At 69.1% G+C, this 57,671-nt stretch carries 47 protein-coding genes and 1 tRNA gene (1 of these 48 running past the window's edge); 21 read left to right on the top strand and 27 right to left on the bottom strand.

Annotated elements, in window-relative coordinates; translation table 11 throughout:
- The 5 genes from ACP93_RS00245 to ACP93_RS00225 all read left to right on the top strand — a co-directional run.
- Positions 1–748, top strand: the 3' portion of a protein-coding gene (locus tag ACP93_RS00245; protein WP_048488874.1) for a cytochrome ubiquinol oxidase subunit I. It extends 842 nt beyond the left edge of the window; only the last 748 of its 1,590 coding nucleotides appear in the window; its start codon lies beyond the left edge, outside the window; the stop codon is at positions 746–748.
- A gap of 19 nt (positions 749–767) precedes the next feature.
- The gene (gene cydB / locus ACP93_RS00240; RefSeq protein WP_048488873.1) at positions 768–1,919 is read left to right on the top strand and encodes a cytochrome d ubiquinol oxidase subunit II; all 1,152 of its coding nucleotides are present in this window, start codon (positions 768–770) and stop codon (positions 1,917–1,919) included.
- 24 nt (positions 1,920–1,943) lie between these two features.
- Complete coding sequence (gene cydX / locus ACP93_RS00235) at positions 1,944–2,072, top strand: cytochrome bd-I oxidase subunit CydX (protein ID WP_010343450.1); 129 nt, start codon at positions 1,944–1,946, stop codon at positions 2,070–2,072.
- Positions 2,073–2,132: 60 nt separating this feature from the next.
- A tRNA-Pro gene (locus ACP93_RS00230) sits at positions 2,133–2,209 on the top strand.
- Between the two features lie 268 nt (positions 2,210–2,477).
- On the top strand, positions 2,478–2,795 hold the full coding sequence (locus ACP93_RS00225) for a hypothetical protein (protein WP_131721563.1): 318 nt from the start codon (positions 2,478–2,480) through the stop codon (positions 2,793–2,795).
- Between the two features lie 22 nt (positions 2,796–2,817).
- Here ACP93_RS00225 and ACP93_RS00220 read toward each other — a convergent pair whose 3' ends face one another.
- The 17 genes from ACP93_RS00220 to ACP93_RS00140 form a co-directional block, all read right to left on the bottom strand.
- Positions 2,818–4,002 carry a beta-barrel domain-containing protein gene (locus tag ACP93_RS00220; RefSeq protein WP_106407031.1) on the bottom strand — a complete coding sequence of 395 codons (1,185 nt, stop codon included), beginning with the start codon at positions 4,000–4,002 and terminating at the stop codon, positions 2,818–2,820.
- Complete coding sequence (locus ACP93_RS00215) at positions 3,995–6,166, bottom strand: type I secretion system permease/ATPase (RefSeq protein WP_048488872.1); 2,172 nt, start codon at positions 6,164–6,166, stop codon at positions 3,995–3,997. The genes ACP93_RS00220 and ACP93_RS00215 overlap by 8 nt, the downstream gene beginning before the upstream one ends.
- Positions 6,156–7,400: a TolC family protein gene (locus tag ACP93_RS00210; RefSeq protein ID WP_228135915.1), complete on the bottom strand. Its 1,245-nt coding sequence runs from the start codon at positions 7,398–7,400 to the stop codon at positions 6,156–6,158. The genes ACP93_RS00215 and ACP93_RS00210 overlap by 11 nt, the downstream gene beginning before the upstream one ends.
- A gap of 29 nt (positions 7,401–7,429) precedes the next feature.
- The gene (locus tag ACP93_RS00205; protein WP_048488870.1) at positions 7,430–12,622 is read right to left on the bottom strand and encodes an Ig-like domain-containing protein; all 5,193 of its coding nucleotides are present in this window, start codon (positions 12,620–12,622) and stop codon (positions 7,430–7,432) included.
- An 864-nt stretch (positions 12,623–13,486) separates the two neighbouring features.
- On the bottom strand, positions 13,487–15,403 hold the full coding sequence (locus ACP93_RS00200) for a CocE/NonD family hydrolase (RefSeq protein ID WP_048488869.1): 1,917 nt from the start codon (positions 15,401–15,403) through the stop codon (positions 13,487–13,489).
- A 234-nt stretch (positions 15,404–15,637) separates the two neighbouring features.
- Entirely contained in the window at positions 15,638–16,885 is a 1,248-nt protein-coding gene (locus ACP93_RS00195; RefSeq protein ID WP_048488868.1) for a glutamate-5-semialdehyde dehydrogenase, read from the bottom strand.
- Positions 16,886–17,065: 180 nt separating this feature from the next.
- A complete protein-coding gene (gene proB / locus ACP93_RS00190) occupies positions 17,066–18,256 on the bottom strand; it encodes a glutamate 5-kinase (protein ID WP_048488867.1) in 1,191 nt (396 codons plus the stop codon).
- Between the two features lie 10 nt (positions 18,257–18,266).
- Positions 18,267–18,527, bottom strand: coding sequence for a YciI family protein (locus ACP93_RS00185; protein WP_048488866.1), 261 nt, complete (start codon positions 18,525–18,527; stop codon positions 18,267–18,269).
- Complete coding sequence (locus tag ACP93_RS00180; protein ID WP_048488865.1) at positions 18,524–18,883, bottom strand: cupin domain-containing protein; 360 nt, start codon at positions 18,881–18,883, stop codon at positions 18,524–18,526. The genes ACP93_RS00185 and ACP93_RS00180 overlap by 4 nt, the downstream gene beginning before the upstream one ends.
- Positions 18,880–20,178 carry an argininosuccinate lyase gene (gene argH, locus ACP93_RS00175; protein WP_048488864.1) on the bottom strand — a complete coding sequence of 433 codons (1,299 nt, stop codon included), beginning with the start codon at positions 20,176–20,178 and terminating at the stop codon, positions 18,880–18,882. The genes ACP93_RS00180 and argH overlap by 4 nt, the downstream gene beginning before the upstream one ends.
- Positions 20,179–20,265: 87 nt before the next feature.
- Positions 20,266–21,246, bottom strand: a complete 981-nt coding sequence (gene argC, locus ACP93_RS00170; RefSeq protein ID WP_048488863.1) for an N-acetyl-gamma-glutamyl-phosphate reductase — start codon at positions 21,244–21,246, stop codon at positions 20,266–20,268.
- Complete coding sequence (locus tag ACP93_RS00165; RefSeq protein ID WP_048488862.1) at positions 21,243–21,860, bottom strand: GNAT family N-acetyltransferase; 618 nt, start codon at positions 21,858–21,860, stop codon at positions 21,243–21,245. Before ACP93_RS00165 ends, argC begins: the two co-directional genes overlap by 4 nt.
- 27 nt (positions 21,861–21,887) lie before the next feature.
- Positions 21,888–23,204: an acetylglutamate kinase gene (locus ACP93_RS00160; RefSeq protein ID WP_048488861.1), complete on the bottom strand. Its 1,317-nt coding sequence runs from the start codon at positions 23,202–23,204 to the stop codon at positions 21,888–21,890.
- Between the two features lie 79 nt (positions 23,205–23,283).
- The gene (locus tag ACP93_RS00155; RefSeq protein WP_048488860.1) at positions 23,284–24,381 is read right to left on the bottom strand and encodes an acetylornithine deacetylase; all 1,098 of its coding nucleotides are present in this window, start codon (positions 24,379–24,381) and stop codon (positions 23,284–23,286) included.
- A gap of 175 nt (positions 24,382–24,556) precedes the next feature.
- Positions 24,557–25,798, bottom strand: a complete 1,242-nt coding sequence (locus tag ACP93_RS00150; RefSeq protein ID WP_048488859.1) for an argininosuccinate synthase — start codon at positions 25,796–25,798, stop codon at positions 24,557–24,559.
- A 72-nt stretch (positions 25,799–25,870) separates the two neighbouring features.
- A complete protein-coding gene (locus ACP93_RS00145; protein WP_048488858.1) occupies positions 25,871–26,896 on the bottom strand; it encodes an N-acetylornithine carbamoyltransferase in 1,026 nt (341 codons plus the stop codon).
- Between the two features lie 297 nt (positions 26,897–27,193).
- Complete coding sequence (locus tag ACP93_RS00140; protein ID WP_048488857.1) at positions 27,194–27,727, bottom strand: hypothetical protein; 534 nt, start codon at positions 27,725–27,727, stop codon at positions 27,194–27,196.
- Between the two features lie 302 nt (positions 27,728–28,029).
- Between ACP93_RS00140 and cysS the strand changes: the two genes are divergently transcribed.
- From cysS to ACP93_RS00125, 3 genes are all read left to right on the top strand, one after another.
- Entirely contained in the window at positions 28,030–29,445 is a 1,416-nt protein-coding gene (gene cysS / locus ACP93_RS00135; protein ID WP_048489130.1) for a cysteine--tRNA ligase, read from the top strand.
- A 421-nt stretch (positions 29,446–29,866) separates the two neighbouring features.
- Positions 29,867–30,307: a SufE family protein gene (locus tag ACP93_RS00130; protein ID WP_017912501.1), complete on the top strand. Its 441-nt coding sequence runs from the start codon at positions 29,867–29,869 to the stop codon at positions 30,305–30,307.
- A complete protein-coding gene (locus tag ACP93_RS00125) occupies positions 30,304–31,551 on the top strand; it encodes an MFS transporter (RefSeq protein ID WP_048488856.1) in 1,248 nt (415 codons plus the stop codon). The genes ACP93_RS00130 and ACP93_RS00125 overlap by 4 nt, the downstream gene beginning before the upstream one ends.
- A gap of 132 nt (positions 31,552–31,683) precedes the next feature.
- Here the strand turns inward: ACP93_RS00125 and ACP93_RS00120 are convergent, their stop codons facing one another.
- A complete protein-coding gene (locus tag ACP93_RS00120) occupies positions 31,684–32,736 on the bottom strand; it encodes an alpha/beta hydrolase (protein ID WP_228135914.1) in 1,053 nt (350 codons plus the stop codon).
- A 565-nt stretch (positions 32,737–33,301) separates the two neighbouring features.
- Here ACP93_RS00120 and ACP93_RS00115 point away from each other — a divergent pair.
- From ACP93_RS00115 to ACP93_RS00075, 9 genes are all read left to right on the top strand, one after another.
- Positions 33,302–34,459, top strand: a complete 1,158-nt coding sequence (locus tag ACP93_RS00115) for a beta-barrel domain-containing protein (protein WP_048488854.1) — start codon at positions 33,302–33,304, stop codon at positions 34,457–34,459.
- A complete protein-coding gene (locus ACP93_RS00110; RefSeq protein ID WP_048488853.1) occupies positions 34,456–36,648 on the top strand; it encodes a peptidase domain-containing ABC transporter in 2,193 nt (730 codons plus the stop codon). Before ACP93_RS00115 ends, ACP93_RS00110 begins: the two co-directional genes overlap by 4 nt.
- 74 nt (positions 36,649–36,722) lie before the next feature.
- The gene (locus tag ACP93_RS00105) at positions 36,723–37,298 is read left to right on the top strand and encodes a 2OG-Fe(II) oxygenase family protein (RefSeq protein ID WP_048488852.1); all 576 of its coding nucleotides are present in this window, start codon (positions 36,723–36,725) and stop codon (positions 37,296–37,298) included.
- 25 nt (positions 37,299–37,323) lie between these two features.
- Complete coding sequence (locus ACP93_RS00100) at positions 37,324–38,226, top strand: dienelactone hydrolase family protein (RefSeq protein ID WP_228135913.1); 903 nt, start codon at positions 37,324–37,326, stop codon at positions 38,224–38,226.
- 46 nt (positions 38,227–38,272) lie between these two features.
- Positions 38,273–39,931, top strand: coding sequence for an outer membrane protein assembly factor BamB family protein (locus ACP93_RS00095; RefSeq protein ID WP_228135912.1), 1,659 nt, complete (start codon positions 38,273–38,275; stop codon positions 39,929–39,931).
- Positions 39,932–40,042: 111 nt separating this feature from the next.
- Positions 40,043–40,882 carry a hypothetical protein gene (locus tag ACP93_RS22165; RefSeq protein WP_228135911.1) on the top strand — a complete coding sequence of 280 codons (840 nt, stop codon included), beginning with the start codon at positions 40,043–40,045 and terminating at the stop codon, positions 40,880–40,882.
- A 68-nt stretch (positions 40,883–40,950) separates the two neighbouring features.
- Positions 40,951–41,337, top strand: a complete 387-nt coding sequence (locus ACP93_RS00085; RefSeq protein ID WP_048488850.1) for a hypothetical protein — start codon at positions 40,951–40,953, stop codon at positions 41,335–41,337.
- Positions 41,338–41,668: 331 nt separating this feature from the next.
- Positions 41,669–42,517 carry a hypothetical protein gene (locus ACP93_RS00080; RefSeq protein WP_048488849.1) on the top strand — a complete coding sequence of 283 codons (849 nt, stop codon included), beginning with the start codon at positions 41,669–41,671 and terminating at the stop codon, positions 42,515–42,517.
- Positions 42,518–42,584: 67 nt separating this feature from the next.
- Positions 42,585–43,259 carry a secreted signal peptide protein gene (locus tag ACP93_RS00075; protein ID WP_048488848.1) on the top strand — a complete coding sequence of 225 codons (675 nt, stop codon included), beginning with the start codon at positions 42,585–42,587 and terminating at the stop codon, positions 43,257–43,259.
- A 259-nt stretch (positions 43,260–43,518) separates the two neighbouring features.
- On the opposite strand, the gene dksA is transcribed toward ACP93_RS00075, so the two are convergent.
- Complete coding sequence (gene dksA / locus ACP93_RS20865) at positions 43,519–44,658, bottom strand: RNA polymerase-binding protein DksA (protein WP_082143323.1); 1,140 nt, start codon at positions 44,656–44,658, stop codon at positions 43,519–43,521.
- Positions 44,659–44,772: 114 nt separating this feature from the next.
- On the opposite strand from dksA, the gene yidD reads away from it, so the two are divergent.
- The 3 genes from yidD to ACP93_RS00050 are packed head-to-tail and all read left to right on the top strand — an operon-like array spanning position 44,773 to position 47,242.
- Positions 44,773–45,045 (top strand): membrane protein insertion efficiency factor YidD, encoded by a 273-nt coding sequence (yidD, locus tag ACP93_RS00060; RefSeq protein WP_106407029.1) that lies wholly within the window; start codon positions 44,773–44,775, stop codon positions 45,043–45,045.
- A complete protein-coding gene (locus ACP93_RS00055) occupies positions 45,045–46,379 on the top strand; it encodes a dihydroorotase (protein WP_048488847.1) in 1,335 nt (444 codons plus the stop codon). Before yidD ends, ACP93_RS00055 begins: the two co-directional genes overlap by 1 nt.
- Positions 46,379–47,242 carry a M23 family metallopeptidase gene (locus tag ACP93_RS00050; protein ID WP_048488846.1) on the top strand — a complete coding sequence of 288 codons (864 nt, stop codon included), beginning with the start codon at positions 46,379–46,381 and terminating at the stop codon, positions 47,240–47,242. Before ACP93_RS00055 ends, ACP93_RS00050 begins: the two co-directional genes overlap by 1 nt.
- Positions 47,243–48,167: 925 nt before the next feature.
- Here the strand turns inward: ACP93_RS00050 and ACP93_RS00045 are convergent.
- Positions 48,168–49,124, bottom strand: coding sequence for a C40 family peptidase (locus tag ACP93_RS00045; protein ID WP_228135910.1), 957 nt, complete (start codon positions 49,122–49,124; stop codon positions 48,168–48,170).
- Positions 49,121–50,803, bottom strand: a complete 1,683-nt coding sequence (locus ACP93_RS00040; protein ID WP_048488844.1) for a sensor domain-containing diguanylate cyclase — start codon at positions 50,801–50,803, stop codon at positions 49,121–49,123. Before ACP93_RS00040 ends, ACP93_RS00045 begins: the two co-directional genes overlap by 4 nt.
- Before the next feature lie 451 nt (positions 50,804–51,254).
- On the opposite strand from ACP93_RS00040, the gene ACP93_RS00035 reads away from it, so the two are divergent.
- A complete protein-coding gene (locus tag ACP93_RS00035) occupies positions 51,255–52,394 on the top strand; it encodes a putative acyl-CoA thioester hydrolase (protein ID WP_255347920.1) in 1,140 nt (379 codons plus the stop codon).
- A 28-nt stretch (positions 52,395–52,422) separates the two neighbouring features.
- On the opposite strand, the gene ACP93_RS00030 is transcribed toward ACP93_RS00035, so the two are convergent.
- From ACP93_RS00030 to efp, 6 genes are all read right to left on the bottom strand, one after another.
- On the bottom strand, positions 52,423–53,127 hold the full coding sequence (locus ACP93_RS00030) for an isoprenoid biosynthesis enzyme family protein (protein ID WP_048488842.1): 705 nt from the start codon (positions 53,125–53,127) through the stop codon (positions 52,423–52,425).
- 190 nt (positions 53,128–53,317) lie between these two features.
- Positions 53,318–54,022 carry a phosphoglycolate phosphatase gene (locus tag ACP93_RS00025; RefSeq protein WP_048488841.1) on the bottom strand — a complete coding sequence of 235 codons (705 nt, stop codon included), beginning with the start codon at positions 54,020–54,022 and terminating at the stop codon, positions 53,318–53,320.
- Between the two features lie 46 nt (positions 54,023–54,068).
- Positions 54,069–54,788, bottom strand: a complete 720-nt coding sequence (gene ubiG / locus ACP93_RS00020; RefSeq protein WP_048488840.1) for a bifunctional 2-polyprenyl-6-hydroxyphenol methylase/3-demethylubiquinol 3-O-methyltransferase UbiG — start codon at positions 54,786–54,788, stop codon at positions 54,069–54,071.
- A 53-nt stretch (positions 54,789–54,841) separates the two neighbouring features.
- Positions 54,842–56,176: a TRZ/ATZ family hydrolase gene (locus ACP93_RS00015; RefSeq protein WP_048488839.1), complete on the bottom strand. Its 1,335-nt coding sequence runs from the start codon at positions 56,174–56,176 to the stop codon at positions 54,842–54,844.
- Positions 56,177–56,201: 25 nt separating this feature from the next.
- Positions 56,202–56,861 (bottom strand): TMEM175 family protein, encoded by a 660-nt coding sequence (locus ACP93_RS00010; protein ID WP_048488838.1) that lies wholly within the window; start codon positions 56,859–56,861, stop codon positions 56,202–56,204.
- Between the two features lie 128 nt (positions 56,862–56,989).
- Positions 56,990–57,556 carry an elongation factor P gene (efp, locus tag ACP93_RS00005; RefSeq protein ID WP_048488837.1) on the bottom strand — a complete coding sequence of 189 codons (567 nt, stop codon included), beginning with the start codon at positions 57,554–57,556 and terminating at the stop codon, positions 56,990–56,992.
- Positions 57,557–57,671 lie beyond the last annotated feature (115 nt).

Below are 57,671 nucleotides of genomic sequence, written 5' to 3'. Positions count from 1 at the left end.
CGGCAAGAACGACTACGCGATCAAGGTGCCCTACCTGATGGGCCTGATCGCCACGCGCTCGCTGAACACGCCGGTGCCGGGCATCCTGGAGCTGGTTAAGCGCGCCGAGCACCGCGTGCGCGGCGGGCAGATCGCCTACGGCGCGCTGCAGCGGCTCAAGGCCAACCGCAACGACGCCGAGGCGCGGGCGGTGTTCGACAAACACTGGCAGGACCTGGGCCACGGCCTGCTGCTCAAGCGCTATCGCGAGGACATCCTCAACGCCACGCCGGAAGAGATCGCCAAGGCCGCGCTGGACACGGTGCCGCGGGTGCTGCCGCTGTTCTGGACGTTCCGGGTGATGGCCGGGCTGGGCTTCTACCTGATCGCCTTCTTCGCCGCCGCGCTGTGGTTCTCGTGCAAGCACAACTTCGAGGACAAGCGCTGGTTCCTGAAGCTGGCGCTGTGGACGCTGCCGGCGCCGTGGATCGCGATCGAATGCGGCTGGTTCGTCGCCGAGTACGGCCGCCAGCCGTGGGCGGTGGAAGGCGTGCTGCCGACCTTCTATGCCGCCTCCGGCCTGGCCCTGCACGACATCCTGATCACCCTTGGCGGCTTCGTGGCGATTTACACAACGCTGCTGATCATCGAGATCAAGCTGATGCTCAAGGCGATCCGCAAGGGACCGGACGCGCTGCCCGCCCTGCTGCAACCCACCCCGCGCCCCGTGACCCCGATCGCCGCACCTGCGGCCGCCGGCCACCTCTGACCCCGGCAGGAGACACACCATGGACTTCATTGCATTGGACTACACCACGCTGCGCGTGATCTGGTGGCTGCTGCTGGGCATCCTGCTGATGGGCTTCGCAGTGATGGACGGATTCGACCTGGGCGTCGGCGCGCTGCTGCCGTTCGTGGCCAGGACCGACGCCGAACGCCGGCTGGTGGTGAACACCATCGGCCCGGTCTGGGAAGGCAACCAGGTCTGGCTGGTACTCGGCGGCGGCGCGATCTTCGCCGCCTGGCCGCCGCTGTATGCGGTCAGCTTCTCCGGCTTCTATCTGGCCATGTTCGTGATCCTGTTCGCGCTGATCCTGCGCCCGGTCGGGTTCAAGTTCCGCGGCAAGCTGCCCAGCCAGCGCTGGCGCACCAGTTGGGATTGGGCGCTGTTCGTCGGCGGCTTCATCCCGGCGCTGATCATGGGCGTGGCGGTGGGCAACGTCGTGCTGGGTGTGCCGTTCCACTTCGACGACACCCTGCGGGTGTTCTACACCGGCAGCTTCTTCGGCCTGCTGATGCCGTTCGCCCTGCTCGCCGGCCTGCTCAGCGTGAGCATGCTGGTGGCGCACGGCGCGGCGATGCTGGTGCTGAAGACCGACGGCCCGGTGGCCGAGCGCGCGGCGCGCTACGGCAGCGTCGCCGCCCTGGTGGCCTGTGCGTTGTTCGCCGGCGCCGGGGTGTGGGTGGCCACCGGCCTGCCCGGCTACGCGGTCACCTCGCAGGTGGTCACCGACGGCGCCACCAACCCGCTGCTGAAGACCGCCGTGCTCGGTGAGGTCGGCGGCTGGATGCACAACTACCAGACCATGCCGCTGACCGCCCTGGCCCCGGCCGCCGGCCTGCTCGGTTTGCTGCTCAGCGCGGTGCTGCTGCGCAAGCGCCGCGGTGGCCTGGCGTTCGTCGCCTCCGGTGCGGCCATCGCCGGCATCATCCTGACCGTGGGCTTTGCGCTCTTCCCCTTCCTGCTGCCGTCCTCCAGCCAGCCGGGCTCCAGCCTGACCGTGTGGGACGCCTCCAGCAGCCACTTGACCCTGTGGATCATGCTGCTGGCCACCGTGGTGTTCCTGCCGATCATCCTCGGCTACACCACCTGGGTGTACCGCGTGCTGAAGGGCAAGGTCACCGCCGCCTCCCTGGACGACAACCCCAACGCGTACTGACGCGCCCCGCAAGGAGAAACGATCATGTGGTACTTCGCCTGGATTCTCGGTGTCGGCCTGGCCTCCACCGCCGCCATCCTCAATGGCATGTGGTTCGAGGCGCGCGAGCGCAATGCGGCGGACGCTGCGGATGCCGCCGCCGCGGGGGACTGAAATTTTTTTGCAAAGGCGCTTGCCGAATGCGGAAGACCTCCGTATCATGTGCGGCTCCTTCGGGGTGTAGCTCAGTCTGGTAGAGCGCTACGTTCGGGACGTAGAGGTCGCAGGTTCGAATCCTGTCTCCCCGACCAGTTTCAAGGTCACAAGAAGCCTGGAAAACCACAGTTTTCCGGGTTTTTTTGTGCCTGCGATCCGGCACCGGCCACGCGACGCGGCAACCGCCGCTCGCCGCCCCCTCTTGGGCAGCAGACCTTGACGACCGGGCCTGGCGTCTCGCCACAATGGCCACGGGGAACCGGCGCATTCATCACGACCTCCGTCTTCGGCGACGTGCCGAGCCGAGGCCGCGGGCATGTCCGTTTCGACGCTCACGACTCGGACAAACGGACACAAGACACCATGAAACTGCGCGCGGCACTCTGCCTCTCACTGATCGCTTTTTACTGCGCGCCAGCGGCCGCGGTGACCGAGACCGACAAGCTGGTGGATCGGATCGGCGTTCAAGGCAGCACCGTCTACTTCAGCCTCAAGGACGCGCTGTCGGTCAGCTGCAAGTTCGACATCATCTATTTCAGTCTCAGCGACGATTTCGGCAAAGCTGCCTATGCAAACATCCTGGCTGCACAGACCGCGGGCAAGAAGCTTTCGCGCCTGGAGTACGCGCAATCCGCCCCGGGCGAAGTCTGCACGCTCTCGCTGGTGGAATCGCGCAGCTGACCTGTGCCGACCGCGGCCGCGCTCAGCGCAGCCGCGCCTTCAGCAGCGGCCGCAGCAGGTAGTTGAGCACGCTGCGTTTGCCAGTGAGGATATCGACCTCGGCGACCATGCCGGGGATGATCGGCAGCGCTTCGCCGCCGCGCTGCAACTGACTGCCGTCGGTCCGGATCAGCACTTGGTAGAACGATTCCTTGCCTTGCGGCGTCTGCTCCTCGATGGTGTCGGCGCTGATCTGCTCGACCGTGCCGCTGAGCTCGCCGTAGATGGTGTAGTCGTAGGCAGTGATCTTGACACGCGCGTTCATGCCCGGCACCAGGAAGGCCACGTCGCGCGGCTTGATCCTGGCCTCCACCAACAACCGCTCCTCCACCGGAATGATCTCCATGATCGGTTCGCCCGGCGGGATCACGCCGCCGCGGGTATTGATCAGCACGGTATTCACCCGCCCACGCACCGGCGACAGGATCTCGGTCCGGCGCAACTGGTCGTGGCGCTGGCGCACGATCGGCTCCAGTGCGCTCAGGTCGGCCTTGCGCTGCGCCAGTTCGGTGTAGGCCTCCTGGAAATAGGTGTTGCGCAACTCGCCGAGGCGGCCCTGCAAGGTGGCGATGTCCTGGCTGAGCTTGAGCGCTTCGACCTGGCTGACCGCGCCGCGGGCCACCAGCGGCCGCACGATGTTCAACTGGTCCTGGGCCAGGCGGATCTGCCGCTGGATCGCCTGGCTGCCTTCGGCCAGCTTGCTGCGGCGCGACTCGAACAGGTCGCGCTCGGAACGCTGCAAGGCCTGGTTGTCGGCGACCTGCGCCGGAAACGCGATGCTGGGCTTGCCCAGCACTTCGGCTTCCAGTCGCGCGATCGCCGCATGCAGCACCTGCTCCTGGTTGACCGACTCCTGGTAGTTGGACAGGAAGTGGGTGCGCTCCAGCCGCACCAGCGGCTGTCCCGGCTTGACCAGTTCGCCCTCCTGCACCAGCAAGCGATCCAGGATCCCGCCTTCCAGGCTCTGGATCTTCTGCATGCGGCTGTAGGGCACCACGCGGCCGTCGCCGCGGGTGACTTCGTCCAGTTCGGCCCAGGCCGCCCATCCCAGGAAGATGGCCACCGTGGCCAGCACGGTCCACAATAAGGGCCGATACAGCGGATGGGTGGAGGCCAGCAGCGGATCGGACAGGCGCCGCCGCAGTGCGATCGAGCTGCGCTCAGCCATGGCCGCCCGCCAATGCCGTTGCCGGCGCCTGGACCCGGTTGCCCTGCAGTACCTGCTCCACCGGCCCGTCCACCACCACCCGCCCCTGCCGCAATACCACCGCGCGCTGGGTCAGTTCGAGCATGCTGCGCTTGTGCGTGCTCAGCACCAGCGTGCGCGTGCCGAGCCAGCGCTGCAGGTAGGCGATGACCAGTTGCTCGCTATGCTGGTCGAAGGCCGCGGTGGGTTCGTCGAGCAGCACTACGCTGGGGTCCTGCAGCAGCAACCGCGCCAGGCCAAGCGCCTGCCGCTGTCCGCCGGAAAGACTGGTGTTGCCCTGGATCGGCAGGTCCAGGCCGAACGGATGCGCGCGCACGAACGTGCCCAGCCCCACCCCGTCCAGCGCCGCGTACAGTTCCTCGTCGCCCAGCGCCGCGCCGTGCAGGTTGAGGTTGTCGCGCAGGCTGCCGTGGAACAGTGCCACGTCCTGCGGCAGGTAGCCGATGTTGCGCATGCGGTCGGCCGGGTCGATCTGCGCGATCGCCACGTCATCGAGCAGCAGCCGGCCCGATTGCGCATCGAGCAGGCCGGCCAGCAGCCGCAACAGGGTGGACTTGCCGGCGCCGTTGCCGCCGAGCAGGGCCACGCGCTCGCCGGCACCGATCCGCAGTGCCTGCACGTCCAGCGCCGGCGGTTGCTCGCCATGGCGCAGCGTCACCGCGTCCAACCGGTAGTCGCCCTGCAGCCGCAGCTTGTGCACGAAGCGCTTGCCGGGTGGGCGCTCCTGCGCCGCACCCAGCAACTGGTCCAGGCCTTCCATCGCCACGCGGGTGTGCTGCCAGCGCCCGAGCACTGCGGCCGCCTGCCCCAGCGGCGCGATTGCGCGTGCGGCCAGCAGCGAGCAGGCCACCAGCGCGCCGACGGTCATCTGCCCCTGCTGGATGCGATAGACGCCGAACACCACCACGCCGACGTAGGCCAGTTGCTGCACCACCGAGGCGGCGTAGCTGAGCGCGGTGGTCAGCGAATGGGTCTTCATCGCCGAGGCCGCCAGTTGCGCGGTCAGGCCTTCCCACATGCCCTGGCAGCGGCCCTCCGCGCGCGCGGCCTTGATCGACTCCAGATGTTCGAACGCCTCCAGCAACAGGCCGTTCTTCATCGCGCCCTCGCGCAGGTTCTGCCGCGACAGATCGCCGAGCAGACGCTGCGCCAGCAGCCCGGGCAGCACCATCAGCACGCAGGCGACCAGCGGCACCCACACCACGTGGCCGCCGATCAGGGCGATGATGGCCAGGAAGATCGCCACGAACGGCAGGTCGCTGATCAGCGCCGCGCTGGAAGTGGTGTAGAACTCGCGCACCGACTCGAACTCGCGCACCTGGGTGCTGAACGCGCCCATCGACCCCGGCTTGGCCGCCATGCGCATGGCCAGCACGCGCGAGAACAGCAGCGTGGACAACTGCAGGTCCAGGCGTTTGCCCAGCACCGCCAGCAACTGCCCGCGCAGGGTGCGCAACACGCCTTCCAGCACGATCGCCAGGACCACGCCGCTGGCCAGGATCCACAAGGTGTCGAAGGCCGCGTTGGGCACCACGCGGTCGTACACCTGCATCGCGAACAGGGCCGTGGCGATCGCCAGCAGGTTGGCGACCATCGCCGCCGTCGCCACTTCGGCGTAGGAGCGCCACAGTTTCTTCAGCGGACCGTAGAACCAGTGTTCCGAGCCACTGCCGGCGTAGCCGCCGATGCGTCCATCGTCGCGAAAACGCGGTTTGGCGAACACGGCAGAGCCGCTATACAGCCGCTCCAGTTCGGACAGCGGCATGGCCTGCTCGCCACCGCTGGCATGCGGCAGCAGCACCCGCGCCTGCTCCGACGCGATCGCCTCCAGCAGCAAGGTGCGGCCATCGTGCAGCAACAGCAGCGCCGGCAGCAGATAGCCGTCCATGCCAGACAGCGGGTAGTCCAGCACGTCAGCATTGAGATCGGCCCGGCGCAAGGCGCGGGGGACCAGATGCAGCGGCAGCCGTCCCTGCTCCAACGCAATGCCGTCCACCAGTTCGGCATCGGTCAATGGCCGTCCCAGGCGTTGGCACAACAACACCAATCCGGGCCGCAACCCGTCCACCGCCGCGGCCGCGTGCGGCGCCCCGATGGACACCACCGAATCGCCGTCAGCCTGCATGCGCCCCCTCCCGAAACATGGCCCGCAACGCGCCCACCTGCGCCGCGGCGCGGTAGCGCAGGCGCTTGCGCTCGATCCGCAGCGCGATCAACTGCCGTTCGGCCTCCAGGCGCTCGCGCTGCACGTTGAGCAGTTCGATCACCTCGCGCCGGCCCACGCTCAACTGTTCGCGGTACAGCTCGGCCACCTCCACCGCCTGCTGCGCCTGTTGCAGCAGCGCCTGCTCGCGTCCGTGCAGCGCCTCGCCGGCATCGGCCAGGGTCTGCACCATCCGAAGGACCTCGCGGCGTGCGGCATCCAGGTTCCACTGCGCCGCTTCCAGCCGCGGCGGCGCGGCCTGCGGGCGCAGGAACGTGGACATCCCCTGGAACACGTCCATGCTCAGGCGCAACGAAATCGTCGAATCGTTCTGCAGGCGCCCACCGACGTCGCGACGCAGCGCCCCGGCTTCCAGATTCAATTGCGGTTTCAACGCCGCGCGTGCCTCGCGCACCTCCGCCTCGGCGGCACGGACTTGCTCGTTGGCCTTGCGCAGCAGCGGCGAGGCGTCCACCGTGCGCGGCAACTGCGCCGGTGCCAGTTGCGGCAGCTCCGGCAGTTCCGGTTCGAGCAGATCCTCGGCCTCGGTGCCGACCAGCAGACGGAACTGGTTCCGCACCTCCTGCAGCGTGCCCTGCTCGGACGCCAACTGGTCCTGGCCGCGCGCCAGTTCCAGGCGCGTGCGTTCCAGTTCGCTGCGATCGGCGTAGCCGCCGCTGCGCGCTTCGCTGAGTTCGGCGATGGCCTGCACGCGTTGCAGGTGCTCCTGCACCGCCTGCAATCGCCGCTGCGCCAGCAGCACATCCAGATACACGTCCACGATCGCCAGCGCGGCATCGTCGGCGGCGACCTCCACCGCCGCGTCCTCTCCATGCTGTCGCGCGCGCGCCGCCGCCACCCGGCTCGACACCCGCCCCCAGTCGTACAGCATCTGCGAGAGACTGACGTCGTAGACCACTTCGCTCGGATCCATCGCCTTGGGTCCGGCGCCCACCGACAACGCCGGGTAGTAGCCGCTGCGCGCGATGCGCACGTCGGTGGCCGCGCGTGCCGCCTCGGCCATCGCCGCGCGCAGCTGCGGCTCGCTGCTCAACCCCTGCTGCACCGCCTGGGTCAGCGACATGGCCCAGGTGCCGGGCGACAACGCCAGCAGCAGCCAGGTGCCGACGATCACCATCCGGCGTCGCCGGCGCATGCGCCGGCCGTGCGTGCAGGACTCCGCCATCAGGCCGTCACCACCGCGAGCGTGTTGTCCTCCACCAGCAACGTGGCGGTGCCGAAGCTGTAGACGTGGTAGCTGATGCCGTCGATCGCCTGGGTGGTGCCGCTGTCGATGGCACCGACGATGTTGAGCACATCCGCGCTGTCGCCGGTGATCTGCAGCGTGTCGTTGCTGTCGGTGATCGCCAGCACCTCCGACGCGGTCAGGGTCAGGGTGCTGCCCGAGTCGCCCTTGCCCAGATCGATGCGCTCGATGTTGGAGAGCGTGCCCACGCCCGCCGCGTTGTAGTCCAGGTCGATGCCGTTGGCGAACAGCACCGTATCGAACCCGGCGCCACCGTCGATGCTGGCGAAGTTGGTCGCGGTGATCTGGATGGTGTCGTCGCCATTGCCGGCCAGCACCTGATCGCCACTGCCGACGTTGAAGATCAGGTCGCTGCCGTCACCGGCGAGGATGCGTTCGCTGCTGCCGTCGGCACCGGACAGGATATCGATGCCGCCGGTGCCGTTCACGCTGATCGTGCCGATGCCCAGGGCCACGCCACTACCGGACAGGCTGATGCCATAGCGCGCACTGTCGTTGCCGAGCGTGTCGGTGGCGACCACTTCGAAGGCGACCTGCGCGCCGAGGTTGAGCAGGCCCGTGGCGGTGAGCCCAAGCTGGCTCAACACGTTGGGCGCGAGCAGGTTCAAGGCGAAGTCGCCGTTGGCATCGGCCTGGATCGGCAGCAGTTCGACGTTGAGCGCCGGCGTGATCACACGGATCGCCAGGCTGGCGTTGGGATCGGTGGTGCCGCTGAAGCCGAAGGTGGCCGGCAGCAGCGCGAAGTCCAGGCCGAAGTCGCCCAGGGTCAGCGGCTGCGCGATGTTCGCGCCGACGCCCAGCGAGGCGACCGAACTGGTGTTGCCGGCCGGATCGGCGCCGACCACCGAGACCTGCGCGCTCAACAACTGCGACCAGCTCAGGCCGATATCCAGGCCGGTGAGCAGGTCCAGCGAGGCCAGGCCGCTGTTGTCGGCGATCAGCGTGGCCGTGGCCTGCACCCCGCCGACGTTGACGTTGACGGTCAACGCGGTGCCCGGCTCGCTGGAAATCGTCAACAGGTTGCCGACCAGCGACAACACCGGCGTGGCCGGCGGGATCGTGTCGATGGTGAAGCCGGCCGCGGACGAGGCCGGGCCGCCGTTGAGATCGGCGGTGACCGTCGCTGCGCCCTGCGGCAACGCGGCGCCGCCGCTGGGCGGCAGCACCGATACGATCACATTGCCGGCCGCGAGGTCGGCGCTGGTGAGCGTGTGCGGGACATCCACCACGTAGCCGTTCTGGCCGGCGAAGTGCACGGTGACCACCTGCCCGACCAGCATGTTCGGCCGCAGTTGCACCACCACCTGGATGCCGTCGCCGATTTCCGCAGCGTTGATCCAGGTATCGCCCGCCTCGGGCACGCTGAGCAGCGGCGGCGACAGGTCCGGGGCGGTGAGCAGTGCGGGCGGGCTGACGTTGCCGGCGGCATCCACCGCCACCACCGACAACGCCTGCCCGATCACCAGCGCCGGCACCAGCGGCAGGCTGAAGGCGCCGTTGCCATCGGCCTGGACCAGCAGCGGGTTGGCGGTATCGCCGTTCACGACCACGCGCAGTTGCGCGTTGGCTTCGGCGGTACCGGTGAGCAGGCTGCCATCCAGGCTGATCGTGACCAACGGTGCCGCCGGTGCCAGCGCATCCACCGTGGTGGTCGCCGGCGGACTGACATTGCCGGCCGCATCGGTGGCCACGGCGTTGACCACCGTGCCGTCCGGCAGCGCGGCGCCTGGCGTCACGCTCCAGTTGCCGGCGCCATCGGCAGTGGTTTGTCCGATCAGGGTGCCGTTGCCGTCGGTGACCGTCACCGTCGCACCCGCTTCCGCGGTGCCGACGATGGCCGTGCCATTGCTTGGCTGCAGTACCGGCGCCGCCGGTGCCAGCGCGTCCACCGTGGTGGAAGCCGGCGGGCTGGCATTGCCGGCCGCATCGGTGGCCACGGCGTTCACCACCGTGCCGTTCGGCAATGCGGTACCCGGCGTCACGCTCCAGTTGCCCGCGCCATCGGCGGTGGCCTGGCCGATCAGCGTGCCGTTGCCATCGGTGACGGTGACCGTCGTGCCCGCTTCTGCAGTGCCAACGATGGCCGTGCCGTTGCTCGGCTGCAGCACCGGCGCCGCCGGCGCCAGCGCGTCCACCGTGGTGGAGGCCGGCGGGCTGGCATTGCCGGCCGCGTCGGTCGCGACGGCGTTGACCACCATGCCGTCCGGCAGCGCGGCGCCTGGCGTCACGCTCCAGTTGCCGGCGCCATCGGCAGTGGTTTGTCCGATCAGCGTGCCATTGCCGTCGGTGACGGTGACCGTCGCCCCCGCCTCGGCGGTCCCGACGATCGCCGTGCCATTGCTCGGCTGCAGCACTGGCGCCGCCGGTGCCAGTGCATCGACCGTCGTGGAGGCCGGCGGACTGGCATTGCCGGCCGCGTCGGTCGCGAAGGCATTGACCACGGTGCCGTCCGGCAGCGGGGCGCCCGGGGTCACGCTCCAGTTGCCTGCACCATCGGCGGTGGTCTGCCCGATCAGCGTGCCGTTGCCATCCGTCACCGTCACCGTCGCGCCTGCTTCCGCGGTCCCGACGATCACCGTACCGTTGCTCGGCTGCAACACCGGTGCCGCCGGTGCCAGCGCGTCGACCGTGGTGGACGCTGGCGGGCTTGCATTGCCGGCCGCATCGGTGGCGATGGCATTGATGACGGTGCCGTCCGGCAACGCGGCACCCGGGGTCACGCTCCAGTTGCCCGTGCCATCGGCAGTGGTCTGCCCGATCAGCGTGCCGTTGCCGTCGGTCACCGTCACCGTCGCACCCGCTTCTGCGGTCCCAACGATCGCCGTGCCATTACTCGGCTGCAGGACTGGCGCCGCCGGTGCCAGGGCATCCACGGTGAGCGATGCGGGCGGGCTGACGTTGCCGGCCGCGTCGGTGGCCACAGCGTTCACGACGGTGCCGTCGGGCAACGCCGCGCCTGGGGTCACGCTCCAGTTGCCCGCGCCGTCGGCGACGGTCTGGCCGATCAGCGTGCCGTTGCCGTCGGTGACCGTCACCGTCGCACCCGCTTCGGCGGTCCCGACGATCGCCGTACCGTTGCTCGCCTGCAGCACCGGCGCCGCCGGTGCCAGCGCATCCACGGTGAGCGATGCGGGCGGGCTGACGTTGCCGGCCGCGTCAGTGGCCACAACGCTCACGACCGTGCCGTCCGGCAACGCCGCGCCCGGGGTCACGCTCCAGTTGCCCGCGCCATCGGCGGTGGTCTGGCCGATCACCGTGCCGTTGCCGTCGGTGACGGTGACGGTCGCGCCGGCCTCCGCCGTGCCGACGATCGCGCTGCCATCGCTCGGCTGCAGGACTGGCGCGGCCGGGGCCAGCGCATCCACGGTGGTCGTCGCCGGCGGGCTGGCGTTGCCGGCGGCGTCGGTGGTGACGGCGGTGATGAGCGTACCGTCGGGCAGCGGACTGGCGGGAACGAGGCTCCAGTTGCCGGACGCATCGACCGCGGCCTGCCCGATCACGGCGCCATTGCCGTCGGTGACGGTCACCGTCGCCTCGGCTTCGGCCGTGCCGCTGATCTCACTGCCGTTGCTCGGCTGCAGCACCGGCGCCGCCGGCGCCACCGCGTCCACCGTGGTGGTGGCCGGCGGACTGACCGTGCCGGCCGTGTTGCTGGCCACCGCCGTGATCACCGTGCCATCTGGCAACGGCGTGGCCGGGGTGAAGCTCCAGTTGCCGGATGCATCGACGATGGTCTGCCCGATCGGCGCGCCGTTGCCATCGGTCAGGGTGATGGTGGCGCCCGCTTCCGAGGTGCCGGCGATGATACTGCCGTTGCTGGCGTCGATGACCGGCGCCGCCAGCAGATCCGGCGCCTGCACGCTGGCTGGCGGACTGGTGTTGCCGCCCGGATCGGTCACCACCACGGTCAGCGTCTCGCCATCGGTCAGCGGCGGCTGCAAGGGCACGGTGAAGGTGCCATCGCTGCCGACCACCGCCGTGAAATCGGGCACGCCATCGCCGTTGGTATCCACGCCCACCGTCGCGCCCGCCTCGGCGGTCCCGCTGAGGCTGCCGCCATCGGCCGAGACCTGCAGATTGCCGGCCGCCGCCGGCGGTGTGGTGTCGGGCGCGTTGACGCTGGCGCCGGGGCCGGTGTTCCCGGCGGTATCGGTCACCACCACGGTGACGGTCTCGCCATTGGTCAGCGGCGGCTGCAAAGGCACGGTGAACGCGCCGTCGCTGTCGACCACGGCGGTCACGTCCGGCAGCCCATCGCCATTGGTGTCCACGCCCACGGTTGCGCCCGCCTCCGCGGTGCCGGTGAGGGTGCTGCCATCGGGCGACACCTGCAGGTTGCCGGCCGCACCGGGCGGGGTGACGTCCGGCGCCTGCACCATCGCCGGCGGGCTGGAGGCTCCCTCCGGGCTGGTGACCACCACCGACACCATTTGGCCATCGACCACTGGCGCCGGCAGCGTCGCCGTGAAGCTGCCATCCGTGCCGACCATGACCACCGTGTCCACCTGTCCGTCACCATCGGCATCGATGCCGACCCAGTGGCCGGGCGGCGCGTTGCCGGTGATCTGGGTGCCGTCCGGGGAAATCTGCAGATTGCTCGCCACGGCTGGTGCCGGCGGCTGCGGCTGCGGCTGCGGCTGCACAATCTCGTTGCGATCGTCCTCGCCGCCCATGCTGGCCAACGCGCCCGCACCGAGTGCGACGCCGCCCGCCATCAGCCAAGGCGCCGCCAGTCCACCGGCCGCACCGGCCGCGGTCAAGGATTCGAACCCGGCCTCGCCCGCCGCCGGCACATAGCTGGACAGCAACGCGCCCTCGTCGCTGGTGCTCGCGAACTGCACCGCCACCAAACGCTCGTCCTGGGTCAGGAACAACTGGCTCGGCTCCGACGCGGCATCGAAGAAATGCGCGATGCGGACCGTCTCGCCGTTCTTCATGCGCACCAGCAGATCGTCGCCCTCACGCGTGTAGCCGGCGACGTTGTCCGGCGTCACGTCCAGCACCACCTGGCTGGCCTGGGTGAGGTTCACCACGCCGTCCACCGGCAGCGGCAGGGCCTTGGCACGTGCGGGATCGGCGCCTTGCGGGACAACCTTGACCTGAAGATTCATGACGAACACTCCTTTCGCGAGATTGGGCGGAAACCTGCGAGCGCGAGCCGGGGGCATGCGGCGGTCGGCACGGCTGGATGCCGTGTCGGCCGGTGCGCAGGCAATACCTCACCTGCGCGGCCCTGTTGGTCCACGACACGCATTGGATCGGTGATCGAACAACGCAGCGCGCAAACGCCGCGCGCCGCGTCCTGGTGAACGCAGCTACGGCTGGCGTCGGTGTCGTTGCAAAGGGGAAACCCAGGGGTGAGGCGGGCGTCGGCGATGCGCCGCGTGGCGGGGCGAACGAGACGAACGGGCGGTGTCCAATGACATCACGGGCACTCCTGATGAAAGCTGAAACAGGTCGAACAGCAAGACGGCAAAACCATGTGCAGATGACGCTGCGCCGACATGCCTCGCCTGCCTCGCGAGGTGCCCACCCTCAGGTCCGGATCGATCGCGCCGCGTATTCGCCAATGAACTGGCGCTACGCAGTCCCCCCTTTCCGTTTGCACGCGCCGATATTTGCCAACAACGACACACAGAGGCAATAAATCGGCACAAATGCGTGACGCAATTGTGTTTCGCACCACACTAGATCGACGCTTTTTTCACAAAGCCCGCTGCGGGTTTTTCCAGGGTGTTGCGCAACGCAATAAAAAAATGACGCTCACCTGCACGACTGTGGAGCTCGAGGCGGCCGCGTCTGTCGAAGCGTTCCCATGACCGGTTGCCTCTTCGGTTACGGACGACGCGGTTGCAGCCAGGGCATCGCTGCCGCCCCGCCTGCTCATGGCGATCGGCTCTTCTAACCTGGACGGTCAGCAGCGTGGCGCTTGCAGCGTCGCAGCGCCGGAGCGCCGGAGCGCGACGCTGCCTGGCTCAGTACACCGGCAGGCTGATGAAGCTGGCCTGCTGCGGCGTGTGCCAGATCCGCTGCGTCGCCTTCTGGTAATCGCCGGGCTTGGCGAAGTAGATGTTGGGCACGTAGGTCTGCGGATTGCGGTCGTACAGCGGGAACAGGCTCGACTGCACCTGCACCATCACCCGGTGGCCGCGCTCGAAGGTGTGGTTGGCCGTCGGCAGGCCGAAGCGGTAGGCCAGCGGCTGGTTCGGGGTCAGCGACGCCGGATGCTCGAAGCTCTCGCGGTAGCGGCCGCGGAAGATCGCCAGCGACACTGGCAATTCGTAGCCGCCCAGTTTCGGATCGGACGCCATCTGGTCCGGGTACACGTCGATCAGCTTCACCACCCAGTCGCTGTCACTGCCGCTGGTGGAGGCCTGCAGGTTCACCTGCGGCGCGCCGGCGATGCGCAGCGGCGCCTGCAGCGGCTCGCTGACGAACGTCAGCACGTCCGGGCGGCCATCGACGAAGCGCTGGTCGTGCACCAGCCAGGTGGTCCACATGTCGCGGTCGCCGAACACCACCGGACGCGGCACGAACGGCACCGGCTTGGCCGGGTCGGACACGTACTCGGTGTACTCGCCCTGCCCGGCCTTGGGCGCCTCGAACGAGACGCGGCCGCCAGCCTCCAGGTACAGCGACTTGCTCTGCGCCGGGCAGCCCTGCGCGCAGCTCAGCGGCCAGCGTTGCAGGCGGTCCCAGTGGTTGGCGCCGGTGTCGTAGATCAACACTGGCGGCGTGTCGGCCTTGGGCGCGCCATCGACCAGGTACTGGTCAAAGAACGGCTTCAGCACGTCGCGGCGGAACTGCAGCGCGGTGTCGCCGTCAAACTGCAGCGCACCCAGCGAGGCGCCCTCGTAGTTGACCTGGCTGTGCCGCCACGGCCCCATCACCAGGTAGTTCTTGTCGTTGCCGGTGTCGCGCGGCTCCATCGCCTCGTAGCTGTGGATCGCGCCCCACATGTCTTCCTGGTCCCACAGGCCCTGCAGCCACATCGTCGGCACCTTGAGTGGCGTGCGCGCCATCACCTTGTCCAGCGCCTGCTCCTGCCAGAACGCATCGTAGGCCGGGTGCTCAGTGAGCTTGCGCCACCACGGCAACTGCTCCAGTCCGGCGGCCTTGGCGTAGTCGCCGGCCGAGCCGGCGCGCAGGAAGTTGCTGTAGTCGTCGTAGCCCTGGCGCGGGATGCCCTCGCCCTTGCCGCGCCGGGTCATCTGCCCGGTGAAGTAGTCCAGGTTGACCTGGCGGAAGGCGCCGTAGTTGAGCCAGTCGTCGCCCATCCAGCCGTCGATCATCGGGCTTTCCGGCGCGGCCACCTTCAGCGCCGGATGCGGATCGGCGAGCGCCATCACCACCGTGAAGCCCTCGTAGGACGAACCGATCATGCCGACCTTGCCGTTGGATTCGGGCACGTGCTTGACCAGCCAGTCGATGGTGTCCCAGGCGTCGGTGGCGTGGTCGACCTTGGTCGGGTTGAGCGGCCCGCGCAGCGGCCGGGTCACCACGTAGTCGCCCTCGGAGCCGTACTTGCCGCGAATGTCCTGGAACACACGGATGTAGCCGCCGTCGACGAACACTTCGTCGCCCTGCGGCAGCAGATCGCGCATGTGCGGCGAGGCCAGCCGGCTGGCGCGGCCACTGGCATCGTACGGCGTGCGCGTCAGCAGCATCGGCGCGCCGTGCGCGCCCTTGGGCAGCACGATCACCGTGTGCAGCTTGACCCCGTCACGCATCGGGATCATCACCTCGCGCTTGACGTAGTCGTTGGCCGCGGTCGGCGCGACGAACGGCTTGCCGGTGATGTCGGGGGTCATCGGCGCGGTCTGGGCGAACGCGGTGCCGGCGGTGGCGAGGGCGACGGCAGCGGCGAGCAGGCAAGGAGCGAGGCGACGCATGGGCATTGGATCCCGAAAGGAGGCGAATCCGCGACGCTAGGCGACGACGCTGCGCTCGGCAAGTGACAAAGGCTGGGTCGCCGCTCTTCGCCGCCGGCGCCGCGGTGCGCGAGCGCGTGGGCACGCCCTTCCGATCAGCGCCAGTGGCTGCCCTGATCCCAACTCCATCGACACGCCGCCGATCAGTCCCTTGCCAGGCAGCTCAGGCGCCCGGCCGACCAGGGTCGCGGCGCCTCAGTGCCGCACCTGCCCTTCGCCGCGCACCACGAAGCGCTCCACGGTCAGCGCTTCCAGGCCCATGGGGCCGTAGGCGTGCAGGCGCGTGGTGGAGATGCCGATCTCCGCGCCCAGGCCGAGTTCGCCGCCGTCGGAGAAGCGCGAGGACGCATTGACCATCACCACCGCCGCGCGCAGCGCCTGCACGAACGCCTCGGCGTTGGCCGCGTCCGCGGTGGCGATGACTTCGGTATGGTCCGAGCCGTAGCGGCGGATGTGCGCGATCGCCGCATCCAGGTCCGGCACCACCGCGATCGCCAGGATCAGGTCCAGGTATTCGGCGGCGTAGTCCTCGTCGCTGGCAGGATCGATGTCCGGCAGCAGCGCGCGGGTGGCGGCATCGCCGCGCAGGGCGACGCCGCGCTGGCGCAGCGCCTGCGCCGCCAGCGGCAGGAAGCGTGCGGCGATGTCGGCATGCACCAGCAGCGTCTCCAGGGAATTGCAGGCGGCCGGTCGCGTGGTCTTGCCGTCGACCAGCAGCTTCACCGCCAGCTCCAGGTCCGCCGAGGCGTCGACGAACAGATGGCACACGCCCTTGTAGTGCTTGATCACCGGCACCCGCGCGTGTTCGGCGACGAAGCGGATCAGGCCTTCGCCGCCGCGCGGGATCGCCAGGTCGACGATGTCGTGGAGCTGCAACAGCTCCAGCATGGTCTCGCGGCGCAGGTCCTCGACCAGGGTCAGCGCGGCCTCGCCGATGCCGGCGTCGCGCAGCGCACGGCGCAGCGCCGCAGCGATGGCGGTGTTGGAGTGGATCGCCTCGGAACCGCCGCGCAGGATCACGCCGTTGCCGGCCTTGATGCACAGCGCCGCGGCGTCGGCGGTCACGTTCGGGCGCGCCTCGTAGATCATCGCCACCACGCCCAGCGGCACGCGGATCTTCTGCACGCGGATGCCGTTGGGGCGCACGTCGTCGCGGGTGACCTGCCCCACCGGATCGGGCAGGGCCGCCACCTCGCGCAGCGCCGCGGCGATGCCGTCCAGGCGCTTTCGGTCCAGCGCGAGCCGATCGAGCATCGCGCCGCCAACGTCCTTGGCCCGCGCCGCGTCCAGATCGCGCGCATTGGCGGCGAGGATCGCCTCGGCATCCGCTTCCAGCGCCGCCGCCATCGCCTCCAGCAGCGCCTGTTTGGCCGGCGACGACAACTGCGCCAGCGCTTGCGCGGCATCGCGGCATTGCAGGGCCTGGGTGCGGATGGAGGTCATTGGGTGGCTCCGGTGGATTCGGGATTCGGGATTCGGGATTCGGGATTCGGGATTCGGGATTCGGGATTCGGGATTCGAAAAGGCTACGCGCGGCGCGAGGACATCAGAGGCGGCGAGCACGCGGTGCGATGCAGGTGCCGGTCTTGCGGCGCCGTCGCGGCCGGCGCGGGGCGGGCGCGCTTACGCCGATTCCCCATTCCCGGTTCCCGATTCGCGCACCACCACCAGATCGTCCCGATGGATCACGTTCTCGCCGTAGTTGTAGCCCAGGATCGCCTCGATGTCGCGCGAGTGGCGGCCGGCGATGCGGCGGATGTCCACCGCCGCGTACTGGCTGACCCCGCGCGCCAGGCAGCGCTCGCCGGCTGCGTCGCGCAAGCGCACCTCGACCATGTCGCCGCGGCGGAACTCGCCCACGGCGCCGGCCACGCCGCCCGGCAACAGCGAGGCGCCCTTGTCGAGCAGCGCCGTTGCGGCACCGGCGTCGACCAGGATCGCCCCAGGGTCCACCGGCACGTGGCGCAGCCAGTACTTGCGTGCGGCGATGCGGGTGCGTGCGGCATGGATGCGGGTGCCGCGCAGGCGGTCCTGGGCCAGGCCGCGCACCACCTCGGCGCTGCGGCCGTTGAACAGATAGGTCTCGATGCCGGCGGCACCGGCCTTGGCCGCGGCCTCCAGCTTGGTACGCATGCCGCCGGTGCCCACGCCGCTGCCGCTGCCGCCGGCCATGGCCAACACCGCCGCGCTCAGTTCCTGCACCTCGTGCAGCGGCTGTGCCTGCGGATCCCGGCGCGGGTCCGCGGTGTACAGGCCATCGATGTCGGTGGCGATGAACAGCGCATCGGCGTCGACCAACGCGGCGACGATCGCGGCGAGGTTGTCGTTGTCGCCAAGCTTGAGTTCGTCCACCGAGACCGTGTCGTTCTCGTTGACCACCGGCAGTGCGCCCAGCCGCAACAACTCGCCCAGGGTGGCGCGTGCGTTGAGGTAGCGGCGTCGGTTGCGCAGGTCATCGTGGGTCAACAGCACCTGCGCCACCGGCCGTTCGAAGAAGCGCTGCCACAGCGCGATCAGCTGCGCCTGGCCGAGCGCGGCCAGCGCCTGTCGTGCCGCCAGCGCCGCACCGGCCTCGGCAGCCTTGGGCACGATGGCGCGGCCAGCGGCCACCGCGCCGGAGGAGACGATCACCAGTTCGCGGCCGGCCGCCAGATTGGCCGAGACGAACTGCGCCAGGCCCAGCGCGAAGCGCGGGGTCAGCCCGCCGCCGTCGGCGGCCAACAGGCTGCTGCCGACCTTGAGCACCGCGCGCCGCCAGGACGGCAGCGGTTGCTCGGGGAACGGCGACGCGGCGGTAGCGACGTGCGGCGTCATCCAGGCGGCCTCAGCGGACGTTCCATTCGTGCACGGTCAGGTCGGACACCTGCATCGTCACCAACGGATCGGTGGCGACGATGGCCTGTGCCTCGGCCAGGCTCGCAACGTTGCGCAGAAGGTAGGCGCCGCCGCTGCCGTCGGCGAACCCGCCGGTGAGCTGCAGCCGGCCCTGCGCGCGCAGCGCATCGAGGAAGGCAAGATGCGGCTGCACCGCGGCAGCGTCGAAATCGGGCCGGCGCATCGCCAGCACCAGGTAGAGCGTGGTCATTGCGGAGTCTCCAACGCAGCGGGTTCCCGGTCGCCGTGGCTGTGCGGTGCCGACACCACCAGGAAGCGGACATCGGCGTTCGAGGCAATGCGCATCCGGTGCGCAGCGCCCGGCGGCACGTGCAGGCCGTCGCCGGCATGCAGCACGTGCACGACGCCTTCCAGCTCCATCGCCGCCTCGCCGTCCAGCACCCGGAAGAACTGGTGCGCGCGCAGGTGGCGGTGGCGCACCTCGGCCGCGCCGGGCGGCATGCGCTCTTCGATCGCGCTCAGGTCCGGCACGTCCAGCAGATGCCAGCCATCGCAGCTGCCGCCCCAGGTGTAGTGACGGGCCGAGGCGATGTTGACCGCGCTCATCCGTCCAGCGCCTGCCAGCGCACGCGCAGCGCGTCCAGGCGCAGATCGGCGGCGGCGCCGGGCGAGACCCGCGCCGCCAGGCTGCCTTCCGGCGTCCGCCCCTGCCCCGCGCTGTCGGCGGACGCGGCGGCGGCCTGGTAGGCCTCGCGGAACGGCACGCCGGCCATCGCGGCTTCCACCGCCACGTCGGTGGCGTACATGCCCGAATCGATCGCCGCGCGCAGCCTGTCCTCGCGCCACTCCAGGTTGGCCAGCAGCGCCGGCAGCAGTTCCAGCGCGGCCAGGCCGCGGCCGAAGCCATGGAAGATCGCGCCCTTGCTGCTCTGCAGGTCGCGGTGATAGCCCGACGGCAGCGACAGCAACTGTTCGATCTCGGTGCGCGCGGCGGCCACGCTGGCGTGGGTGGCGCGCATCAGCTCGATCACGTCCGGGTTGCGCTTGTTGGGCATGATCGAGCTGCCGGTGGTGTACTGCGCCGGCAGCGCGACGAAACCGAATTCGCCGCTGGTGAACAGCGACAGGTCCCAGGCCAGGCGACGCAGATCCAGGGTGGCGCTGGCCAGCGCTTCCAGCGCGGCCATCTCGAACTTGCCGCGCGACAGCTGCGCGTAGATCGGGCTGACCTGCAGGCGCGCGAAGCCCAGCGCGGCGGTGGTGTGTTCGCGGTCCAGCGGCAGGTTGACGCCGTAGCCGGCGGCGGTGCCCAGCGGATTGCAGTCGACCAGGCGCAGGGTGTCGCGGGCGCGCAGTGCGTCGTCGATGAAGGCCTCGGCCCAGCCCGCCCACCACATGCCGGCCGAGGACACCACGGCGCGCTGGATGTGGGTGTAGCCGGGCACCGGCAGATCGCGCTCGGCCTGCGCGCGGTCCAGCGCCACCTTGGCGATCTCCGCGCTGAGCTGTGCCAACCGCGCCAGCTTGTCCTTCAGCCACAGCCGGGTGGCGACCAGGATCTGGTCGTTGCGGCTGCGCCCGGTGTGGATCTTGCGCCCGGCATCGCCCAGGCGCTCGGTCAGCCGCGCCTCGATCGCCGAGTGGCCATCCTCGAAGCGCGCATCCAGCACGAACGCGCCGCTGCGGAAATCCTCGGCCAGCACCGCCAGCTCGCGCTGCAGCCCGGCCAGTTCGTCGGCGGACAGGATGCCGATGCGCTGCAGGCCTTCGGCGTGCGCGCCGCTGGCGGCGATGTCGTGCAGGAAGAACTCGCGGTCCAGGAGCACGTCGTCGCCGGCCAGGAACGCCTGGATCTGCGTGTCGACGGCGACGCCGGGTTTTTGCCAGAGGAGGTTGGTCATTGGGAAGCCGGGAATGGGGATTGGGGAATTGGGATTCGGAAAGCGGCGCGCTGCGTCCGTTGGGGATGCGGCGCTAATGTGGGTGTCCTACTCCGGCGTGTGCATGGACGGGATCGAGGTCAGCTCGTCCACGCCCAGCGCCAGGTTGAGGTTCTGCATCGCCTGGGTCGCGGCGCCCTTGAGCAGGTTGTCCAGGGTCGCCACCATCACCAGCCGTTTGTTGCCCGGGGCCAGGGTGAAGCCGCCGAGCTGCACGCCGTGGCGGCCGGCGATACGGCTGACCCACGGCGCCTCGTCGATCACCTCGATCAGCGGCTCGCCGGCATAACGGGCGCGATACAGCTGCTGCACCGCCTCCAGCTTCAGCGGCTGCTGCAGCCACAGGTTCACGGTCATGGTGATGCCGCGGAAATGCGGCGCCACGTGCGGCATGAATTCCACCGGCACGCCGAGCTGCGCGAACACCTCGCGCTCGTGCATGTGGTCGGTCAGCGCATACGGCATCAGGTTGTCGTGCAACAGCGCCGGGTTGTTCTTGTCCGACGGGGTGGTGCCGGCACCGGAATAGCCCGACACGCCGAAACACTGCGGCGGGCCGGCGAGCTGCTCGCGCAGCGGCGCGATCGCCAGCTGCATCGCGGTGGCGTAGCAGCCCGGGTTGCTGATGCGGCGCTGCCCGGCATAGCGCGTGCGGGTCAGTTCCGGCAGGCCGTAGTACCAGGCCGGGTCGAAGCGGTAGTCGGCGGACAGATCGACCACGATCGGATCGGCCGCGCCGGCGGCGACCGCCGCGTCCAACGCCGCCACGTAGGGTGCGGCCTTGCCGTTGGGCAGCGCCAGCACCACCACGTCGGCGCGCTTGGCCGCCACCGCCTCGGGATCGAGGTTCTCGTAGCGCAGCTCGCCCTGGTAGGTGTCGTGGTGCGCATCGACGCGCTGCCCGTCCAGCTCGCGCGAGGACAGGAACGCCAGGCGCAACTGCGAATGCGCGGCGATCAGGCGGATCAGCTCGGCGCCGGTGTGACCGCGGGCGCCGACGATGCCGATGGAATAGATGGGAGTGCTCATGCGTGCGAATCCAGGCGGAACTGCAGGTGGCGTTTCACCCCGGCCCATTCCGTATCGATGATGGAGAAGATGACGGTATCGCGCGGGGTGCCGTCGGCGTGGCGCTTGTGGTTGCGCAGCACGCCATCCTGCTTGGCCCCCAGCCGCGCGATCGCGGTGCGCGAGGCGTGATTGAACCAACTGGTCTCGAACACCACGCTGAGGCAGCCGAGAGTCTCGAAAGCATGGCCGAGCAGCAGCAGCTTGGCCTCGGTGTTCAGGCCGGTGCGTTGCACCCGCGGCGCATACCAGGTGTAGCCGATCGACAGCGTCGGCACCTGCGGGTCCAGGCCGTAGAAGCGCGTGCTGCCGACGATCTCGCCCTGCGCATCGCGCACCACGAACGGCAGCACCCGGCCCAGCGCCTGCACCTCCAGCGCGGCGGCGACATAGGCATCCACGCGCTCCGGCGCCGGCACGTTGGTGTACCACAGCGTGTCCAGGCCGCTGCCGTGCAGCGCGGCGCGCAGGCCCTCGGCATGCGCGGCCTGCAGCGGCTCCAGGCTGACGTGGCGCCCGCGCAGCGTCGGCACCTGGCGCCAGGATTCGGGAAGCACGGGATCGATGCTGGACATCAGGTAAGTCCTAGACGAAGAGGCCGTTCAACCCTGCAGGGTCGGCGTGCGCGTGGCGCAATGCGCCACGCAGTGCTGGATCTGCTCGAACGTGTCCAGCCCATACCAGAACACCTTCCACTTCTCCTGCTTGAAGCAGCCGTCGGACTCGGCGTAGTAGAAGATGTTGACCTGGTTGTTGTGGCGCGAGCGCCAGAACAACTGCGGCGTCTCCTCGCGCATCACGTTCCACACCGCACGGCCCAGGCCTTCGCCCTGCGCATCGTCGAGCACCGCGAACTTGTCGAGGTAGGTATAGCCGCCCTCGTCGGTCAGGATCACCGCGGTGCGGTAGTTTTCGCTGACGTAGGCGCGCAGCAGCTTGGTGGTGTCGAAATAGTCCGGCACCAGGGTGCGGCCGAAACTGGATTCGATCAGGCTCTTCAGCCGCGGCAGGTCCAGCTCGCTCCACGCCGTGGCGCGCAGCACCTTCTCGCCGCGCCGGACCAGGGTGCCCGAGCCCTTGTGGGTGAACAATTCCTTGGCCAGGTCGGCCGGACGCGTGATCGACACCGACGACTCCAGCGGCAGCCGGTCCAGCAGGTCCTTGATCTGCTCGATCTTGACCTTCATGCCGCCATGGATCCACGGCTGCGCGATCAGGTGGTCGTACTCGGTGGACAGGTTGATCGAATCGATCACCGTGCCGCGCTCGTCGAGCAGACCGCCGGTGCCGGTGAGGAAAATGATCTTGTACGGCTGCAGCTCCTGCACCAGTTCGTTGGCGGCGAAATCGGCGTTGATGTTGAGGATCTGCCCGCTGGGGGTCTCGCCCAGGCTGGTGATGACCGGGATCGAGCCGGCCTGCAGGCTGGCCTCGATCGGCGCCAGGTTCACCGCGGTGACCTCGCCGACCAGCCCGTAGGTGTCGCGGTCCAGGTACTGCGCCTCGAACACGCCGCCGGTGATCGAGGTGGCACGCGCGCCGTTCTGCTGCAGCGCCTCGACCAGCTTGAGGTTGGACGCCTGGAACACCCGGCGCACGATCGCCAGCGCTTCCGGCGAGGTCACCCGCAGGCCGTTGACGGTCTGCTTCTCGATGCCGGCAGCGGACAGCTCCGCATCCAGCTGCGGGCCGGCGCCGTGCAGCACGATCGGGGTCAAGCCCACTTCCTGCAGGAACGACAACGAGGAGGTCAGCGCCTCCAGGTCGTCGCGCAGCACCGCGCCGCCGACCTTGACCACGGCGAAGCGCTTGGCGTCCAGCTGCGAGAAGCGCTTGAGGTACTGGCTGATCTCCTTCGCGCTGGCCATGCTCGAGAGCAGGCGCACGATGGTCTGGCGGGTTTGGCGGTTGGCGTGCATGGCGGGGGGCGGTGTCCGAAGGAATCCAGGGTGGAGCCGATCGCGGGATCGGTCCGGGCGGCGTGGGAGGGCGTGCGGCTCAGCGCGCGCCGTTGATGATGCGGTGCACCGAGGCGGCGTAGCGCTGCAGTTGCTCCAGCGTCACGAACTCGTCGGCGGTATGCGCCTGGGCGATGTCGCCCGGGCCGTAGACCAGCGCGGTGTAGCCGCCGGCAGAGAACAGCGAGGCCTCGGTCCAGAAGTCCACCGCGTTGCCGATCGGCAGTTCCAGCGCATCGGCGACGTCGCGCGCGGCCAGGCGCTTGTCCTCGGCGCGCGCGATGTCGCCGGACGGCAGGCTCGGCCCGCGGAAGGTCTCCTCGAAGTGCGCCGCGGCCGGCTCGGCGGAGCCGGCAAAGGTCACCAGCAGCGCGTCCACGTCCATCGATGGCAGCGGCCGGAAACCGAAGCGCAGCTCCGCCGCCGGCGCGATCATGTTGGCCTTGATCCCGCCCTCGACCCGGCCGATGTTGAAGCGCAGCCCGGTGAGTCCGCCGAAGCGCGCGTGCGCCAGCGACTCCACATGGTCCAGCGCGCGACCGCCCCAGCGCATCGCCTGGTGCAGCGCGCTGGCCGCGGCGTCCTGCTTGCCGGAGGCATGCCCGGCGCGGCCGGCGAAACGCATCAGCACCGAACTGATGCCGCGGTGCGCCAGCACCGCCTCGCTCATGGTCGGCTCGGCCACCAGCACCGCTTCATAGGGAATACCGCGGGCCAGGAACGCGGCGATGCAGCGCGGGTCGTTGGCTTCCTCGTCGCTGGAGAACAGGAACGCGGCATCGCCGTCGCCGGCATTGGCCGCGGCCAGCAGCGCCGCCGCCGCGCCCTTGATGTCGCACACGCCCAGGCCGACCACGCGATCGTCCAGGCGCCGCATCGTGTGCGGATCGGCGCTCCAGTGCGGCGAATCCGGCACCGTGTCCAGGTGCACGTTGAACAGGTACCTGGGCGTGCCGCGTACCGCGTACAGGCTGACCGCGCCGGCGCCATGATCGATCACCTCCACCGCGAAGCCGGGCAGCTGCGCGCGGAGGTAGTCGAAGATGCCATCGGTGCCGATCGCCCGCGGTGGATTGCGGGTGTCGAAGGACACCAGCTGCTGCAGGTGATCGAGCGTGGAGGTGAGCAGATCGGTCATGGTGGGTCAGGCCGCGGTGGTGCTGGTCAGGTGAACCCTTCTCCCCTCGGGAGAAGGTGCCCCGAAGGGGCGGATGAGGGTCCGAGCGAAGCCTCGTGCAGATGAGATATCGCGCGCGCTTCGCGCCCGTACCCTCACCCCAACCCCTCTCCCGGAGGGAGAGGGGCTTTAGGCTCTAGCGGTTCACCTGCGCGTACAGCGTCGAGCTCATCCCGAACAGCTTGATGAAGCCCTCGGCCTCGGCCACGCCCCAGTCCGCCGACTGCGCGTAGGTCGCGCCCTTGGCGTTGAGCAGGTGCGGCGACTTCACCGCCACCGCGTCGACGCGGCCGCCGCGGGTTTCCAGCGTCACTTCGCCGTTGACCATCGCCTGCGACGACTTCAGGAAGGCTTCCAGGTCGGTCTTCAGCGGATCGTGGTAGAAGCCTTCGTAGACCAGCTCCACCCACTTGCGCGCCACGTCCGGCTTGAAGCGGTTCTGCTGCTTGGTCAGCACCGCGTCCTCCAGCGCGCGATGCGCGGCCAGCAGCGCCACCAGGCCCGGCGCCTCGAACACGATGCGGCCCTTCAGGCCGATCACGGTGTCGCCGGTGTACACGCCACGGCCCACGCCGTAGGGCGCGAACAGCTTGTTGAGCTTGGCCAGGATCTGTTCGCCCGGCAGCGCCTTGCCGTCGAGTTCGACCGCCTCGCCCTGCACGAACTTCAGCTTCACCGTCAGCGGCTCGGTCGGCCACGCGCTGCGCGGCGCGCACCAGCCGCGGGCGCCCTCGCCCGGCGCTTCCCAGCGGTCGATCTCGCCGCCGGACATGGTCAGGCCGAGCAGGTTCTCGTTGATGGTGTAGGCCTGCTGCTTGGCGCGCACGCCGAAGCCGCGCTCCTCCAGGTACTTCTGCTCGTAGGCGCGGGTCTGGGTGTGTTCCTTCTGGATTTCGCGGATCGGCGCGACGATCTCGTAATCGCCCAGCGCCTTGACCGCCAGGTCGAAGCGCACCTGGTCGTTCCCCATGCCGGTGCAGCCGTGGGCGATGACCTTGGTGCCCAGCTCCTCGGCGCGCTTGAGCGCGGCATCGACGATCAGGTAGCGGTCCGACACCAGCAGCGGGTACTGGCCCTGGTAGCCCTCGCCGGCCCACACGAACGGCTTGACGAAGCCGGCCCAGATCGCCGGGCCGCCGTCGACGGTGACGTGGCTGGCCGCACCCAGTTCCGCGGCGCGCTTCTCGATGAAATCGCGCTCCTCGGCATCCACGCCGCCGGTATCGGCGAACACGGTATGCACGGCGTAGCCCTTGGCCTGCAGGTAGGGAATGCAGAAGCTGGTGTCGAGGCCGCCGGAGAAGGCGAGGACGATGTCCTTGAGGCCGGGATTGGGGATTGGGGAGTCGGGATTGGTGGAAGCGGGGTGCTGCGACATGGGGGCGTCTCTCTGCGGTTGACTAAATTAAGAGCAGGAAGGGAGTCGCCGTTGCGACTCCCCAATCCCGAATCACGAATCCCGGCGGCCCTGGCCCACCAGGGCCGCCATCACTGCCTTCTGCACATGCAGGCGGTTCTCGGCCTCGTCGATGGCGATGCAGTTGGGCGAATCCATCACCGCGTCGGTAGCCTTGACGTTGCGGCGCAGCGGCAGGCAGTGCGAGAACACGCCGTTGTTGGTCAGCGCCATCTTGCGTTCGTCGACGATGAAATGCTGGTACTGGTCGCGGATCGGCTTCTCCGGGCCCCAGTTGCCGAAGAACGGCAGCGCGCCCCAGCTCTTGGCGTAGACCACGTCGGCGCCGGCGTAGGCGCTGTCGATGTCGTGGCTGACGCTCAGCGAGCCGCCGCTCTCCTGCACGTTCTGCGCGGCCCAGCCCATGTAGCGCTCGTCGAGCACGTAGTCCGGGGTCGGGCACAGCAGGGTCACGTCCATGCCCAGGCGGGTGGCGATGGTCAGTGCGGAATTGGCCACCGCGGTGTTCAGCGGCTTGGGATGGTAGGTCCAGGTCAGCACGTACTTCTTGCCGCGCAGGTCGCGAGTGCCGAAGTGCTCCTGCAGCGCCAGCGCGTCCGCCAGCTCCTGGCACGGATGGGTGATGGTTTCCATGTTGATCACCGGCACCGGCGAGTACTTGGCGAAGCTCTTCAGCACCAGATCCTCGCGGTCCTTGGCCCAGTCGACGAACTTCGGGAAGGCGCGCACGCCGATCAGGTCGACGTAGCGGCCCAGCACCCGCGCCACCTCGGCGATGTGCTCTTCGGTGTCGCCGTCCATCACCGTGCCCAGGTCGAACTCGATCGGCCACGCGTCCTTGCCCGGCTGCAGCACCACCGCATGGCCGCCGAGTTGGAACGCGCCCAGCTCGAAGCTGGTGCGGGTGCGCATGGACGGGTTGAAGAACACCAGCGCGATCGACTTGCCCTTCAGCTCGCTGCCGAGGCGGTTGCGCTTGAACAGCGCCGCCTGGGTCAGCACCGCGTCGAGCTCGGCGCGGCTCCAGTCCTGGGTGTTCAAGAAGTGCTTCAGAGACATCGATCGATCCTTTGCAGCGGTGGGGACGCGGGACGCGCGGGAGGTTATGTGCGTTGTTCTTTACGGGTGAAACTTTTCCGGCCGATGAAAACGAAAAAACCCAGCCTCGGGCTGGGTTTTCAGAACGAACGGCACGACGCTCCGGTTACCCAGCGAGAATGTGGGATTCCGGTCGACGCGCGCGCGACGTCATGCCCGAGGCCATGCGTGCGGCGCTGAGATCGTGCTGGGGCAGGTTCGCTTTCATCGGCGCGCATCCTCGCACGCGCACGCCACAGGCGCAAGCGCGCGAGGCGCTCAGCGCGGCGGCACCACGACCGCGTCGGGCACGTACGGCGCCACCGAGACACGGATGCGCAGGCGGTTGCCCGGATCCTCGGGCAGCCGCGAGCGGTACTTGGTGCCCTTGTAGACATAGTCCACGTCATAGGCGATGGGCCGGCGGAATTCGCGGCCGACTTCGACCATCCGGCAGTTGCGCCCGCCCGCCGGTGCCGCGGCCGGCGCGGCCGCCTGCTGTGCCGGCTCCTCGTGGCGGCGACTGAAAATGTCCTTCACCGAATCCATCAGCCGGTTGAAGCGGCTGTCGTCCTCGGCCGGCTTCGGCGCTGGCGCGGCCGGTGCAGGCGCCGGGGCCGGATCGCATTGCTGCTCGGTGCGGGTGGCGCGCAAGGTCTGGTAGACCGGCTCCACGTTCAGCACCTGGGCGTAGTCCAGCTTGACGTTCTCGATCACCACCACCCGGTTGCGCGCCTCGGAGTCCTGCGCCCAGGCCGGCGCGACGGCGCAGGCAAGGATGCCGACCAGCGGCAACAACGGGATCGGACGCATCGGCAGCAGGCTTCGCAAGGGCGGACCAGTGAGTGTAGGCATGGCGGCTTGCGTCGGGCTGAACGCGAGCCGACGGCCCCACTCCGTGCCCGCGCAGGGCGTGCCCTCCATCCCGCGTACGCCGTGCCTGCCAGGCCCAACCCGAAGGGCCACGGGTGCGCGCGCCCGCCGCTGCGTCATCCAAATCCTCGCTCTTCCTTGCCATAGGCATGCGCAACTGCGGCGCGGCACGCTGGGGGACGGATGACCCGCCCCGGGGCCGCTGCCGGTAGAATCGGGCGGTTTCCCCACCGCCGATGCCGATGAGCCTGCGCCTGCACAACAACCTGACCCGCCGGGTCGACGCCTTCGAACCGCTCGATCCGGTGGCCGGCCCGACGCTCTACGTCTGCGGCCCCACCGTCTACAACTTCGCGCACATCGGCAACGCCCGCGGCCCGGTGGTGTTCGACGTGCTGGCGGCACTGCTGCGGCGCCGCTACGGCAAGCTGCGCTACGCCCGCAACATCACCGACGTGGACGACAAGATCAACGCCGCCGCGCAGGCGCAGGGCGTGCCGATCTCCACCATCACCGACCGCTTCGCCGCCATCTACCGCCAGGACATGGCCGCGCTGGGCGTGACCCCGCCGGACATCGAGCCGGCGGCCACCGCGCACATCCCGCACATCGTGGCGATGATCGAGCGGCTGATCGCCGGCGGCCATGCCTATGCCGCCGAGGGCCACGTACTGTTCGCGGTGGCCAGCTTCGCCGGCTACGGCAAGCTGTCGCGGCGCGACCCGGAGGAGATGCTGGCCGGCGCCCGCGTCGAGGTGGCCCCGTACAAGCGCGACCCGGGCGACTTCGTGCTGTGGAAACCCTCCAGCGACGACCTGCCGGGCTGGGACTCGCTATGGGGCCGCGGCCGTCCCGGCTGGCACATCGAGTGCTCGGCGATGGCCGCCGCGCACCTGGGCGAGACCATCGACATCCACGCCGGCGGCGTCGACCTGCAGTTCCCGCACCACGAGAACGAGATCGCGCAAAGCGAATGCGCCCACGGCGGCGCCACGTTCGCCCGCGTGTGGCTGCACAACGGCATGCTGACCTTCAGCGGCGCCAAGATGAGCAAGTCGCTGGGCAACATCGAGACGGTGCACGACCTGATCGCCCGGCACCGGCCCGAAGCGCTGCGCTGCGCGCTGCTGAGCGCGCACTACCGGCAGCCGCTGGACTGGTCCGACGCCCTGATCCAGGCCCAGGTCGCCCGGCTCGACGGCCTGTACGGGACGCTGCGCGACCTGCAGGCCATCGACGCCGAGGCCGTCATTCCAGCCGAGATCGAAGAGGCCCTGGACGACGACCTCAATACGCCGCTGGCGCTGTCGGTGCTGTCGAGCCTGGCGACACAGGCGCGGCAGGCGCTGCGCGAGGCGGCGCCGGCCGGCGGCCCCGATCCCGCCGATGGCGAGCAACGGGCGGACGCGCTGCGCCAGGCCAAGGGCCGCCTGCTCGGCGCCGGCCTGGCCCTGGGCCTGCTGCAGCAGGACCCCGAGGTCTGGTTCCAGGGGGCCGGCAGCGACGACGACGCCCGCATCCAGGCGCTGATCGACGCCCGCAGCGACGCCAAGAAGGCCCGCGACTTCGCCCGCGCCGACGCCATCCGCCAGGAACTGGCCGAGGCCGGCATTGTCCTGGAGGACACGCCGCAGGGCGTACGTTGGAAGCGCGGGTGACCGAGCCCTCTTAGAAGGTGGGCGCACGGCTGTTCCCTTCTCCCACCGGGAGAAGGTGCCCCGAAGGGGCGGATGAGGGTACGGCGCGAAGCGACTCGCATAGACAATTCGCGAGGCTGCGCCCGTACCCTCACCCCAACCCCTCTCCCGGAGGGAGAGGGGCTTTTAAGGCGCCCCGAAGGGGCAGATGAGGGTACGGCGCGAAGCGACTCGCATAGACAATTCGCGAGGCTGCGCCCGCACCCTCACCCCAACCCCTCTCCCGGAGGGAGAGAGACTTACAAGGCGCCCCGCAGGGGGTGGATGGGGGTACGGTGCGAAGCGACTCGCAGAGACAATTCGCGAGGCTGCGCCCGCACCCTCACCCCAACCCCTCTCCCGGAGGGAGAGGGGCTTTACATCGCTTGATCTTGGATTCCCGATGACCGACACCGACTTTCCGCTCGAACCCACGCCCGCCGACGCGCAGGCCGCCATCGCCGAGGAATTCGGCTTCTTCGGCGACTGGTCCGAGCGCTACCAGTACCTGATCGACCTGGGCCGCAAGCTGCCCGCCTTTCCCGAGCACTGGAAGACCGAGGAGCATCGCCTGCACGGCTGCCAGTCGATGGTGTGGATCGTGCCCGAGGGCAATGCCGAGCGCCTGGTGTTCCATGCGATCAGCGACTCGGCGATCGTCTCCGGCCTGATCTACCTGGCCCTGCGGGTCTATTCCGGGCGCAGCGCCGCGGACATCCTCGCAACCGCGCCGGACTTCGTCGCGGCCATCGGCCTGGGCAAGCATCTGTCGCCGACCCGCAGCAACGGCCTGGCCGCGCTGCTGGCCTTCATCCAGGACACCGCGCGCGCCCAGCAGGCATGAGCGCGCCCCTGCCCACCCCGCAGACCCTGCGCACGCTGCTGGCGCACCCCGGCTTCGCCCTGGTGCTGGCCTACCGCATCCTGGCGATGCTGTCCTACCAGATCGTCGCGGTCACGGTCGGCTGGCACATCTACGAGATCACCCGCGATCCGTTCTCGCTGGGCCTGATCGGGCTGGCCGAGATCCTGCCGTTCTTCTGCATCGCCCCGTTCGCCGGCTACCTGGTCGATCACCTGCCGCGGCGCTACCTCGGCATGCTCGCCAGCGTCGGCCTGATCGCCACCGCGGCGGTACTGCTGGCGGTGAGCCGCGGCTGGTTGTCCGCGCACGGGGTGTGGCCGATCTACGCGGCGATCGCGCTGACCGGCGCCGCGCGCGCGTTCCTGTCGCCGGTGTACAACGCGCTGTTCGCCCGCGTCCTGCCGCGCGAGGCCTATGCGCGCGGCGCCAGCGTCGGCAGCGTCGCGTTCCAGGCCGGCATGGTGATCGGCCCGGCGCTGGGCGGCCTGCTGGTCGGCTGGGGCGGCAAGAGCCTGGCCTACGGCACCGCCATCGGTGCCTCCACCGCGGCGCTGCTGGCGCTGTGGCTGCTGCGCGTGGCCGAGCCGGTGCACGAGGGCCCGCGCGCACCGATCTTCCGCAGCATCGCCGAAGGCGCACAGTTCGTGTTCTCCAACCAGATCATGCTCGGCGCGATGGCGCTGGACATGTTCTCGGTGCTGCTGGGCGGCGCGGTGTCGATGCTGCCGGCCTTCATCCACGACATCCTGCACTACGGTCCCGAGGGCCTGGGCATCCTGCGCGGCGCGCCGGCGTTGGGTTCGATCCTGGTCGGCGTGTGGCTGGCGCGGCACCCGCTGCAGCGCAATGCCGGACGCGTGCTGCTGCTGGCGGTGGCCGGCTTCGGCCTGTGCACCATCGCCTTCGGCCTGTCGCGGCACTTCTGGCTGTCGGCGGCGATCCTGCTCGCCTACGGCATGTGCGATGGCGTCTCGGTGATCGTGCGCTCGACCATCCTGCAGCTGGCCACCCCGGACGCGATGCGCGGCCGCGTCTCCTCGATCAACGGCATCTTCATCGGCTCGTCGAACGAGCTGGGCGCGTTCTACGACGGCGTCATGGCGCGGTTGATCGGGCTGGTGCCCGCCGTGGTACTGGGCGGCTGCGTGACCCTGGGCGTGGTCGGCGTCACCAGCTGGAAGGCGCCCAAGCTGCGCAATCTGGATCTGCGCGACCTGCAGTAGGTCCGGTGGACGGCGCGCCTGCGTCGTCGCCACGCGTGCGCGGTCAGGGCATGGCCTCGCCGTGCATCATGCGCAGCGACACCGTTGCCTGCGCGCCGCGCAACATCCTTCCGTACGCGGTGACGACTGCGCTCACCGCGCGGCCGCCACTGCATGCGCCTGCGCCTCGTCGTCGGCCCAGGCATGCGCGCAATCCGGCACGCCGGCCGGCTGCGTCAAGCCACCCTGCCCCGCCAGGAACCGGCAGGTGGCGGCGAACACCGCCGGCACCGCGCGCGAGCGGATCGGCGAGGCCAGCACGTGATTGTCCGCCCCGGGGACGTCCACCGCCTGGCGCAAGGCCGGCGGCGTCCCCAGTTGCTTGAACATCGCCTGCAGCGCCGCCACCGACACCGTGCGGTCCTGATGCTGCCGATCGCGGTAGTAGTAACCGAGGAACACCGGCACATGGATGCGCGCATACGTCGCCGGCTGCATGCCGCCGCGGGTCAGCGCGGCCAGCGCGCGATAGCCGTCCAGGTGGGTGGCGTCGGCCCAGTAGGCACTGTCGACCGGATAGCGCAGGATCGGATCGCCGCCGTTGTGCGTCCACGCCAGCAACTGCGCGCCCCACGGCCACAGCATCGGCTGCAGCTGATCGCCGTACTCGCGCACCAGCGGCGACCACAGCACCAGCGCCTGCACCTGGCGCGGATTCGCCGCCACCGCCTGCAGCGCCAGCGCCCCGCCCATTGAATTGCCGATCACCACCACGCGGTCGCCCAATACCCGGGTCACCGCCAGCGCCTCGGCCGCGCCGCCGAGCAGGCGCCCGGCATCGACGCCGCGCAGCGCATCGGCCGCGACCAGCCCATGCCCGGGCAGGCGCGGCAGATACAGATTGCAGCCGAAGCTGCGCGCCAGCCGCACATGCGTGGGTGCGCCCTCGCCCTGGCTGGCGGTGAAACCATGCACATAGACCATGGCGCACGCGCGTCGCCCCGGATGCGCCGGATCGGCCCAGACGATCCGCGCCTGGTTGTCCGGACGCACCCCAGGCGTGGCGCGCTCGCGCGCATCGATCCAGGCCTGCAGCGCCAGCGGATCCTGCGGTACCGCCGGCGCCGCCACCTGCGGCAGGGCCACGCTGACCCGCGGCCCCAGCGCAACGACCGCCAGCAATGACAGAGCGATCAGGATCGGCAAGCGCCAACGACGGCGGCGTTTGCGCACGTGAGGCGCGGACAAATCGGCATTTTGGCTCAAGGGCGGCGCTCCGTTATCGATGCAGCCCCGGATACATAATGGAAACAATTTTCAAGCAATGACATGGATTGTCAGCACCGACATGGCGATATACCACGCCCGTCATTATGCGACACGGTCATGACAGGCACATTTAAACCCGCTCGAAAGCGACCCAAGACACTGAAATTCCAAGCATAAACATCGGAATTACCTGATTAATTTCGTCACCAATCACCATCGCGAGAACGCATTTCGTAGACAAGATGGAAAGCGCGCAAATACAGAAAGGAAGACGAAAGAAGCCCTCGAAATTATCTCCCACGAATTAAGTTTCAACCCGCTTTTGGAAAATGGACGCGCACCGAGACGCGCGGCTCCCATATGAAACACGGATGGAATCAGCCGAATGGAACATTCGCTTTTCCGTGACGAGGCAGTGGACGCCCGAAGCCAGGCATGGCTGGGGACGGTGCGACTGGCAACGCCACTTTCGACCCGGGCCTGGACCGTCGTCGCCCTCGGCATGGCCGCCGCCATTGTGCTGTGGCTGTTCTTTGGCCACTACACCCAGCGCGTTCATGTCACCGGGCTCCTGGTCCCGCGCGCCGGCTTGATCAGCCTGACCGCCAATACGCTCGGCGTGATCGATCACGTCGGCGTCGCCGAAGGCGATCGGGTCGCGAGCGGACAGGTCCTGGTCTCGCTGTCGGGCGAGCACACCAGCAAGGCGCTCGGGAACACGGCGGCCAGCGTCAGCGCGCAGTTGCAACGCCAGGCCGGCCGCCTGCGCCAGGACATCGGCGATACCCAGCAGCTGCAGGACAAGCAGGCAGAGGACAATCGCACGCAACAATCCGCACTCAAGGAGCAGTTGGTCCAAATCGATGCGCAGATCGCGATCGAGAAGAAGCAGATGCAGCTGGTGCAGGAGTTGGTGGACAAATGGTCGGGCCTGGTCGCCGGCGGCTACATCCCGGCATTGCAGGTCGAGCAGGAGCAATCGGCGTTGCTCGCCGACGAATCGCAGCTGCGCTCGTTGCAGCAGCAACGCGCCAGTACGCAGCAGCAACTGAGCGTGCTCAACGATCAGCTGACCCAGTTGCCGCTGGCGGTGTCTGCCAAGCTCAACGACTTGCGCCGGCAACTGGCGCAGGTCGAGCAGACCCTGGCGCAGAACGAAGCGGCACGCGCCAGCGAACTGCGTGCGCCGGCCAGCGGCACCGTCTCCACCTTGCTGGTCAAACCCGGCGCCTCGGTCGCACTGGGGCAACCGCTGCTCGCCATCGTCCCGGACGGCTCAGCCCTGCAGGCGCAGATCCTGGTTCCCAGCCAGGCGGTCGGCTTCGTCCATCCGGGCATCCAGGTCACCCTGCACTACCAGGCATTCCCCTACCAGAAATTCGGTCTGCACCATGGCGTGGTGAGCAGCGTCTCGCGCAGCGCGCTGACGCCTGGCGAAGTCACGCTGCTGCTCGGTGGCGGTAACCCGCCCTCCTCCGATCCGCTCTACCTGGCCCGCGTGGACCTGGCGGATCAGAACGTCGAGGCGTACGGGCGCAAGGAGCCGCTGCGCCCAGGCATGGCGCTGGACGCGGACATGTTGCTGGACCGGCGCCGGATCGTCGAATGGATCTTCGAACCGCTGTACGGCATGGGCCACCGCTGGAGCAGCGGCGCGTGAGCCGGGCATCCGTGGATCACGGCGCGCCGGCACAGGCCGCAAGCGCCCAGGACGGGCGTGTCGGACGCCTGCGCTTCTGGCGCACGCGCGCGCTGCCGAATGTGCTGCAGGCCGAAGCCGCGGAGTGCGGCCTGGCCTGCATCGCAATGATCGCCGGCTATCACGGTCACCATACCGATCTGCCCGCACTGCGGCGCCGTTTCAGTCTGTCGCTGAAAGGCATGACCGCACGACGCCTGATCGAGATCGCGCATGCGCTGGGACTGCAATGCCGACCGCTTCGGCTGGACCTGGAAGAGCTCGGCCAACTGCAGACCCCCTGCGTGCTGCACTGGGACATGGACCACTTCGTGGTGCTGCGCAGCGTCGGCAAGCACGGGATCGTCGTGCACGATCCCGCAGTGGGCGTGCGCAACCTGAGCATGGCCGACATCGGCAGGCACTTCACCGGCGTGGCGATCGAGTTTTCCAGAGGGCCGACCTTCCAGCGCCAGCGCGAGACGCCGCCGGTGTCGCTGCGCGCGCTCGCCGGCTCGGTGCAGGGCCTGGGCCGCGGACTGGCGCAGATCTTCGGGCTGGCACTGGTCCTGGAAGTCTTCGCGCTCCTGGCCCCCTTGTTCATGCAACTCGTCGTGGATCAGGTGATCGCCGACGGCGACCACGACCTGCTGACCTTTCTCGGCCTGAGCTTCGCATTGCTGATCGTGCTCGAGACCCTGGTCTCGGCCTTGCGCAGTTGGACGGTGATGTGGCTCAGCACGCACTTCAACCTCGGCTGGACCGGCAACGTGTTCCAGCATCTGATGCGCCTGCCGCAGTCCTACTTCGGCACGCGCCATCTCGGCGACATCGTGTCCCGCTTCGGTGCGATCGACACGATCCAGCAGACGCTCACCACCCGCTTCGTCGAGATCCTGCTCGACGGGCTGCTCGCCAGCATCACCCTGGTCGTGCTGTTCGTCTACAGCCCCTTGCTGTCGGCCATCGTTCTCGGTGCCGTCGCCGTGTATGCGGCGCTCCGGCTGCTGTACTTCCGCGTCTACCGCGAGGCCAACCTCAGCCAGATCACCGTCACCGCCAAGCAGCACAGCCGATTCCTGGAGGCGGTACGCGGCGTGCAGACGATCCGCCTGAACAACCAGGAGGCCGAACAGACCGCGCGTTACCTCAACGCCGCGACCGACACGCTGAATACCTCCATCGCGGTGCAGCGCCTGGACATGCTGTTCACCGCATTGCAGAACCTGGCGGCAGGCGCGCAGCGGCTGGGCGTGCTCTGGCTGGGCGCGTGGCTGGGGCTGAAAGGCCAGTTCACCGTGGGCATGCTGACCGCCTTCGTGGCCTACGGCGACCAGTTCAGCAGCCGCGTGGCCAGCCTGGTCGACTATGCGATCGAACTTCGCATGCTGCGTCTGCAGGCCGAGAGACTGGCCGACATCGTCCTGACCCCGCCCGAAGCGCACGCCACCAGCGAGCATGCGGGTCCGCTGCCGCAGCCCAGCATCACCTTCAACAAGGTCAGCTTCCGCTATGCCGAAGGCGAGCCCTGGATCCTGCGCGAGTGCAGTTTTGCGGTGCAAGCCGGCGAATCGGTCGCCATCGTCGGCCCATCGGGGTGCGGCAAGAGCACGCTGGTGAGAGTGCTGCTCGGCCTGCTCGATCCGCAGCAAGGCGCGATCGAGATCGGCGGCCTCGATCTGCGCCGACTCGGCAAGTCCCGCTACCGCGCGATCACCGGCAGCGTGATGCAGGACGACCACCTGTTCACCGGCACGATCGCCGAGAACATCAGCATGTTCGACGCACTCGCCACCCCGCAGGACATCGAGGAAGCCGCCTGCCTGGCCGGTATACACGAGGACATCATGGCCATGCCGATGGGCTACCACAGCCTGGTCGGCGACATGGGGTCCTCCCTCTCCGGCGGCCAGCAACAACGCCTGTTCCTGGCACGTGCGCTGTACCGGCGCCCGCACATCCTGGTGCTGGACGAGGCGACCAGCCACCTGGATCTCGCGCTGGAGCGCCAACTCAACCAGGCGATCAAGAGGCTGAACATCACCCGCATCGTCATTGCGCACCGCCCTGAAACGATCGCGCATGCCGATCGCGTCATCGAGTTGCACGAAGGCGCCATCCGCACGCGCCAACCTGCGACGCATGCGCCACCCGCCCCCGTCACCTCCTAGCTCGCCACCGGCGCGACCGCCAGTTCGCCGCGCCGCCTCGTCCCATCCCGTATCGCCAACGTGAGGTCGCCATCGTGTCAGCGTCGGAAGCGTCGTCCCTGCAAGTCGTCAACAATTTCGTCGAAGTCCAGCATCTGCCGGAACTGCTGCGCGGTCGCGGCGGCTGGTCCTACGGCCTCTATCCAGGACTGCTCGGCGACGCCGCGCCGTCCTGGCATATCCATCTGTGCGGCAGCCGCAAAGCGCACGAGCGCGCGATCCACGACGACGTCCTCGCGGCGACCCCGGGCATGGAACCGCTCCATGAGCTCTGGACACAGATCAAGGACAACCTGGCGCAGGACTACGGCCTGGTCCGCGCCTACGTCACCGGCCACACGCATGGACAGGATGGCGCCGCGCACCACTACGCCAAGCCGTCGGATCAGGAGCGTGTCGCCTTGCTCTACGCCAGCACCGAATGGAAGGACGATTGGGCCGGCGAAACCGTGTTCTACGACACCGCGCGCGAGTGCATCTCGATCCGTCCGCGTCCTGGTCGGCTGGTGGTGTTCGATGGTGCCGTCACCCGTGCCTCGCGCGCTCCGGCACGGGAGTGCCCGACGCTGTGCTCGACCATCACCTTTCATATGCGGCGCGTCCGTCGCTGATATCGAGGCAGCAGGGAACTCCACCATGCCATCGGCTTGCCTGCGCTACCTGTTGATCGCAACCGTACTGCTGCTCTGTGGCGTGGCGCCCTGCATCGCCTCGGCGAGCGGCTTCGGCGGCCCCCATGCCGACCTCGGCGAGTCGCTGCAGATCCCCATCGCCGATCCCGACGGACACCCCTGGACCTTACAGGGACGGCTGTGCCGCCCTGCCGGTGTGCGCCGCCCGCGCGTGGTGGTCATCGCACACGGCTCACCGGCGAAGGCAGCCGACCGACCTGGCATGACCCTAGAGACCTGCGACGGCGAGTCGGCACGCTGGTTCCTGCGGCGCCACTATGCCGTGGCATTGGTCCTGCGCCTCGGCTATGGCGCCACCGGCGGTCCTTGGAGCGAGGGCTACGACGGCTGCGATCGCGCCGATTACGTCAAGGCCGGATTGGAAACCGCGCGTCAACTCAAGCGCATCGTGGACGTCCTGACCGCACTGCCCGACTACAGCCCGAGCGGCGCCATCGTGGTCGGACAGTCGGCCGGCGGCTGGGGCACGTTGGCGTACAACAGCCTGCCGCACCCAAATGTCAGCGCGTTCGTCAACATGGCAGGCGGTCGCGGCGGCCATTTCCACGACCGGCCCAACAGCAACTGCCATCCTGACCGGTTGATCGCGGCGGCCTCCACGTTCGGCCAACAGGCCACCACGCCGATGCTGTGGATCTATACGGCCAACGACAGCTTCTTCGAACCTGAACTCGCCGCCTCGCTGCATCGCGCCTTCACCGAGGCGGGCGGCCATGCCGTTCTGGTGACGCCAGCCGCCTTCGGCGACGACGGTCACCATCTGTTCTTCGGCCACGGGGGTTCCGCGATCTGGGGACCGGCCGTGGACCGCTATCTCGGCTTGATGGACGCGCCTGCGGCCCCTTGATCCCCAACCCACATCCTCCCATTCCCAGCAGGGCTGCACGATGACCATGCAATCGCTTCGGGACCTGATCCAAACCGTCGGCCTGCACACCAGCGCCGAGAACATCCCGCTCATCACCAAGAAGGGCGGCTCCTATCTCTGGCTGTTCGATCTGCGCCGGGTCTTCATGCGACGCGCTGCGCTCGAGCAGATCGCCGAAGCGTTCTGGGAGCGCAACGCCACGCGCCCCCCCTTCCAACTGGGCGGCCTGGAAACCGCGGCGATCCCGCTGCTCACCGCCCTGCTGTTGACCGCCCCGAAAGAACGCGGGCCGGTCAACGGCTTCATCATTCGCAAGGATCGCAAGACCACCGGCATGGGCAACGCCATCGAGGGCGACGTGCTCGACCTGCCCATCGTGCTGGTCGACGATTCGCTCAATTCCGGCAACAGCGTCGAGAAGGCGCGCGCGGTCATCGGAGCGGCCGGACACACGCTCGGCGAGGTGTTCGTGGTGGTCGATTTCCTGTCCAAGGCCGGCATGCAATGGCGCAAGACGCACGCGATCTCGGTGCAATCGCTGTTCACCCTCAAGGACTTCGACCTGCCGCCGGAACAAAGCGCGCCGCATCCCACCCAGGCGTACCGCGAACTCTGGCGGACGGCGACGCCGGGGGGCTTCGCTTTCCACGTGGTCCCCAAGTCCGCGCCGCTGCTGGTCGGCGACATGATCTACCGCGGCTGCGACGCCGCCAAGATGCAGGCATTCTCCGCCGAGACCGGCGGGCTGGTCTGGGAATACCCGGTGACCGGCGCGGCGTACACCAAGAAGGGCATCTGGTCGTGCCCGGCCTACCATGACGGGCGACTGTATTTCGGCGCGTACAACGGCACCGTCTATTGCCTGGATGCAGCCAACGGCGAAGAGATCTGGACGCATCCGGACGGCGACTGGGTCGGCGCTTCGCCGCTGCTGGTGCCGCGCCACAAGCTGATGTACGTGGGCATCGAGTATGTCCGTCCATGGGCGCAAGGCAGTCTCGCCGCCTATGCGATGGATACCGGCGAGAAGATCTGGGAGCACCAGGTGCAGAAGTTGCAGCACGGCTCGCCCGGGTACTGGGAAGGCGGCGACCTGGTGATCTGGGGCAGTGCGGACCATGAGACGCTCGCGCTCGACGCCAGGACAGGACGCATCGCCTGGCGCTTCAAGACGCGGCGCTCGGTGAAGTACGCGCCCGCGGTGGACGAGCGTCGCGGGTTGACCGCCTTTGCCTCGTTCGACAAGTCGATCTATGTGCTGGATGTCGCCACCGGCGAAAAGCGTGGCGAGTGGCAGACAGACGAAATCTGCTACACCACGCCGCTGTTCGCCGGCAACAAGCTGTTTTGCGGATCGGGCGACCGCCATCTGTACGTGATCGACATCGACACGATGCAGTTGATCAAGAAGATCAACCTGCGTTCGCGTGTGTACGCCTCGCCCAAGCGGATCGGCAACCGGGTGATCGTCGGCAGCAACGGCGGCCGCGTCGTCGAGATCGACATCGACACGCTCGAAACCGTCGGCGTGCTGCAGCTGCCGGACGCAGTGACCAACGGTGTCGCGGTCTCGCCCGACGAACGGCGCATCTACGTCTCCACCTACATGAATCATCTCTATGCGTTCGAGCGCCTGGGCGATGCGCACGCGCAACCCGCGCGCCCCGCCCTCGTCGCATCCTGACGTGCGGCGCGCATGACCGGGATCGGTCCACGCATGCGGCGCCTTCGTCGCATGCGCGGATCAGCCGAAGCGAGGACGGCACCTTCCCCGCACACCTGTTCGAGGATCACCATGAGAACGCTCGACATCATCGAAATCGATCTGATCGCAGGCGGGACGCGCACATCGATCGGCGCACACCCGCTGTCCAGTTCCATCCACCATGCCAAGGCGCACAACAAGACCCACCACGCCAAGGCCAAGATCCATCACCACCACGCCGCGATGCACAAGTCCGCGACCATGCAGATGGCACGGATGGAAGAGGTCGAACCGATCGGTGAAGGCGGTGAGGGCGGCGAAGGTGGTGAGGGAGGCGAAGGTGGCGAGGGAGGCGAGGGAGGTGAAGGTGGTGAGGGAGGTGAAGGTGGCGAAGGCGGTGAAGGTGGTGAGGGAGGCGAAGGCGGCGAAGGCGATGGCAGCGGCGGTTACGACGACGGCAACGATGCCGACGGCAACGGCCCGGCCGATACCAGCATAGGCAGCAGCCATACGACGTCCGATGGCAGGACGGTCTCGATCACGTACCAGAACACCCAGGACGGCTCGAGCAGCAACAACCCCGTCACCTCCAAAATGGCCTCGACCCTGGGCTCGGTGCTCGACGGCGACCAGAGCGTCGACAGCATCGATATCTCGGCCACGACCAACGGCAGCCACAACCCCAATTCCGCCCACTACACGGGCAACGCCGTCGACATCAACATCATCAACGACGTCCATGTCGGGACGAGCGGCGAAGGCCTCCAGAACGCCCAGGCGCTGGAGAATGCGGCGATGGCCAATCCCAACGTGAGCTACGTGGAAGGCCCCGCGGGCAATTTCATCCGCTCCAGTCCCACCGCGGACTGGACCGCCGCCAGCCGCGAGACCGGCGACACCACCCACGTCCATATCAGCGTCTTCAAGTAATCCGCATTTCGCGACCTCCCGGGCCGGCGTCCGCCGACCCGGGAGACGACTGCCTCTCGGAGCTCCCTATGAAATCCTTCTGGTTACCGCGCATCTGCATGGCCTTGGCGCTGGCCGTCGCCGTGCAAGGAGCGTCGCAGGCGAAGCAGGCCCCTTCCCACGCTGGCGGAGAACAGGCGATCGCCTACGTGTTGAAGAACGACATCGTCCTGTCGAGGCTGTTCGGGACCTGTCCTGCATTGAAATTTTCCCGCACCGGCGCCGAAGGGAGCAACGCCTTCCTGATCGAAGGCAACTGCGACATCAAGAACAACCCGGAAGAAGACGCGGACTGCCCCGCCTATCACGTCCATGCGTCCGGGACGGTCGACACGCCGTCGCATTGGACGGTCCGCCGCCTGGACCTGACCTTGGTGTGCTCCAGCGAGGGGGCGACGACGATGCAGCGGATGTAACCGCCCGATCAGGGGCTTTTGCCGTCGGTGAAGACGCAGTGGCAAGGATGGCGCGACACCGCAGGCGCTCCCAGCGGGCCGCAGTCCCGGTTCGCGGCCAGTGCGCGCGCTGCAATCCACGGACATCGTGGTGCCGTGCGTCGCACGTCGCATCGGCACGCCCAATTTCTTGCGTTCGAGCGCGCAGGCGCAGGAACGGGCCCATGCCCCCTGCTCATGTCCTGGCGCAACGCACGCAGCATGAACCGATCCGATCGTCGGCCACGCCGCACGCACCGGATCAGCCGAAGCGGGGACGGCGCTTTTCCCGCACCTCTGTTCAAGGATCAACATGAGAACGCTCGATATCATCGAAATCGATATGGTTGCAGGTGGCACGCGCACATCCATCGGCGTGCATCCGTTGTCCAGTTCGATTCACCACGCCAAGGCGCACAAGAAAACGCACCACGCAAAAGCCAAGACCCATCACCATCACCACATGGCGATGCACAAGACCGCTTCGGCTCAGATGGCCACCAACGATGAGATCGCACCGGTCGAATCGGAGGGCGGTGGCGAGGGCGGCGAAGGCGGTGAAGGAGGCGAAGGTGGTGAGGGAGGAGAAGGTGGCGAAGGTGGCGAAGGGGGTGAGGGAGGCGAAGGCGGTGAAGGCGACGGTGGCGACGGTGATGGCGGCGACGGCGACGGCGATGGTGGCGACGGTGATGGCAGCGATGGCGACGGCGCCGGCAGCAACGACAAGCCCGCGACGTCGGCGTCGGCCAGCGGCACCACGGTGACCTATACCGCGGCCGATGGCACCACGCAGGAAATCACCGGCACGCACCCCAACCGCGACAACAACCCGCTCGACATCCGTTCGGGCACTTTTGCGGACAATCACGGCTCGCTCGGCAACGATCGCGGTTTCGCGATCTTCTCCAGCCCTCAGGCCGGATTGGACGCCGCGGCGTCCAACATGGACCGCCTCAACAACAACGCCGGCGGTAACGCCACGCTGAGCGACCTCATCACCGCCTGGTCGCCGCCGAGCGAGAATCCGACTTCGGAGATGATCACCACCATCACCACCAATTCGGGCCTGAGTCCGTCCGCTCAATGGGGTTCATTGAGCAGCGACCAGCGCGACGCGTTCATCACCGCCTACGGGCACCGCGAAGGCTGGCACGGCAACTAACTCCCCCTGTGGCGAGGACGGGAGCGCTCCCGTCCTCGCCACACATGACCCGTTACGGAGATTTCTCATGACACCCCGGTTTCTTTCGCTGTTCGGCCTGCTCGCTCTCGGCCTGGCCTGCTCGCAGGCCCATGCCGCCGGCAGCGATGCGACGGCTTGCACGCACGCGCTGCACCAGGCCTTTGCAGGCACCAGCAGCGCCGCCACCCTGCCCCCCGCATGCACACGTCTTGGCCCGGTCGCGCTCGGCATGCGCAGGCAACAGGTCCTGGCCGCGCTGGGCCAGCCGGACATCACCCGCCGCGATGCGGCGCATCCGGACACGCTCAGTGTGGTGTATCTGTATCCGCGCGGGTTCAATGCGCAGCTGGCACAGCAACCGCGGCCAGCCGCGGCCCTCGCCTACAGCCAGCTGGCGGTGCGTTTTCGCCACGACCGGGTCACCAACCTGATCGCCTCCGCCAATCCCGGCGTGCCACTGCCGTTCGATCTGCTCGGCCAGCCGGCCGGCACGCATGTCGATCGCGTGCTGCAGGCGATCGGCGGGCAGCCGCAATGGAACGCCAGCCGCGACTACGTGCAGTTCGCGGCGATGCCGCTGGGCCTGGAGGTCGATCCGGATACCTCGGCCCTCGTCGGGCTGGACCTCGCCGCCACCAAGCAGGACCTGGACAGCTTCTCCCTGCCCGGCTTGCAACTGAGCAAGGACACGCAAAGCGGTCTGGTCAACGGCGTGCGCTGAAGGGCGCCGTCGTCCATGCCGGGATAGGCCCGCCTGCCAACGGAAGCCTGCCCACGCGGCCGCGAACGGCTGCGGCAGCAGGACCGGGCGTACGGCTGCGCATCGCGCATCGACGCTTGGATGGGCGGTCGTGCAGGAGGAGTGGCGTCTCCGCTACACGCGGCAGCAGACGGCAGGCGCTTCGCCCCGACGAGGGGCCAGAAAACGCAAAGCCCCGCGCGAGCGGGGCCTTGCCTTGACACGTCGGGGCGGCGCGGACTCAGTCGCCCTGCTGCTTCTGCAGGTGCTCCCAACGCTCCTGCGCGTCGATGGTGCGCTCGGCGGTGAGGCGCGCTTCCAGACGCTCCAGGCCGATCTCTTCGCCGGTGTCCACGCAGTAACCGTAGTCGCCGGCGTCCAGGCGCTTGAGCGTGCTGTCGATCTTGCCGATCAGCTTGCGGTAGCGGTCGCGGGTCCGCAGTTCCAGCGAGTTCTCGGTCTCGCGGGTGGCACGCTCGGCCTCGTCGCCGATGTCGCGGACTTCGTCGCGCAGGTTCTCGATGGTCTGCTTGGATTCCTCGACCAGGTCGGCGCGCCAGGTGAGCAGGCGCTGGCGGAAATACTCCTGCTGCAGCGCGCTCATGTACTCCTCGTCCGCCGCCGGCTTGTAGCCCTTGGGCAGGATCGGACGGCCGGTGGCCTCGTCGGTCTTGTACTCGACCACCTTGTACTTGGCCGGCTTGGCCGGGGTGTTGGACTTGGCGGTCACGGCCACGGCGACCTTGCCGGTGGGCTTGGCGACCGGCGCCTTCGGGGTGGACTCGGACTTGGTGGGGGTTTTCGCGGAGGATTTCGAAACGGACACGGGATTCTTTTGTGGCGGGGTCGACGGCGCGGCGGACTTGGCGGCAGCGGGCTTGGGAGCCGGTGCTGCGGCAGGCGCGACGGGCTTGACCGGGACAGGCTTGGCCGCAGCCGGCTTGGGTGCCGACTTCGGTACGGAGGTGGTCACCGCGGATGCGACGGAGGCGGTGGCCGGTTTGGATTTGGCAGGAGCGGCCGCGGTCTTGGTCACCTTGGCTGCAGGCTTGGCGGCGGGCGTCTTCGCTGCCGGCTTGGCGGCAGGCGCAGGCTTGGCCGCGGCCTTGGCCGGCGCGACCGGCTTGGCAGGTGCCTGCTTGACCGGGGCCTTCTTGGCGGGAGCGGACTTGACCGGCGCAGCCGCGGCCGGTTTGGCCGCCGGCTTCTTGGCCACGACCTTGCCGGCCGATTTGGCCGGCGCGGCCTTGGCCGCCGACTTCGCGGGCGCGGCTTTCTTCAGCGGTTTGCTGGCGGCGGACACCGTCGCTTTCTTGGCGACGGGCTTGGCAGGCTTCTTGGCGGCCTGGACGGCCTTCTTTGCAGGTTTTTTAGCAGCCACGAACGCTCTTCCTTGGTCTTCCCGGGGCCCGGGAAAGCGGGCCTTTATAGCCTACCCTACCCCCCGCGGCAACAACGCGGCGTATACGCCGAGCGACCCGCCTAGTCCAGCACAGTGGCATATCATGGTGGCGTGATCGCCCGCGCTCTCATCGCCTTGCTGCGCCTGTACCAGCGCTTCATCAGCCCGCTGCTGGGGCCGCGCTGCCGTTTCGTGCCCAGTTGCTCGGCGTACGCGGTGACCGCCATCGCCCGTTTCGGCGCATTGCGCGGTGGCTGGATGGCCGCCCGCCGCGTCGGCCGCTGCCATCCCTTCCATCCTGGCGGGTTCGACCCGGTGCCCGACCCCACGGCGCCGCCACCCTGCCGCTGCCAAGGAAAACACTGATGTCCGCTTCCACACTGATCGTCAACGCGCGCCTGGTCAACGAGGGCCGCGAAACCCAGGGCGACCTGCGCATCGCCGACGGCCGCATCGACGCGATCGCCCCGCAGCTGGCCGCGCGCGAGGGCGAGACCGTGGTCGACGCCGCCGGGCGCTGGCTGCTGCCCGGCATGATCGACGACCAGGTGCACTTCCGCGAGCCCGGCCTGACCCACAAGGGCGACATCGCCACCGAATCGGCGGCCGCGGTGGCCGGTGGTCTGACCAGCTTCATGGACATGCCCAACACCAACCCGCCCACGCTCGACGCCGCCGCGCTGCAGGCCAAGTACGACGCCGCGCAGGGCCGCGCCTGGGGCAACTACGGCTTCTACCTCGGCGCCAGCAACGACAACCTGGCCGCGATCCAGACCCTGGACCCGAAGACCGCGCCCGGCATCAAGGTGTTCATGGGCGCTTCCACCGGCAACATGCTGGTCGACAACCCGGACACGTTGGATGCGATCTTCCGCGACGCGCCGACGCCGATCATCACCCATTGCGAAGACACCCCGACCATCGACGCGACCCTGGCCGCGTTCAGGCAGAAATACGGCGATGCGCTGACCCCGGACATGCACCCGGACATCCGCTCGCGCGAGGCCTGCCTGAAGTCCTCGCAGCTGGCGGTGTCGCTGGCGAAGAAGCACGGCACGCGCCTGCACGTGCTGCACATCTCCACCGCCGACGAGCTGGCGCTGTTCACGCCCGGCCCGATCCAGGGCAAGCGCATCACCGCCGAGACCTGCATCCACTTCCTGCGCTTCGATCGCGCCGACTACGCCACGCTCGGCAACCTGATCAAGTGCAACCCGGCGATCAAGGACGCCAGCGACCGCGAGGCGCTGATCCGCGCGATCGCCGAGGACGTGATCGACGTGCTCGCCACCGACCACGCCCCGCACACCTGGGAAGAGAAGAGCAAGCCGTATGCGCAGGCGCCGTCCGGCCTGCCGCTGGTGCAATACGCGCTGGTCGCGGCGCTGGAGCTGGTCCACGAGGGCCGGCTCAGCGTGGCCCAGGTGGTGCACAAGTTCGCGCACGCGCCGGCGCTGCTGTTCGACGTGCACGAACGCGGCTTCCTGCGCGAGGGCTACCACGCCGACCTGGTGCTGCTCGACGACACCGCCTTCACCGTGCGCCGCGAGGACGTGCTGTCCAAGTGCGGCTGGTCGCCGTTCGAGGGCCGCAGCTTCCGCTCGAAAATCGCCGCGACCTGGGTCAACGGCGTGCTGGCCTGGGACGGCACCCGTCTGGTCGGCAGCCCCAACGGGCAGCGCCTGGCGTTCGACCGCTGATGCGCGGCGCCCTGGTGTCCGGCGCCGCGCAGGCGCTGATGCTGCTGGCCGCACCGCTCGCCCCGGTGCTGCATGCGCAGACGCCGGCCGCGGCCGGCGCCGAGGCGCGCAGCGTGTTCCCGCGCAGCGCCTCGCAGGGCGCGCTGGTGATCGGCAAGGTGGCGCCAGGCAGCCGCGTGCAGTACGCAGGCCGCACCCTGCGGGTCAGCGATTACGGCAGCGTGGTGTTCGGCATCGGCCGCGACGAACGCGGTCCGCTGCGCATCGCCATCCAGCGTCCCGACGGCGGCAGCGAGACCGTCGAGATCGCGGTGACGCCGCGCGACTGGCCGCTGGAACAGGTCAACGGGGTGCCGCCGAAGACGGTGAACCCGCCGCCGGCGATCGCCGAGCGGATCAAGCGCGAACAGGCCCAGGTCACCGCCGCGCGCAACCGCGACGACCCGCGTACCGATTTCGCCGCGCCCTTCCTCTGGCCGGTGCAGGGCCGCATCAGCGGCCGCTTCGGCAACGCCCGGGTCTACAACGGCCAGCCCGGCGCCGGGCATTCGGGCATGGACATCGCCGTACCCAGCGGCACCCCGGTCAAGGCCCCGGCCGCCGGCGTGATCACCTTCGCCGCCCCCGATCTGTACCTGACCGGTGGCACCGTGCTGCTGGATCACGGCTATGGCGTCAGTTCCAACTTCCTGCACCTGTCGCGGATCGACGTGAAGGTCGGCGACCGCATCGCCCAGGGCCAGGTGATCGGCGCAGTGGGTGCCACGGGTCGTGCGACCGGACCGCATCTGCATTGGGGGATGAATTGGTTCGATGTGCGCATCGATCCTTTATTGGTGCTTGAACGCACGAAGCAGCCTTGAAGCGCTGGTGCGTCAGGTGGGCTGGCGCGCGGCGGCGCGTTCGGCATTCGGGTCGCCGATGCATTCACCTGCGCGGTTCGACGTGCGCATCGATCCGTTGTTGGTGCTGGAGCGCACGAAGCAACCTTGAAGCGCTGGTGCGTCAGGTGGGCTGGCGCGCGGCGGCGCGTTCGGCATTCGGGTCGCCGATGCATTCACCTGGCGCGGTTCGACGTGCGCATCGATCCTTTATTGGTGCTTGAACGCACGAAGCAGCCTTGAAGCGCTGGTGCGTCAGGTGGGCTGGCGCGCGGCGGCGCGTTCGGCATTCGGGTCGCCGATGCATTCGCCTGGCGCGGTTCGACGTGCGCATCGATCCGTTGTTGGTGCTGGAGCGCACGAAGCAGCCTTGAAGCGCTGGTGTATCAGGCTCACTGACGCGCTGCGGCGCCCTCATCAGGTGCACTGACGTAGGGCAGCGCATGCATTTCGTAGGAGCGGCTTCAGCCGCGACGGGCGTTACCGGGAATGCCCGTCGCGGCTGAAGCCGCTCGTGCAATCGCGGCGATACATCGTGCCGAGCCGCGGCAATGGCGTGTTGTTGGATGTGTCCTGAAGTCGCTCCCACATCGGAACGCTGCGGGCATCCGCGTCGCGCAGCGGCTGCGGCGGCGGGTCTCGGCGCAGGAGCGCAAGCGACGGCAGAAACGAGCGCCGGCACTCGCGCGAATGGCCGTGCGCGGCACGGGCGGTGTGGCGGGAGGCCGGACCCTCACCCCAACCCCTCTCCCGATGGGAGAGGGGCTTGCTGCCGTTCCTTCTCCCGTTGGGGCCACGGCCCCCTTTCTCCCGTCCGGACCACGACCTCACTTTGTGGAGGCGCACCACATGGGCGGATAAGGGTTCGGGCGCAGCCTCGTGCAATACGCTGGCGCCAGCCTTTTCGCTATGCAGGCGTGGCCGCCGGCAGCAGGCGCCCCAGCACCACATGCGACGGGCTGTTGGCCAGGTCCAGCGGCATCACCAGCTTGGGATTGGGATGCGGCAAGGGCGTCCCCGGGGCCTCTTCGCCGGCTTCCCGCAGCAGACTGCCGTTGTCTTCCACCTGATCGGTGACCGGCGGCAACGGCGGCAGGCCCAGCCCGGCGCGGACCGCGTTGGCGCGGCTCAGCAGGTCGTCGTCGGCGACCGTGGTCAGCGCCGAGGCAGCCAGACTGGCCGGTGCGCCCTCCACCGCCGCCAGGCGCTGCGCGATGTCGCCCAGGGCCTGCTGCCGGTGCGGATGCAGCAGTTGCCACACTTCTTCCCACAGCGCCTTCCAGTCCAGGTCCGGGAACGGCATGTGCGTCGGCCCGCTGAGCACGATCTGCGGCGCCAGCCGGCCCGGCGGCGTCGCGTCGCATTCGGCCAGCGCGCGGTACACCACTTCGCTGCACACCATGTGCGAGGGGTTGTCGCGGACCAGGTGGTCCAGCGCCTCGCGCACCACGATCCGCGCCAGCCAGTGCTGCGGCCACTTGCCGCGGATGGCGACCAGCAGGCCCAGCGTGGCCAGGCTGTCCAGCGGATACGGAACGCCCAGCAGCGACTGCGCCTTGGCCAGCACGCTGGCGCGGTCGGCATCGTCAAGTGCCACGCCGGCGTAGCTGAGTGGCCGGTAGGCGTCGATGACGAGGTAGTTGGTGGTGTCGGTCAGCCGCTGCGCCAGCGGATAGCGGCGCACGCCGCTGGCCGCCGCCTCGATCAGGTCGCCCTGGTCGGCGACGATGGCGGCGTGGCTGTAGATGCTGTCGCCGCACCAGGCGATCAGTTCGGACACCGGGCCGCAACCCAGTTGCAACAGGATGTCGCCGACCTGCAACTGATCGGGAGCGAACGCGGGCAAAGCGGGTTGTGCAGTCATGGCTGAGGCTCCTGGTAGGTGGCGCGGGTGATGGTGGAAACGCTGACCCGGTTGCGGCCGGCGGCCTTGCTGGCGTAGAGCGCGGCATCGGCGCGCTGCAGCAGCGCCGCGACGCTCTCGCCGCGCTGCCATTGCGCCACGCCGACGCTCAGCGTGCATGACAGCGCCTGGCCTTCGCGCGGCAGCGACTGCGCGGCGACGTGCTGGCGGATGTCCTCGGCCGCGCGCCGCGCCGCTTCCAGGGTGGCGCCTGGCATCAGCAGCAGCATCTCGTCGCCGCCCTGGCGGCCGAGCGTGTCGGTGCTGCGCAGGCGCGCCCGTGCGCACGCGGCGACCCAGCGCAGGCAGGCATCGCCGCCGGCGTGGCCGTGGATGTCGTTGATGCGCTTGAAATGGTCGATGTCGATGTAGGCCAACGCCAGCGGCTGCGCGCTGCGTGCGGCGTCCTGCAGCGCGTCGGCCAGGCGCTGCTGCAGCGCGGCGCGGGTGAGCATGCCGGTGAGTTCGTCCACCGTCGCCATGCGACTGACCCGGTCGCGGTCGCGACGCAGTTCCAGGATCTGCTCGGCCAGGCCGAAGGTCACCAGCAGGCAGGAGATCGCCAGCGCCAGGCTGATGCCGTGCGCCAGCACCGGCGCGGCCAGGTCCAGGTGCAGCCACCCGGTCAGTTCCAGGCAACGCAGCACGCACAGCATCCACAGCGGCGTCCACGAGGCCAGCAGCGGCCAGGCGTAGCGCTGCCCGCGCAAGGCCAGCAGCAGGCAGCACGGCAACAGCAGCGCCGCGCCGACGATCAGCCCGAGATTGCCGAGCAGGCTCAGCACCACCGAATCCGACAACAGGCAGGCCATGGCGATGCCGAGCAGGAACAGCGCGCACAGCCGCAGCACCCGGTCCAGCCGCGGCAGTTGCCGGTGCATCTCCAGTTGCTGGCGCTGGAAGGTGATGATGAAGAAGCCGCCGAGCGCGGCAACGATGCGCATCGGCGTCGGCGAGGACGCGAACACACTGGCCAATCCGGGCACCGCGCGGGCCTCGCCACCGAGACCGAGCAGGTACAGCAGCACGCACATCACGTTGGCGGTGAAGTACCCGTAGATCGGCTCGCGTAGACGCGCCCACAGCGCGATCGCCAGGATCGCCAGCACCGCGGTCGAGCCGAGGATGAAGGCGCGCCAGCCGACGTAGTGCAGGTCCTCGCGCTGCACCTGCGCCAGCGGCACGATGCCCACCGGCATCGGCATCGCCGCTGGCGCGTGCACCCGCAGCCAGATCGAGGCGCCGCGCGGCAGCCCCTGCGGCAAGGCGATCACCAGGGCGCGGGTCGAGTAGCGCAGATCCGCGTCGGCACCGTAGATCGCATGCCGGGTCGGCACGGCGCGCCCCGGCACCCAGGCCTCGACCCGGGTCAGGTAGGGCGACTGCAGTACCAGTTGCGGTTGGCCCTCGCTGCCGATCGCGCGGTCGGCGCGGATGCGCCACCAGGTGGGCTGCTTGCTGCGCTCGTACAGGGTCGCGCCATGGCCGGCATCGGCGAACGCGGCATCGTGGCGCCCCGCCACCACCTCCGGCGCCGGCGGGTCGGCTGCAAGCCGTTGCAACAACAGTTCCTGCCCCAGCGCCGACCCGACCATTCCCAGGCACAGCAACAGGCAGCACCAACGGCACAGGCGCTTCAATCGACGGGTTCCAAATGGGATCGGCGTCGAGCGTAGCGCAAGCCGCGACGGGGCTCGTATCCAAATTCACAGCTCCATCACGCCGCGCCACCCGGCGGAGCGCGCGCGCAGATCCATGCCGCAGTGCCGCGACGCCTTGCCGACCCGCCGCCTGGAACGTCGGTCGCTGGCGCTTTTGGGCCCGGGAACGGCCCGTCCGTCCCTGCCCGGCTGGCGTTCCGTTCGTGCGGTGAATCCGCGATCGTGATGGAGACGACACAATGGATCTCTGGCTGCGACATCGGCCGGCACCCACGCGCAAACGTCCCTACCATCCCCGCTCCGCTGACGACGCCGGACTGCACCACCGGATGACACCGGTATCATCCACCTGTCGCCGCGGTCCCTTATCCTTGAGCGGAGGCTTTCCATGACCGTATCGCGCTGGTTGCTGCTTTCCTCCACCCTCGCCCTGGCGGGCGGGGTCGTCGCCGATGCCCCGGCCCTGACCGGAACCACGTCGCGCCCGCAACTGACCAGCAGCGAGGCGGCCAACCAGACCGTCGCCCGCCACCTGGCCCAGGCCGGTCCGATCGGCGCGCTGGTCACCGACAACTGGGATCCGAGCACCGGGGTCGCGCTGCTGCAGGCCGACTACGCAGTGGCGGCCGACGGCAGCACCCGCTACCGCACCGTGCAGGCCGCGGTGGACGCCGCGGTCGCTGCCGGCGGCAGCATGCGCCGCTACATCAGCGTGGCGCCGGGCACCTACACCGAAGTGGTCTGCGTGCCTGCCGCGGCGCCGCCGCTCACGCTATTCGGCCTCGGCGGCAGCCCGGCCAGCACCACGATCCGTTTCGGCAACGCCAACCCCACCCCGAAGCCCACCGGCAGCGCCACCCATCCCTGCGCCAGCAACGCCGCCAGCAGCACCGTCGGCACCTCCGACAGCGGCACCGTCACCGTGCGCGCGGCACAGTTCCAGGCGCGCAACCTGGCGATCGTCAACAGCTACGTCGAAGGCACCTACAGCGGCAGCAACCAGTCGGCGGTGGCGCTGGCGCTGCGCGGCGACAAGGCGGTGCTGGAGAACGTGGTGCTGACCGGCAACCAGGACACCCTGCTGGTCAGCGCCGGCAGCGCCAACACGGTGATCCGCGCGTACTTCAAGGGCGGCACCATCGAGGGCGATACCGACTTCATCTTCGGCTCGGGCGTGGCGGTGTTCGCCGGCAGCACCATCCGCTACACGGCGGCCCGCCGCGGCGCCGACGACGGCGGGGTGATCTTCGCGCCCAGCACCCGCCCCGGCAGCAGTTACGGCTTCCTGGCCGTCGGCAGCATCTTCGACGCGATCGGCAATCCCGGCAGCGGCACGGTGTGGCTGGGCCGGGCCTGGGACGAGAGCGTGGGCAGCCTGTCCAACTACGTCAACGGCACCTCGCCCAACGGCAAGGTGGTGATCCGCGACTCGACGCTGGGCGGGCACATCCGCAAGAGCGCGCCGTGGAACGCCTCGACCGTCGGCCGGCCGTACTGCAGCAGCAACTGCAGCACCTCGGCCAACCGCTTCTACGAGTACGCCAACAGCGGCGCCGGCAGCGCTCCCTGAGGCAAGGCGAACATGGTGTGGCCGGGGCTCAGCCCAGCCCGGCCCACCAGGCGCGCCACAGCGTCGCCATCGACCCGGGCGGCTTGGGCGTGGCGACCGCCTGCTGCGCCGTCCGCGCACGTGCCAGCGCCGACAGGATGCGCCGCGGACGCGGCCCACGCACACGGCGCGGCCACGGTTTCAGCAACGCCTGCGCCCAGCGCTGGCGCTGCTGCGCCTCATCGCCGCCGCGCAGCGCCAGCGGCGCAGTGGCCGCGCCGGCCTCGGCCAGGCGCTGCGCCAGCACCTGCAGCGCGACCGGCACCGCGGCGCCCTCGGCCGGGGCTTCGAACAGCGCGCGCTCGACTGCGACCACCGCCTGCGCGAACGGCTCCAGCCGCTCCAGCGCATGCGCCGTGTCGGCCGCGGCCGCGCGCGACTGCGGCAGGCTCGGCAAGGCTTCGGCCAGTTGCGTCCACGGCGCGGCCACCGGCTCCAGCACCCGCCCCAGCGGATGCCGCGAACGCTGCCCGGCCCAACTGCGCAGTTCCTCGCCCCACCACGCCAGCTTGGCGTCGGCCGGCAGCGGATCGCCGGCGATGTTGAGGATGTCGTCGAACTCCTGCAGCAGGGCGAACCAGGCCACGGTACGGGCACGTTGCGGCGCCGGCACGAAGGCCTCGGCCACGGCCCATTCCGGCCAGCGGCGGCGCCATTTGTCGAGGAAGGCATCCAGGGCGGACGAACTGCTCATGCGATCGGTGGATCCGGATTCAGGCGCGCGCGTCGAAGACGTCGCGCAACGGAGAGTGAGTGAGCGCGGTGGCCGCGCAGAACGCGCAGTTTACGTGCGCGGTAGGTGGATGCCGAGCGGTGTCGGCGTGCAGGCGGCGAAACGGCGTTCTCTGCGCGGCGGCGTCGCCGACGCCGCGACGGCCACGACGTCAGGGAGCGACTGCGGCGACCGGCCAGGCCGCGGCCGCATACAGCTCGGCCGGCGCGGCGACCATCGCGTCGGCGCGCCAGGCCAGCGGATCGTCCTCGTCCAGCCGATAGCCCCACAGCACCGCGACCGAGGCCATGCCGGCGGCGCGTGCGGCAAGGATGTCGCGTTCGTCGTCGCCGACGTAGGCCACCTCGTGCGGCGCCACGCCCAGGCGCTGCGCGGCAACCTGCAGCGGCAACGGATGCGGCTTGCGCTCGGGCAGCGTGTCGCCGCCGATCAGCACCGCGCAGCGCTGCTCCCACTGCAGTTGCGGCAGGATCAACCGCGCCAGCGCCTCGGGCTTGTTGGTGACGATGCCCCACACGCTGCCCGCGGCTTCGAGCCGCTGCAGCAGCTCGGCGATGCCGTCGAACAGTTGCGAATGGCGGCCGATCAGCGCCTCGTAATGGCGCAGGAACGCCGGGATCAGCGCATCGCGCTGCGCGGCGGGCAGGTCCGGGAAGGCCACGGCAAGCATCGCCCGCGAGCCCTTGGACACCACCGGCCGCAACTGCGCCAAGGCCAGCGCCGCGCGGCCGTGCTCGGCCAGCACCGCATTGGCCGCGGCCAGCAGATCCGGCGCACTGTCCAGCAGCGTGCCATCCAGATCGAACAGCACCACCCGCGGAAAGCGCGCTTGGGTATCGTCCGCGGCTTGCGTCACAGGCGCACGCACCCGCCGTTGCCAATCCCCAATCCCCACTCCCGAATCACGGCTTCCCCGCACACGCCAGGTAATTGACCTCGGTGCGCGAGGACAGCCGCGCGCGGTTGCGCCACGGCTCGTAGGCCAGGCCGCTGACGTCGCGCAGTTGCAGCTCGGCCTGGCGCAACCACGCCGCCAGTTCCGCCGGCTTGATGAAATCCTGATAGCGGTGGGTGCCGGTGGGCAGCAGCCGCGCCACGTATTCGGCGCCGACGATGGCCAGGGCAAACGCCGCCGGGGTGCGGTTGAGGGTGGACAGGAACAGCTGTCCGCCCGGCTTGAGCAGGGTCGCGCAGGCGCGCACGATCGCCGCCGGATCGGGCACGTGCTCGAGCATCTCCATGCAGGTGATGGCGTCGAAGCTGCCCGGCTGCGCCGCCGCCAGGTCCTCGACCGACTGCACGCGGTAGTCGACCTCCACCCCGGATTCGAACTGGTGCAGCCGCGCGACCTTGATCAGTTCCGGCGCCAGGTCGATCGCGGTGACCTGCGCGCCCTCCTTGGCCAGCGCCTCGCTGAGCAGGCCACCGCCGCAGCCCACGTCCAGCACCGCCGCGCCGCGCAGCGGCAGGCGCTCGGCGACGTAGCGCAGGCGCACCGGGTTCAGCGCATGCAGCGGCTTCTGCGGACCGTCGGCGTCCCACCAGCGGGTGGCCAGGGCGCCGAACTTGTCCAGTTCGGCCTGATCGAAATTGGCGGAGGCGTTGGCGGCGGAAGCGGTCATGACGGTATCTCGTTGGGGCCGCGCTCGGGGTGCGGCACGGCGAACATAGCGGATCAGGCGTGGACGCTGCGGATACGCTCGCGCCACTGCCGCGCATTGGCGACCAGCGCGTCGACGTCCATGTCCACCAGCACGCGCTGGCTCAGCTTGGGCTGGCCGGCGATCCACACGTCGCTGACCTGCTGCCGGCCGGTGGCGTACACCAGTTGCGACAGCACGTTGTGCAGCGGCTGGGTCTCCAGCGCCGACAGGTCCACGCAGATCAGATCGGCCTGCTTGCCCGGCTCGATCGAGCCGATGGTCTCGCCGAAGCCCAGCGCGCGCGCGCCGCCCAGGGTGGCCGCGCGAAGCGTGCTGGCCGCGTCCAGCGCGGTGGCGTCGTTGGCCACGGCCTTGGCCAGGATCGCCGCGGTGCGGTTCTCGCTGAACATGTCCAGGTCGTTGTTGCTGGCGCAGCCGTCGGTGCCGATCGCCAGGTTCACCCCTGCCCTCTGCAACGCGCAGGCCGGGCAGAAGCCGGACGCGAGCTTGAGGTTGGATTCGGGGCAATGCACCACGCTGACTCCGCGCTCGGCGCACAGGTGGATCTCCGCGTCGGTGAGCTGGGTCATGTGCACCGCGATCAGGCGGTCGTTGACCAGGCCCAGCCGGTTCAGCCGCGCCAGCGGGCGCTGCCCGTACTGCTTGAGCGAGTCGGCGATCTCCTGCGCGGTCTCGTGGGTGTGCAGGTGCACCGGCACCTCGAGCTGGTCGGACAGCATCCGCACCCGCTCGAAGTTGGCGTCGTTGACCGTGTACGGCGCATGCGGGGCGAAGGCGATGCCGACCAGCGGATCGTCGCGCCACTGGTCGTGCACCTCGCAGGCGCGGGCGAAATATTCGTCGGAGGTCTTGGCCCAGGCGGTGGGGAAATCGATGATCACCGTGCCGACCCGCGCGCGGAAGCCGTGCTGCTTGTACACCGCGGCCTGCACGTCGGCGAAGAAGTAGTTCTCGTTGGCGCAGGTGGTGCCGCCGCGCAGCATCTCGGCGATGGCCAGCGCGGTGCCGTCGGCGACGAACTCCGGGCCGATCACCGCCGTCTCCACCGGCCAGATGTGCTGCTGCAGCCACACCATCAGCGGCAGGTCGTCGGCGATGCCGCGCAGCAGGGTCATCGGATTGTGCGTGTGCGCGTTGACCAGGCCCGGCAGCAGGGCCGCGTCGGGGCGCGAGACGGCGCGCGCGGCGGCGAAGCGCGTGCGCGCCTCGGTGGTCGGCAGCACCGCCACGATCTTGCTGCCGCGCACCGCCACCGCGTGATCTTCCAGCACCACCGCATGCGGCTCGATCGGGACCACGTAGCCGGCTTCGATCAGCAGGTCGCAGGATTCGGGTATGGAGGTCATCGCAGAGGCTCTGAAAAAGGAGGGATCACGGTGCCGGTGCCGCCTGCGCCCGGCGGATGCGCCGCTGGTACACGCGCATCACCAGCCACTGCAGCAGGAAGACCGCCAGGAAGCCGAAACGGCCCAGCCAGGGCGCCACCATGCCCACGGGGATGCACAAGGCGAACACCACCGGCGAGACCGCCGCGCGCAGCTTCATCGCCTGCGCCTGCAGCGGGCCCAGACGCTGCGCCAGGCCTTCCTTGCGCACCGCATAGGCATGCAGCCAGTAACCAGCCAGGCCGATCGCGGCCAGGTGCGCGCAGTACACCGCGAACGCCTCGTGGCTGCCGAAATAGTCCGAATACAGCGCGGTGGAGAACGGCAGCAGGCCGATCAGCAGCAGCTGCAGCACATTGAGCCAGATCAGCCGGTCGTCGAACTGGCGGATGTGCCGGCACAGCTGCAGGTGCGACTTCCAGAACAGGGCGGTGACCAGGAAGCTGACCGCGAAGCCGATGAACAGCGGCAGCATCCGGTGCAACGCGGCGAGGATGCCGCCGGCCGCCGCGACCTCGGCGTGCCCCGGCACCTTGATTTCCACCGCCAGCAAAGTGATGGCGATGGCGAAGACCGCATCGCTGAAGAACACGACGCGGTCGTGCGGATACTTGCTGTCGGCGCTGTCGGCGTGGCTGGTCGTCACGGGTTGTCCTGGGAGCGAGGTGGTCCATCACCGCCGCGCGGCGATCCGGCGCAGGGCGCTGCCTGGCCGCCGCACGCCAGCGCGTGCGCACGCCCGCGGCCGGCTGCGGCCGCGGGCGTGCCGACGTGTCACTTGACGCGCGAGACGTATTCGCCCGAACGCGTATCGACGCGGATCACTTCTTCCTGGCCGACGAACAGCGGCACGCGCACCACCGCGCCGGTCTCCAGGGTCGCCGGCTTGCCGCCGCCGCCGGAGGTATCGCCGCGCACGCCCGGGTCGGTCTCGACGATCTTCAGTTCGACGAAATTCGGCGGGGTGACCTGGATCGGCGTGCCGTTCCACAGCGTCACCACGCAGGCCTCTTCGCCCTTGATCCACTTGGCGGCATCACCGACGCCGGCCTTGTCGGCCTGCACCTGCTCGAAGGTTTCCTGCTGCATGAAGTGCCAGTACTCGCCATCGCTGTACAGGTACTGCATGTCGGTGTCGACCACGTCGGCCGCTTCCACGCTGTCGGTCGCCTTCATGGTCATTTCGACCACGCGCCCGGACTTGATGAAGCGATACTTGACGCGGGTGAACGCCTGGCCCTTGCCGGGCTTGACGTATTCGGTATCGGTGATGATCGCAGGCTCGCTGTTGACCAGGATCTTCATCCCGTTCTTGACGTCGTTCATGCCGTAGCTGGCCATCTGAAACTCCTCGGGTAAGGCAAACCCGCCGCGTTCGGCGGCCGGCCGGATAGAATGGAAGCTCCGCCGCAACGGCGGGCGCTCGTGTGATGACCGCCTATGATAACCGCAGCCC

The sequence above is a fragment of the Xanthomonas sp. NCPPB 1128 genome, from assembly GCF_001043115.1.
GTDB lineage: Bacteria > Pseudomonadota > Gammaproteobacteria > Xanthomonadales > Xanthomonadaceae > Xanthomonas_A.
Note: the sequence above shows the minus strand (reverse complement) of the source record. Positions and strands in the feature narration are given on the sequence as shown.

Bases quoted from the DNA above. Each gene is read 5' to 3' on its own strand.
- cydB (WP_048488873.1), top strand. From the start codon at position 768: ATGGACTTCATTGCATTGGACTACACCACGCTGCGCGTGATCTGGTGG.
- cydX (WP_010343450.1), top strand. From the start codon at position 1,944: ATGTGGTACTTCGCCTGGATTCTCGGTGTCGGCCTGGCCTCCACCGCC.
- ACP93_RS00225 (WP_131721563.1), top strand. From the start codon at position 2,478: ATGAAACTGCGCGCGGCACTCTGCCTCTCACTGATCGCTTTTTACTGC.
- ACP93_RS00220 (WP_106407031.1), bottom strand. From the start codon at position 4,002: ATGGCTGAGCGCAGCTCGATCGCACTGCGGCGGCGCCTGTCCGATCCG.
- ACP93_RS00215 (WP_048488872.1), bottom strand. From the start codon at position 6,166: ATGCAGGCTGACGGCGATTCGGTGGTGTCCATCGGGGCGCCGCACGCG.
- ACP93_RS00210 (WP_228135915.1), bottom strand. From the start codon at position 7,400: ATGCGCCGGCGACGCCGGATGGTGATCGTCGGCACCTGGCTGCTGCTG.
- ACP93_RS00205 (WP_048488870.1), bottom strand. From the start codon at position 12,622: ATGAATCTTCAGGTCAAGGTTGTCCCGCAAGGCGCCGATCCCGCACGT.
- ACP93_RS00200 (WP_048488869.1), bottom strand. From the start codon at position 15,403: ATGCGTCGCCTCGCTCCTTGCCTGCTCGCCGCTGCCGTCGCCCTCGCC.
- ACP93_RS00195 (WP_048488868.1), bottom strand. From the start codon at position 16,885: ATGACCTCCATCCGCACCCAGGCCCTGCAATGCCGCGATGCCGCGCAA.
- proB (WP_048488867.1), bottom strand. From the start codon at position 18,256: ATGACGCCGCACGTCGCTACCGCCGCGTCGCCGTTCCCCGAGCAACCG.
- ACP93_RS00185 (WP_048488866.1), bottom strand. From the start codon at position 18,527: ATGACCACGCTCTACCTGGTGCTGGCGATGCGCCGGCCCGATTTCGAC.
- ACP93_RS00180 (WP_048488865.1), bottom strand. From the start codon at position 18,883: ATGAGCGCGGTCAACATCGCCTCGGCCCGTCACTACACCTGGGGCGGC.
- argH (WP_048488864.1), bottom strand. From the start codon at position 20,178: ATGACCAACCTCCTCTGGCAAAAACCCGGCGTCGCCGTCGACACGCAG.
- argC (WP_048488863.1), bottom strand. From the start codon at position 21,246: ATGAGCACTCCCATCTATTCCATCGGCATCGTCGGCGCCCGCGGTCAC.
- ACP93_RS00165 (WP_048488862.1), bottom strand. From the start codon at position 21,860: ATGTCCAGCATCGATCCCGTGCTTCCCGAATCCTGGCGCCAGGTGCCG.
- ACP93_RS00160 (WP_048488861.1), bottom strand. From the start codon at position 23,204: ATGCACGCCAACCGCCAAACCCGCCAGACCATCGTGCGCCTGCTCTCG.
- ACP93_RS00155 (WP_048488860.1), bottom strand. From the start codon at position 24,381: ATGACCGATCTGCTCACCTCCACGCTCGATCACCTGCAGCAGCTGGTG.
- ACP93_RS00150 (WP_048488859.1), bottom strand. From the start codon at position 25,798: ATGTCGCAGCACCCCGCTTCCACCAATCCCGACTCCCCAATCCCCAAT.
- ACP93_RS00145 (WP_048488858.1), bottom strand. From the start codon at position 26,896: ATGTCTCTGAAGCACTTCTTGAACACCCAGGACTGGAGCCGCGCCGAG.
- ACP93_RS00140 (WP_048488857.1), bottom strand. From the start codon at position 27,727: ATGCGTCCGATCCCGTTGTTGCCGCTGGTCGGCATCCTTGCCTGCGCC.
- cysS (WP_048489130.1), top strand. From the start codon at position 28,030: ATGAGCCTGCGCCTGCACAACAACCTGACCCGCCGGGTCGACGCCTTC.
- ACP93_RS00130 (WP_017912501.1), top strand. From the start codon at position 29,867: ATGACCGACACCGACTTTCCGCTCGAACCCACGCCCGCCGACGCGCAG.
- ACP93_RS00125 (WP_048488856.1), top strand. From the start codon at position 30,304: ATGAGCGCGCCCCTGCCCACCCCGCAGACCCTGCGCACGCTGCTGGCG.
- ACP93_RS00115 (WP_048488854.1), top strand. From the start codon at position 33,302: ATGGCCGCCGCCATTGTGCTGTGGCTGTTCTTTGGCCACTACACCCAG.
- ACP93_RS00100 (WP_228135913.1), top strand. From the start codon at position 37,324: ATGCCATCGGCTTGCCTGCGCTACCTGTTGATCGCAACCGTACTGCTG.
- ACP93_RS00095 (WP_228135912.1), top strand. From the start codon at position 38,273: ATGCAATCGCTTCGGGACCTGATCCAAACCGTCGGCCTGCACACCAGC.
- ACP93_RS22165 (WP_228135911.1), top strand. From the start codon at position 40,043: ATGAGAACGCTCGACATCATCGAAATCGATCTGATCGCAGGCGGGACG.
- ACP93_RS00085 (WP_048488850.1), top strand. From the start codon at position 40,951: ATGAAATCCTTCTGGTTACCGCGCATCTGCATGGCCTTGGCGCTGGCC.
- ACP93_RS00080 (WP_048488849.1), top strand. From the start codon at position 41,669: ATGAGAACGCTCGATATCATCGAAATCGATATGGTTGCAGGTGGCACG.
- ACP93_RS00075 (WP_048488848.1), top strand. From the start codon at position 42,585: ATGACACCCCGGTTTCTTTCGCTGTTCGGCCTGCTCGCTCTCGGCCTG.
- ACP93_RS00055 (WP_048488847.1), top strand. From the start codon at position 45,045: ATGTCCGCTTCCACACTGATCGTCAACGCGCGCCTGGTCAACGAGGGC.
- ACP93_RS00050 (WP_048488846.1), top strand. From the start codon at position 46,379: ATGCGCGGCGCCCTGGTGTCCGGCGCCGCGCAGGCGCTGATGCTGCTG.
- ACP93_RS00045 (WP_228135910.1), bottom strand. From the start codon at position 49,124: ATGACTGCACAACCCGCTTTGCCCGCGTTCGCTCCCGATCAGTTGCAG.
- ACP93_RS00030 (WP_048488842.1), bottom strand. From the start codon at position 53,127: ATGAGCAGTTCGTCCGCCCTGGATGCCTTCCTCGACAAATGGCGCCGC.
- ubiG (WP_048488840.1), bottom strand. From the start codon at position 54,788: ATGACCGCTTCCGCCGCCAACGCCTCCGCCAATTTCGATCAGGCCGAA.
- ACP93_RS00015 (WP_048488839.1), bottom strand. From the start codon at position 56,176: ATGACCTCCATACCCGAATCCTGCGACCTGCTGATCGAAGCCGGCTAC.
- efp (WP_048488837.1), bottom strand. From the start codon at position 57,556: ATGGCCAGCTACGGCATGAACGACGTCAAGAACGGGATGAAGATCCTG.